The following is a 56,214-nucleotide window of genomic DNA, read 5'->3' on the forward strand; positions in this document are numbered from 1 at the left end:
ACAAAGACAAACAACGCCATTGGATTCCAATGGCGTTGTTTTTTATACTTCACAAATTGCTTGCCTTAATTTTTTTATGGATCAATCTCAAAATCTGAAGAGAAATTTTATATCTCGTTCGTCCGGAACTCTTTATAAAATCCCGAAGGAATGATTTATTGCAGCGAAAGATTTTAATCCCATCATTTAAAATAAAATACTAAATGATTTTCTTTATTCCTGGAATTAATAAAATAAGTGATCCAAGTACAAAACTACTTAGCACTATTAACGGAGCAATAGCTAGAAGTTTTATTGAAGGATCAATAGACCAGCTTCTTACCGCTAATGTAAGTACTACAATTACAAACGGATGAAAAATGTAAACAGCAAAACTACAGCGTGATACTTTAGTAAGTAGTTTTGAATAAATATTCCAGTTTATTTTTCCTTTAATTAATAATGCTGTTATTATCGATATACCGATCCATTGTTCCCAAACTGCATATAATAATGCCTGCCAATGAAGACCTCCGGAAAACCAAGAAGAGGGTGTGTTTAGCTTGAAACTAATGACAAAAAATAATGGAAAAAACAATAAACATAACATTGCCGATCTTTTCAGCTGTCTGCCTGTTTTTTCTGAAAGTTGATCGAACCAATTGTTTTTTGAAGCCAGTAATCCGATAATGAATAGTGCAATATATTGTGAAAAATGCCCAAGCTGAAATCCAACTGGTTCAAGAACCCATCCAACAGGAAATATAATTCTAACCAAGAAACTAATAATTCCTAATGCTAATGCAAATAATAATATGGCACGCGTGTTAGGTGCTGCCACAGGTTTGTCGAAGTTAATTTTGAATATTTTTTTTACTGCTGCATAAAGTAATGTAAAAAGCAAAAGTGCCGCCACAAACCATGTAACTCCTAAGTCAATCCAACTATCGTAACCGCTTAGATATTCAAAATAAGTGATATGATTTTTTGTAAAATAATAGACCAGATAACACATGAATGGTGTAAGGATAAAAGAATAGAATACTATAGGAATTCCTAATCTCGTTAATCGGTCTTTAATAAATTTTGAAGCTCCTTTTCTAGAATACGAAGAACCGGTAAAATAGGCTGCCAATAGAAAAAAATACCCCATAAAAAAAGACTGATTGATACTAACAAACATTGTCATAACAGCACGTGCACCTAAAAAGCTGCTTGGTTCATTATAATACCAGCCTCCCGAAGAACTGTAAGCAATTAAAGTGTGATGAAGTACCACTAAAATTGTCAGTAAAACTTTGATATTATCTATATATAATAATTTGTTTAAAGAGCCAGAATCTTCATTTGAAACAGCTGTTGCAGTTGGCATAATAAATAGGTTTTGCGTTATTTATGGCAAACGTACAACAAGAAAATACAGCCAGAGCAAGGGTTGTTACTAGCAACTAGCTTTTGTGATAAGCAACAAGCTTAGGCAATGTTTTTATTTTGAAGCTGCTGATAACAGCTATTAAAGTTATCGATTTGCTTTCTTGAAACAGGTATTTTTATGTCTGTTTCTTTAAATGATAATACATAACCCTGGGAGTTTCCAGCTACTTGTTTGATCTTATACATATTTACTAAATAGGTTCTGTGACATCTAAATAAGTGCGGGTAATCTGTTATTTGAGTTTCAAATTGAGTTAAAGAAATTCTTTTTACTTCTGAAGTCATTTGATGGCCATTCGATTTTGTTAACTCAATGTAATTACCATCTGCTTTTGCAAAGAGTAATTGGTCCATATCCAGTAAAAAATCATCTTGTTTTACCTGTGTGGTGATAAAAATATTAGATTTTAAAACTGTTTTTTCGGGTTTAACTGTCAGCGGGGTAAATTGCAGAACAAATGGCGATCCTTTTTTTGACTCAAAATAGAAAGTTGATAATCGTAGAAAAAAATAGAAAAATATACCCGCAACAAAACAATTTCTGATTTCTTCAAAGAAATAATTCCATGACCAGTTGTTTGGATTGTTATAAAGTAAATCTCGCATCAAGAAACTTGCTGTACCAATTAAAACTAATAGCGCTCCAATTTGAATGAATTCTTCAAGTAAAGTCCATTTAGTTTGATTCTTCGTTTTTCTGAAATAATTCAATACTCCAAAATAAACAAATAAAATTATTGCCGGAGCTAAAGCATGTAAAAAACAAATAAAGAAATAATGCATTTTCAGTTCCGGATCATAAACTCCAAATGGTTTAAACATTAAAAGAAAAAGTAGAATGATAAGAAATACAACAATAGAGCTTTTGATAAGATTTTCAAACTTATATCGTTGAGGATATTCAATTTCATTCCTCAAATGTTCTGTATTGATGTAGAATCGCATATTAAAAATTTATTTTGGGAATAAAAATACAAAAAATAGAAAGCGTATAGCTTTTGGAACTATTTAGATTTGATAATATCTAAAAAAAGCAAAACACTTTGAAAAGTACTTTTATTTTTTTTTGACTTAAATGGAATATTAACTTTGAATAAAACTATTTTAAGTTATCAAAAAATGTCAAAACTGAGATCAGGTGTTCGATTATATTCCCTGACAGTCCACAGAAAGACAAACAACGCCATTGGATTCCAATGGCGTTGTTTTTGTTAATATACTTTACAATTTGCTTAGCTTAATTTTTCATCCTCTCTAAAATAAATTTCACTTTATCAAAAGACATCAATCGTAGTATTATGTTTTTCTGTATTATTGTAAAAAACTTGTACATTATTAAGTAACGCATATACATAAGTTAGCAAAAATTTTGAACTAAAATTACACGAAAAAAATACTATGAATATTCCAGAAAATATTACTGAATTTTTATATTGGATAAAAGAAAGAACAGAATTATTTTGGAGTATTGATCCAAAAACTTCATCAAATGATTTTGTTTGTGAAGATTGGATTTATGGTGCAAAATGGATTGGACTTTCTAAAGATGAAATTGATGAAATAGAAATTAAATATTCTGTTGAATTCACATTTGAATATCGGGAATTTTTGAAGGTTTTACATACAATTGATAGGAAAGAAAAAATTGAATATTCCGAAACATTTGATGAAAATTCAAAGACTATGGTTGAAGAAAGACCATTTTTTTATAATTGGTTAAATGATGAAAAGGAAATTAGAGAAATTATAAAATGGTCATTCGAAACAATATATCAAGATGTTATTGGGACAAATAGCGTTTGGCTAAAATCTTGGGGAAAAAGACCAAAATCTGAAATAGAAATAAAAAACATTTTTACAAGTTGGCATCAAAAAACTCCTAAATTAATCCCAATTCGAGGGAATAGATTTGTAATTAGTGAGCCTAATTTACAATTTAATCCAGTCTTGTCAATTTGGGGTTCTGATATTATTGTCTATGGGTGGAATTTAAGAAGTTACTTGCTAAACGAACTTCAAGAGGATTTAGATATTCAAGAAAATATTTACGATGAAGAAGATAAATGTTATTATCCTGAGTTAATTAATGAAGTGCAAACAATTTTTGATGAAGATTATAAGTTTGACAAAAATAAAGATATTCCATATTGGAAGGAATTAATATTAATTTGGAATTCAGGCTGGTCAAGTTTTGGTTTAAAATACCCTGGACAAGAAGATAATAATGCATATCGAATAATGAAAACTTATGTTCCAGATGGTGAGGAAAATGAACAAAAAATATTTAACAGCTTTTAAATAGATTTTTGCCTACAGCCTCTAACCGTAATCGCAGAGATTTAATTGATGCTTCATTTTAACCGATAAATTCTCTATTAGCAGATAACTCAGTACTCTATGATCGGTAATCTGTAAGTTAGAAGCAAAATGTTAACATCCTCCTTATCTTATTAATACTTCATTTTATATTTTCAAAAAATGTCAATACAGGTATTAAGTGTTCGACTGTGATCCCTGACAGCCCACAAAATTCCAAAAACTCCAAAGTCATTTGATTTTGGAGTTTTTTTATTTTTATACTTTCATGAATTTTATTATTTAAATCTTAATTTAGTGAAAGCAAAAATCATAGTTCTTTAAGAATAACAAAGCAGCCCTGTACTTGAATAAGAGCTACCAGTCCATCTATACAATATATTGTCAGTCACTGCCGTACTGCCGATGATATTTCGTAATTTCGTTATGGAAATATTCCACAGCCAAATGAAGAAAAAACCAATAAAAATGAAAGAGCTTCTAAAAGAAAATATCTTGAAACACATTTCACTTTCTCAAGATGAAATAGAAGCATTTGTAGATTTATTTGCAAAAAAAGAAATCGGGAAAAGGGAGTTTCTCTTGCGAGAAGGAGATGTGTGCAAATTTGAAGCTTTCGTTGTCAAAGGACTGTTTCGTGTTTATCATATTGATCAAAATGGTTTTGAGCAGATATTATATTTTGCTGTTGAAAATTGGTGGATAACGGATATTGATAGTTTTTGCAATGAAACACCATCGCAGCTTTTTATTGAATCACTTGAAGACAGTGAAATACTTTTAATAGCAAAAAAGGAAAAAGAATATGCTTACGCGAATTTGCCGCAAATAGAAAAACTTTTTAGGATCATGACTCAAAAGACGCATGTCGCTTTACAGAGAAGAATGATTGACAATTTAAGTAAAACAGCAGATCAGCGTTATATCGAATTCTCTACAAAATATCCAAAACTTATACAACGACTGTCTAATATTCAAGTAGCTGCTTATCTCGGAATTACAAATGTATTTTTGAGTAATATTCGAAAAAAAATTGCGCTTAAAAAATAGAAATCCTCTTATTTATTAAACTAGTTTAATGTTTCGAGACAGCATTGTGTTTCATCTTTGCAGTGTTAATTTAAAATCTAACCAAAAATGAAACACATTTTATCAAAACTAATTTTAACAATTTTAATTTTATCTAACATGGAATCACAAGCACAAAATTTCAAAACCATTGAAGCCAATAATTTAAAACTTGAAGTATTTAATGCATCAGAAAATAGTTTTGGTGTAGCCTCTGTAATAGTATCAGGAAAAACAGATGCCGTTTTGATCGATGCACAGTTTACGCTGGAAGACGCTGAAAAAGTAGCCGGAAAAATTAAAAAATCAGGCAAAAAACTAACCACTATTTATATTTCACATACAGATCCAGATTTCTATTTTGGATTGGAAGTATTCAAAAAATATTTCCCTGAAGTTACGGCTTATGCTTCGCCTGCAACAGTCGAGTCTATTAAAGCCACCGCACAGAAAAAATTAGACGTTTGGGGAGAACGATTGGGAAAAGCCATTACTTCTAATATTGTTTTACCTCAGGTTTTAAAAGGAAACTCTATTGATCTGGAAGGAAAAAAACTAGAAATTATAGGTCTGGAAGAATTTCCTTCAAAAACATTTGTCTGGATACCATCAATAAAAGCAGTTGTTGGCGGTATCAATGTTTTCGGAACAACCTTTAATCTTTGGATGGCAGATGCACAAACAGCAGATGCCCGTAAACAATGGATCAATGTCCTGGATAAAATTGAGGCATTACATCCGGAAATTGTAATTCCTGCTCACGCTAATTCTCAAAGTCCGTTTGATATTTTGGCTGTAAAACATACAAAAAGCTATATCCAGTTTTATGAAGAGGCTTTAAAAACGAACAAAACTTCGGAAGATTTAATTAAAACTATTAAAGCAAAATATCCAACACTTACTTTTGAAACTGCCTTACAGATTGGTGCCAAAGTGAATACGGGAGAAATGAAATGGTAAAATTAAAAGTCATATTCAGCCTGACAATACTTATTATATTGTCAGGCTGTTCTTTAAACAAAAATAACATGACAAATCTAGAAATTGTAAAAAGCACATACGAAGGAAAGACTTCTGAAGAAAACGGAAAAAATTTAGCTAAATATATAGTAGATAATATTTCCTGGACAGAAGCGAAAGGTTTTCCTTATGCAGGAACTTATATTGGTTTGGAAAATATAACTAAAAATGTTTTTAGCAGGCTGGGAAGTGAATGGATTGATTACAAATTTACTCCGGAAGATTACGTCGCAAGTGATGATAAAGTTGTTGCTTTTGGCACCTATACAGGCACATACAAAATAACAGGCAAATCATTTAAAGCCAGAGTAGCTCATATTTGGAAACTAAAACAGGGTAAAATTCTAAGCTTTGAGCAATTTGTAGACAGCCAGCCTGTTAATGATGCGATGAAATAGAACCATCGCTTTTCATAAAAATTCACATTTACTAATTAGCAATTTTCTTTAAATAAAATTTTGCAATGTTTTTAGAACCTTTGCTTCTTCGCACAATTTTACCTGTTTGGATATTGTATACCAAAAGCTTATTATATTTTATTTTAAATTTTAAATGATAAGGAATTCCATCCTCAAATTTTAAATCATACAAATGCATATTTTGAAACTGGTTTGTATCAATTGGTTTTTCCAGTAATTCTCCCATTGACAAGGTATCAAGGGCATAATCATATTTTAGCTTGTCAAACTCTATATAGGCAATGTTATTTCTTGAGATTTTAAATTTTCCCTTTAATTCTTCATTCATCAAATCTCCAGCTTTATTAAATTTTACCGTACTGTTGGTATTAAATTTTATTTGGGTCACAAAAAAACCAAGCTGTGCAAAATTCGATCTATATGTTCCGCAAAAATTTCTGTTTGAGTTACATGAAACAAATAAAAGTAATAGGAGTAAGAAAAATATTTTTTTCATTTAATATGTTTTGCAGTTTTGCCTGATAAATTTCCCTAGTTCGTTTACATCAGCATCAAAACAACTTTTAACAAGCCTTTGAACTATAAGATGTTTTTTGAAACCAATATAAGAAATATTTTTACTATAAAATAGCTGCCTTTTTAGATAAACAGAATCATTATCCTATCATTGAAAAATGCAGGTCAAACCACGTAAATTTATTGTATTTTTTGTTTTTAATCGTATTTTCGTTTAATTAAAATACTCATAAAAAACTAATTGAGCTAAAATTAAAGAACAGTATCTATTCTCTAAAAAAATGTACGAACGCAAAACATTATTAAAAAATGATTGTTCTATTGAGAAAACATTGAATGTGATTTCTGGTAAATGGAAACCTGCCATATTATCTGAACTCTTGAAAACAAATATAAGATTAAGGGATATTCAAAAAGAGCTGCCCGAAGCTTCAAAAAGAGCATTAACACAACAGTTGCGTGAAATGATCGAAGACGGATTAATTCAAAAAGAGGATTTTAATCAATTCCCAAAAAAAACAGAATACGCAATTACACCTTTAGGCATTCAACTTTCCTCTGTTTTTAAGGAACTGTCAAAATTTGGAGATCAATTAAAATAGAGCAAAATTCACCCCTTATTTGATAACTGAATTAAACAAAATAGATTTGCCCTTGTAATTAAATACCATAAAAATGAATTTAAAAGGAGTAATAATACAAGGCAGTTCACGAAGTAATGGAAACACAAGTAAAATCGTTTCTTTTATTCAAAATGAAACTAGTTTTGACATCATAGACTTGCAATCAAAACAAATTGGCGGATTCGATTATAATTTTAAAAACAGAGATGATGATTTTCTTTCTGTAATGCAGGAAATAGTAGATAACTATGATACGATAATTTTTGCAACCCCAGTATATTGGTATTCTATGAGCGGAATAATGAAAAATTTCTTTGACCGAATAACTGATTGTTTAAAAATTGAAAAAGAAATTGGAAGACAATTAAGAGGAAAAGCAATGGGAATGGTAAGTTGCGGTTCTGATGCACAGCTAAAAAAAGGATTCGAAATGCCTTTTGTGGAAAGTGCTAATTATTTAGGCATGTCTTATATTGGCAATATACATACTTGGATTGAAGATGAGATAATAACAGAAGCTCTTAAAACAGATATTTATTCTTTTATCGGGAAAATAACGATGGTAAGTAAACAAATCTAATTTATGAAAATTTCAGTTCACAATATCAAATCTTAATACAAGATTTCAACTTATACTGATAACTAATTTTATTTTATCACAATCCCTTGATCTCAACCTTTAGGCTTAGTTTAAGTTCTCAAAAAACGTTAAAACACTTTTTTAATATGAAAGTAAAATTAGATTACCAATACGTATTGATCCTTTGCTACACATTTCTTATTGCTATAACAATCTCTTGTAATAATCAAAACCAATCCAATCAGGCTAAAAATAAAAGTGAAGTTGGCGCTTTAAGATTGAAATATACCTCCGGAATACATTCAATTTTAGAAGATAGTAAAGGGAATATTTGGTTTGGGAGTTACAACGAAGGAGTTTGTTTGCTTCATAATGGCAAGTTCCAATATTTTACAACAGAAAACGGATTAAGCCACAATCAGGTAAGGAATATTTATGAAGATAAAAATGGCGTAATTTGGTTTGAATGTGGAAAAGGTTTAAGTACTTACGACGGGCAGAAAATCTCTAAATACACAGAAAGAAATTATAATTCTAAAAACGATTGGAAACTAACTGACAATGATCTTTGGTTTAAAGGCAATGAAATAGAGGCTTACAACAAAGTCGAAAGGAATCCGGGCGTATATCAGTACGACGGAAAAGAACTTTCTTATCGCGAATTGCCTCTTAAAACAAAACCGGGACAGAAAAATCACTATTCAATTTCAACAGGTTTTGTAAGAAGTAAAAACGGAACGCTTTGGTTTGGTACTTATGGCGCTGTGATTGGTTATAATTGCTCAGGTTTTAAAATAATAAATGATGCCCTTTTGGGGTTAAATGATCAGACAGGACATCTGCATGCCCGCAGCATAATGGAAGACAGCAAAGGTAATCTCTGGATTGCCAATAATGGCATTGGTGTTTTAAAATATGACGGGAAAAAAGTGATTAACTTCACAAAACAGCAAAAACTAAAAAAAGAGGACACCAAAGGTAATTCGCTTGAGAAAGTTTTTTCTATTGGAGAGGATAAATTAGGAAATGTCTGGTTTGGGACCGTAGGATCGGGTGTATGGAGATATGATGGTAAATCTGTGCAAAATTTCGGTAAAGAAAATGGAGTAGAAAGTAACCATATTTGGGTTATATATAAAAGCAAAAAAGGAGAATTGTGGATTGGAGGAGCAAGTCCGAGTGGTGTGTATCGATTCAATGGCATTTCTTTTGAAAGAATTTATTAGAAAGGCCGCAAAACACAAAACATAGGCAATTATTCGATTGTTATGACTTAAAGTTCATATCAAAAAACTCCTTAAAAAAATTAAGGAGCTTTGTTATTCTCGTTTTTACTTTCTAATACATTATGTCTTTTCTGTTTTTGGCAATTCTCTCCAGGAATAGCTTTTATGTACTATTTTCCAGTTGCCCTTATATTTAAGTATTAAAAAATAATCCGTAAAAGTACGCTGATTGGGTATTACGATTTCTGCTTTTGCTATTGCAGTATCTTTCTCAATATCAATAGAAACAATGCTTCCTATTCTGTTCGTCTTTTCTCCGGTTTTTATATTAGAGATATATTGCTCTCCGGAACGTATCCATAAAGTATCTTTTGCAACTGTATATAAACTAAAATTAGGATCAAAAGCCTTGCGCAATCTTTCGGGTTGTCCGTTTGCCGTGCCTTCAATGTAGTCGAGTAATATTTCTGTAATTTGTTCTAAATCACTTAATGCAAAAGTATTAGTGCTTTTAGAATTAGACTTTAAAATTTTAATCACCTCATTTGCTACGTTAGCACCCGAACTGGGATCCTGCCCGGTTACAAACCTTCCGTCAACAATATAAAACGCATCTCCGCCTTTATCAGAATATACAAATTTCCCCTCATTATGTGTAATTTCTTTGTCTATAGAGAACGGAAATGCTTTATAATATTCGGCATCTTTATTTTCGAAAAGATCGGGGTATCCAGTAATTTTTTTTCCCGCATAAAGCGATTTTTTGTTCTCGTCTTTTAAATTGATAATTCCGGCAGTTCCGTGGCAAATCGTGGCAATAATCCCATTTTTGCCGTAAATACTTTTTGCAATTTTTTGAATCGCAAGATCTTCTGCAACACCAAACATTGCAGCACCGCCGCCGCTATAAAAAATTGCAGAATAATCGTCGACCTTAATTTCAGTGGGGTTCTTAGTACGCTCTAATTTATCCATAAACCAACCATCGTATAAATATTTTTTTTGCAAATTATTTGATGTATTAATATAACCAATAGAAATAGCTCCACCTTTTGGACTGATAAAATCAACTGTATATCCGGCTTTTATAAACAGATCATAAGGAACGATAATTTCTTCAAAGTGATTTGCGGTCGGAATTTTAGTATTTCCATAAAAATCCTGATTCGAAGTTACAAACAAGATCTTGTTTTGTGCATTTGTAGGTATAGGCTGTAAACCTGCAAGAACAAGTAATACGATTATTATTTTATTCATTTACTGAAAAATTATAAGGTTTTGAATTTTAAAAACAGGAAGGTATTATTTCGCTTTAGCTGCTGCTACTTCTACTGTTTTATGGGGTGTTCGGGCCGAGATTTTATCTACAATTAGCCAACCTTGATTTGTTTTGATGAAATGAAAATAATCTACAAACAACAGTGTTGCCGTACTGATTTCTACTTTTGCAACAGCCACATTATTTGTTATATCGACAAATACAGTTCGGGCCGACCAATTTTTGGGTCTGTCGTGTTTTTGGAAGCCTGTAATATATTTCGATTTAGTTACAACATTCACTTTGTCATCAGCAAAATATTTCAATTGCCAGGTATCATGAAATGACAAACCTACTTTAACAGAATCTCCCGTAGCTTGTCCTTCTAAATACAAATTGATTGTTTTTTCAATCAAAGCCAGATCGTTTGTAGTATCGCTTACCTGTGCACTAGCATGAAGAGACAAAACAATAACGGAAATAAACAAAAACACTTTTCTCATTTTTAAAATTTTAAGTTATTAATAATGAGAGCAAATTTCCAGTATAGGAATGTTTTAAAGGTCTTACTTTATAAATTAGAACTCTGATTTTATAATATCAAACTCATTTTAAGTACGATTTTTGATATTCGGCGGGGGTTAGGCCGGTTGTTTTTTTAAAGGCGGTAAAGAAAGCAGATTTTGAATTAAAACCACTATCGTAACCTAAATTTTCAATCGTATAATTCGTTTCGGTTTCTAATAACTTTTTTGCTTTTTCGATTCTGTATTCCTTAATAAGGCTTGAGAAGGATCTACCCAATACTTCATTGACATATTGAGACAGGATATGCTTTGTTACTTTTAGTTCTTTTGCCGCTTCGTCAAGGCTAAAATTGGGATTAAGAAATAGTTCTTTTTCAATTATTACCGATAGTTTCTGATCGATCAGATCCAAAGTTTCCTTGTCAATTTCTTTGTTCTTGTATTTCTCTTTTTCATTAAAAAAAGTGGACTCGCTATTTGTTTTAAAAATTAAAAGCAGGACAATCAAATACAAAATAAACGTAAAGGATAAAGCTCCAACAATATAAGAAGTATACGCTGCCATACTGTAAGCCAGCCATATAAATGCAACACCAAAATAAATACTAAGAAACCAAACATCTATTCTTTTTAGGCTTTCTTTTTCCTTGATTTTCGTAAAAATGGGACGAAGATATTTGAATGACAAAACAATGTAAATGAACCATTGCAAATAGATAGCACATACAATCCAATTACTCCAAATGGCGCGATGCTCGACATATGGATAAAAAATTCCTAAGATGGTTATTGCTGCCAAATACGATATAACATGTTTTTTCCAATTGATTTTTTCGTCTTTTTTATATGATTTTAGATATAAAAAAAGAAACGGGCCAATTAGAACGCAGGCCGAAAGTCCAATTTGAATAAAAATATTAGACAAGTGCGGATTAAAAAAGAAAAATACAGATTTAACAATTCTGATACTTAAAACGAGTAGGAGTAAGGATAAAAAATAGTTGGTAAAGTTTTTCTTTTTAGCATTTATAGCAAAATAGATCGAAAGTATAAAACCATTAAACACTCCTAAAGCACTAAAAAAGAAAAGCAACTGGTTGGACTCTATCATTATTTTGTTTAATTAATTTCCTTCTGATCTAATTGTAATCCGGATATTCTTCAGGCGAATATAAGAAATATTTCGGCTACGATTTCTTAACTTTTTCTGATTGAATTTGAAATATTGGTTCAGTATTATTCAATTGAAATATGCTTAGAAAAGAAAGTTCAGACTGCTTTTTTAAACATCTCATTAAATAAGACACTTTTAGCAAACTGAATAACCGCTAAAACTTTATTTATCTTTTTATTGCATGATTGTGTAACAAATTAAGCAAAAGACTACCTATATCATATCAGTAAAAGAAAAATAATTAATAAAATTCAAAGTATGAATTTATCACAATGGCTCGTTTTTATTTTAATCATGCAGATTATTCATGGATTATCTACCTGGAAATTATATGCAAAAGCAGGGAGAAAGCCTTTAGAATCATTTATACCCATTTACAATTTAGTGATTTTAATGAAAATTATAAATCGTCCTCGCTGGTGGGTTTTCCTTCTGTTTGTTCCTATTATAAATTTATTAATGATCCCTGTAGTCTGGATAGAAACTATTAAGAGTTTCGGAAAAAGCTCAACACTGGATATTGTTCTGGTTTTATTAACCTTCGGATTCTATATTACTTATTTAAATTATACTTCTGAAAAACTAACTTATATTGAGAATAGGGATTTACAGCCCAAAACGAATACAGAAGATACCATTGGTTCTCTTTTATTTGCCATAATTGTAGCCACTCTAGTTCACACTTACATTATACAGCCCTTTACAATTCCGTCTTCATCATTAGAAAAAACATTGTATACCGGAGATTTTTTGTTTGTTAGTAAAATTAATTTTGGCGCAAGAACTCCTATGACCACAGTGGCATTGCCTATGGTGCATGATTCTATTCCGCTTACAGGCATGAAATCCTATTTGTTTAATGATGATGTTGCAAAAAAAGAAACGTCATTACTGAACAAGTTTCAATTACCGTATTTTAGGTTTCCTTCATTAGAAAAAATTAAACGCAATGAAATTGTAGTTTTCAATCAGCCTGCCGATACGCTGCGAGATATGGACAACTTTAATCCGGATCGAACTTACTACAAGCCAATTGATAAAAAGACAAACTTAGTAAAGCGATGTGTTGGGATGCCCGGTGATTCTCTGGAAATTCGTGACGGAAATATCTACATCAATGGCAAAATAGATAAGCTGCCGGAAAGTGCAAAAGCGCAATATAATTTTCTAGTAGATACAAAAGGACAGCCTATTAGCCAGGACGCTCTTGTACACAGATATGGCGCCAGAGAAGGTATGAAATATGAAAATGGAGATTTCGCACTTACAAACACAGGAGAATATTTCCTGACCTTAACTGATAAGGAAGCGGCTTCAATAGCCAATAATCCGGTTGTAAAAGGAGTTAAAAAATATTTATCGCCAAAAGGAGAGGATGGAGGTGTGTTTCCTCATATTCCTTCTTTGGGTTGGAACATAGACAATTTTGGTCCTATTTATATTCCTCAAAAAGGGAAAACCATACAATTGAACCTAAAAACACTTCCTTTTTACAAAAGAATTATTCAGGAATATGAAAAAAACACACTGAAAGTCAATGGAAATGAAATTCTTATAAACGGTATAGCAAGTACAACCTACACTTTCAAACAAGATTATTACTGGATGATGGGAGATAATCGTCAGAACTCTTTAGATGCCAGATTCTGGGGATATGTTCCTTTTGATCACGTAATAGGTAAACCGGTATTTATTTGGTTTAGCTGGGATAAAGATGGTAAAGGCCTTAATAAAGTAAGATGGAATCGTGTTTTTTCTGTAGTAAACGGCGACGGCGAACCTAAGTCTTATTTAATACATTTTCTAGCACTAATTGCTCTTTATATTATAGGGAGTAAAATAATAAAGAAAAGGCATAAAGCATAACATGAATAGAATAATCTTTTCAGATTTTGAAAGACAAGTGGAAAAGAAGCATAAATTTTAAAACTCCAAAGACATTACGATTTTGGAGTTTTTTATTGGTATCATCTCAGAAAATTTTACAGATTTCTGGATTTGATTTCTTTGTTCAATAAACTTAAATTGATCAAAATAGGAACAAAAGTTATAGGTAATGTAAAAATTGGGATAAATGTTGCGATCGAAACGCTTTTAAAGCCTTTTACATTAAAAATATAGACTACAATAGCAATGGCTAATATAAAAATTACGGCAAAGCCAATCGAAACCCCCTTAAATAAATCTCTCTTTTTTATCAATTTTTCGTTTGTTAGTTCTTCGTAAGTATTTTTCTTCATAGTTTAGTTTGGTTAATTTATAATGGAAATTTTGTTTGGTCTTTTTAGTGGTTTTTGATTTAAACTTTTACTAATCCGTTTATAACAGCCGTTACTTCAGCATATTCAACTTAGATTGGTGTTATAAATAGATTTCTTTGTGGCTAATATAATATTTTTTTCAAGACTATTTTAGTAACTTTTTTGAATTTGAAACAGGAAATTTTACTTACTTATTTCATTTAATTTTTTTGTTTAAAACCTATACAAAAGTTCATCGCACAGTTTTGTAAAAAACTATTTATCTACACGGTTTTTTTTAAGCAAATACAATAAAAGAGCAATATTTATTCAAAAATATTGTTTTATAAAGATCTCAATGTTTGATAATTTTTGCAGGTTATTAGTAGAAAAATTGACCGAAATAAAATGCCTTATATCGAAAGAAAAATGTGGGTACTGTTTTAATGGAGAATGTTTATCTTTACTATGAAAAGTCCTATAATAAAATTCACGATATTCATTATCAGCTTATACCTAATAATTAATTTATAGAACTTATTTATTGTATCAACATATAATTTTAAAACCTATCGCACATGGCATTTGATCATTATATACAGATAGAAAGGGTTGAAAAACTTACCAAAAAAGAATTCATAGAAAATTATTACAAGCCACAAAAGCCCGTTATAATTACAAAACAAATAGAAGACTGGCCCGCTTTTACCAAATGGAATCTGGAATTTATCAGAGAAGTTGCCGGAGATAAAACCGTGCCTTTATACGATAGCCGTAAAACCGATTACACCAAAAAAGTGAATGAACCGGATTTTGAAATGACGATGTCTGAATACATTGATATTCTGGAAAAAGGTCCAACAGATCTGCGTATCTTTTTATACAATCTCATGAAAGATGTTCCGTCTATGAAGTCCGATATGCAGTGGCCACGCTTGGGAATAAGGTTACTTAAGAGCATGCCGCTTGTGTTTTTTGGCGGTCAGGATGCCAAGGTATTCATGCATTATGATATTGATTTCCCTAATATTTTTCATGTGCATTTCGATGGTCAAAAACAATGCGTTCTGGTAGATCCCAAAGAGACAAAATATATGTACCGACTGCCATATTCATGGTTATGCAATGAGGATATTGATTTTGATAATCCTGATTTTGAACGTTTTCCCGCACTTAGAAAAGTTACACCTTATATCGCTAATCTTAATCATGGTGAAATGCTCTATATGCCGGAAGGTTGGTGGCATTACATGAAGTACCTTACGCCTGGTTTTTCGCTTAGTTTAAGATCCCTGGCGGGAAGACCATCCAATTTATGGAAAGGCTTTGCTAACGTCGCCATTATTAGATATTACGATAACTGGATGCGAAAAAGAAAAGGTCAGGAATGGCTGGATTATAAAGATGCGGAATCTATCCGCAGGACAAATGCAGAATTAGAAGCTGCAGAATAACAAGTGAAAGCTTTGGAATATAAATAACCACAAAAAAACTCCATTATTTCTAATGGAGTTTTTTTGTTTAAAAAGCTTTTATTTTTCTACTCTTTTAAAGTTTAAATCCTGAAAGTCAAAACTAAAATCAATATTTGGAGAGATTCCTTTCATCTTAAGAGATTGGGCTTTACCTTTTTCATCAGGTGAAAACGTTGCAAAAGCATCACAATTCATCGCTTGGTATTCCCATTTTACAGCGAATGTATTGGCATCATAAAAAGCGAGAGGGCCGTTTAATTTTGGCGAACGCAGACATTTGATCCACAATTGCTTGCCTTTTAGAAATACTTCTGCTTTTCCAAACCAGCTATCTTCATAAATACCAATAAAATCTTCATTTTTTACTTTGGTGTTTTTTACCGAAACTACCTTTTTCCATGCATTTATAGTTACATCATCACTTGTATTTTTATCCTGATTCATCCATTCTGCCATTTTATCTGTCCAGCCAAAATCATCCAAACCTAAATAACTATCTGCAACGGTATTTGATACCGCCATAAAAAGACCGGCACCACCATCTTGCGTATTGGTTAAAACAACAATTCCTAAGTTCAAATCAGGAAACATGGTTACTATAGACAACATTCCCGGCAAACCGCCCGTGTGTTCTATTTTAAGATTTCCTTTCGCATCTGATATTCCCCATCCTAAACCATAACCATTAAAATGAGAATTGTATCTGGGATTAGGATCTGCAGACATAACTGTATGTATGCGCCACATTTCGTCATGGTTTTTTAAAGAGAACAACGACGATTTCAAATCCTCGCCGTATTTACCTTTGTTTAAGCGTGTAATCATCCATTTTGACATATCAGCAACATTTGAGTAAATACCTCCTGCAGCACTTGCCGTTGCTATGTTGTAAAAATCGATAGTTTTAATCGTTCCGGATGTTGAAGAATGAGGAACAGCAAGATTGCTTTTATCTTTTAATAAACTTCCGGCAAAAGTACGATTCATCTGTAAAGGTGTAATAATTCTTTGTTGTACAAATTGGTCATAACTCATACCACTAACTTTTGCAATTACCTCACCTGCAACTATATACAATAAATTATCATAATCAAATTGAGTTCTGAAAGCTGAAACAGGTTTAAAATACTGAAAACTAGTCATTACATCTTTTGCAGTAAAGTCAGATCCGTCAGGAAAAAACATCAAATCACCAACACCTAATCCAAGTCCGCTGCGATGCGTTAATAAATCCTGTATGTTAAAGTTCTCTGTTACATAATCATTATACATTTTAAATTCCGGAAGGTAATCTTTTACTTTATCCGTCCATTTCAATTTACCTTCATCTTCTAAAATAGAAAGCGCAGCGGTTGTAAAAGCTTTAGTATTAGAGGCTATCTGAAAATTAGTGTATTCGTCTACAGGCTTTTTTGTTTCGATAGAACTAACGCCATATCCTTTGGAGTGTATTATTTTTCCATCTTTAACAATAGCAATTGATGCTCCTGCCACTTTAAACTTTTGTAAAGCATTTTGCATGACCGAATCAATTTTTGCAGATGATAATTGAGCAAATGCCGTTGTTGAAGCCAAACAAACAAAGAGTACCGAAGCGAAACAAGTTCTCACTTTTTTCATATTAATTTTATTTTTGGTGGGTTAATAGCGTTATTCCTAAAACATTAAAAAACGGCATCAATATTCTTAAATTACAGGTAATTTTCTCCTTTAAATTAACATTTATTGCTAGCGAATATAAGAAATATCTTTAATCATAATAATGAATCTATTTAAGTTAATGTAAGAGTTATTAACAACAGTTTTGTACACTTATAAATAACGACTAAAAAAAGAAAGCCTTCAAAATCATCAATTTTGAAGGCTTTCTTTTTATTAGATACTTTAAACTATTGTTTATTTTTTTAGCGAGCAGTTCCCTGATGCTGCAAAACATATTTATTATCAATTAACTCATTTACTATATTTAAGGCAGTTTTATCTGCACTTATTCTATATTGTATATTTGCTCCTGAACTTTCATATTTTATTTTAAATACTTTATTATCAAAAGTGATAAGTTCTTCGTACAAAAACTTATCATAACCAGGATGTTTACTGCTCATGTTGTACCAGGTTGCGATCAAATTCTGGTCTAAATCATAAACTTCGTATTTCTGTACTCCTAATGCTGTTGTCGAAACAATTTTTATATATCCAATTTTTTTATTATTAGGATCTTTAGTTATTGCGCTATAGATAACACCCGCATCATCTATTGCAACCTGATAACCTTCAATTCTTTTCTGCTTTCCATTTGCGGCATTTGCCTCTTCTTTAATTTTATTACCAACACCAGAAGATTCTCCGTTTATAAAATTTTCGATAGCTTCAGTATTTAAACCATCTGCACTTACAAAACCTTTATCAATAAAAGCTTCAATAACACTTTTTTGTTGGTTTAACGGGTTAAACTTCTTATAATCAACTTCATTCGTTTTTCCCGATTTTGCACTTTTTAGAATCATCCATCTTTTACCTGTAGATTCTAAAAACTTTAATTCGGCACTAACAGAATACTGCTTGTCTAAACTTAAAATTTGAAGATTCGGTTTTTTACCTTCAATATAAGCTACTGCCTTGTCATCGAGTTTTATTTCGTCGTTTTTAATTTTAATTTCCTGCGCAAAAGCACAAACTGTTAGCAATGCCGCCGTAACAGTACAAATTGTTTTTTTCATTTTTAGTTTGGGGTTTTTAATTACACTTGTTATTCTGTCGAAGTAAATGTAATCGATTTTTATGAAGATTTTATAAAACCAAACGCACTAATATTTTAATTTTTTAGTACAAAAAAACTCCATTTTTACAATGGAGTTTTTATAGCTTTTTTTATAAATATTAAATCAAGGATATATCATCAAAAATATAAAAGCAAATAAGTTGACGAGAAGCACCACTCCGTACACTATGTTCGATTTGCCTTTGCTCAAAGATAACATTACTGTAAACACAGATAAAGCCAGCAGAACTATAGATTTAATATCAAGTCCCAGAATAATTGGCATATCCATCATGATACAAACTACTGCTACACTCGGAATAGTTAACCCAATACTTGCTAAAGCAGAACCTAAAGCTAAATTGATACTGGTTTGCAGCCTATTTTTTCTTGCAGCAATAATAGCAGCAATCGCCTCAGGAAGTAAAATTATTGCAGCAATGACAACCCCAACCAAACTTTTTGGAAGGTGATAACTCACAATAATACTTTCGATAGTAGGAGAGAGTGTTTTGGCTAATAGAACCACAATTCCCAAGCTTACTATCAGGAAAACAAGACTGGTATAAAAGGTTTTATTATCGATTGCTATAGGCTCAACTACATCTTCGTTTTCATCATCGCCAACCGTTAGAAAATATTGCCTGTATCTGCTCGTTTGTGCAAACAAAAAAGAGCCATAAATAACAAGACATGCAATAGAAGCAAAAACAAGCTGTGGTAAGGAGTAATAAGATCCTTTTACACTTTCGGTAAAAGTAGGGAAGACCAATGTAAATACTATAATAGAAACCAGTGAAACCAATGCAATAGTTACAGAAGAAACAGAAAAATTTTGTTCATAGTGTTTCAAACCTCCAATTAGAAGACAAAGACCAATAATACCGTTTAGAATCAGCATCGTAGCAGCATATACGGTATCTCTGGCTAAAGAAGCCGCTTCAGTTCCTTCTGAGAGCATCAAAGATACAATAATCGAAACTTCGATAACAGTTATAGAGATAGCCAAAATAATGGTTCCGTAAGGCTCTCCAACTCTTTCTGCTATTATTTCTGAATGATGAACGGCTGACATAACACTAAGGATAAGCAGTATGCTGGCAATAACCTGAAAAATGCTGCTGTTGTCTACGAGTCCGCTAAAAAAAAGAATCCAGGCAAGTGCCGGAATTATGATGGTCCACTGAAGTAATTGTTTCATAAATATTTTTTTTGCCAATAATTTTACTCTAAAATCGACATTTTAATTTCCCGTAATATAAGACTTTTTACCGCAAGTACCAAAAAGACAGGGGCAATTTCCTAAGAAAACCAGTATCTTTAGTGACTAAATATCTTTTTTTTTTAAGTTTAGTGCATTATTTTTTTAACCAAAAGCAAACCTGTAGACATGAAAAATAGTTGCCTTTTTTATATTTTACTATTCATAAATATCTTTGAAATATCAGGACAAACTGAAAATAAAATCCACGATTCTCTTTTACGCCAGATGACAGATTCTATTTCGGGTAATCACTATAAAGCTATTTATAGCGTACTTATTTCAAGGAATGATCAAGTAGTGTATGAACAATATTTTAATGGTTATAAAAGAGATTCACTTCACGATTCCCGCTCGTCTTTTAAATCAATAACAAGTTTACTGGTTGGAATAGCGATTGATAAAGGATTTATAAAAAATGTAGACCAGAAAGTTTACGAGTTTTTCCCGGAATACCCATTTCTAAAAACAGATAAATTTAAAAAACTCATAACAATCAAAAATCTACTTGAAATGAAATCAGGTTTTGATTGCGAGGAATTTAATGATACCAAAGATTGTGAAAACGAAATGAGTTTAAGCAAAAACTGGGTAGAGTACTCATTGAATCTTCCTATGAAAGACAAACCCGGCGAAGTATGGGCATATACGTCGATAGATCCGGTAATCCTAAGCGGGGTAATACGTAAAGCAACAAATATGTCTGTAATGGATTTTGCCAAAAAATATTTATTTGATCCTCTTGAAATTTCACATTATAAATGGACAATTGACCCAAGCGGAAACGGTATGACGGCAGGATCATTCTACATCAGGCCAATAGATATGCTAAAAATAGGACAACTGGTAAAAAACAAAGGTGTTTGGGAACATAAACAGATCATTTCTAAAAAATGGATTTTAGAATCTACTCTTTGTGATATTACAATTCCTGATTTTTCGTTTATGAAATCCAGCAGAAGTAAATTAGGATCTCCACAACCTGCTAATTATGGTTATTATTGGTACAAAGAAATCTTGAAAACAAAGGATATACAAGAAAACTTACTCTTTGCGTCCGGTAATGGCGGGCAATATATTTTTATCGTAGAAAATTTAAATTTAACTATTGTTTTCACGCAAGGAAACTACGGATCTTTTAAAGCAAAACAAGCTTTCGAAATTATGGCAAAGTATATTTTACCCAATTTTAAAAACTAAAAAGCATACAGTTTAAGAGGCTTAGATTACGTGAAAATTTTCAAACATCCTTACTATCAGAACTTTTACTCAGCCTTACTAACCTGACCATTTGATACATAGCATGATTTTTTAGCGACAAAGAGCGCGCAATTTCAGGAATGGCCTGCATATGTGCTTCGCATAAATAACCAAACTCCAGTTCGGTCATTATTTTGGCATGTCCTGAAATTATTTTACGTATTTCTTCGGTCGTTACAGCAACTTCAACATATACCAAATAAAATCCCTCTGAATAATCTAAAGGCGAAGCTACATTTTTCAGAAAATGATCATAGTTATTATCTTCCATGTGCCGTTATTTTAGATTGGTTCCCAAAGCTCTATTTTATTGCCTTCTGCATCCATAATATGTACAAATTTGCCATAATCATACGTTGCAATCTCACCCAATAAAGTTACGCCATTTTCCTTGAGTTGATTGACAAAACCTTCAATATTCTGAACCGTATAGTTGATCATAAAATCTTTTTTAGAAGGGGAGAAGTATTCATCATCTTTCTTGAAAGGACTCCATTGTACAGAATTTATCTTCTCAGGATTATTAAAATCTCTGGATTCAAAAGTCGCCCCCCATTCATTCACTTCAAAACCTAAGTTTTTGGCATACCATTCTTTCATTTCCTGTTGATTTTCTGAAAAGAAGAAAATGCCTCCAATTCCTGTTACTTTTGGTACTTTATCATTTGAAAGAGCATTTATTTGGTTATCTGAATCTTGCATGATACTTGTTTTAGTTTATATCAAATTTAATAAATTAATTAAAACATAATTCAGTAACTATTTAATCTTTATTACTTTCAAATTCATCTTTGAATTGTTCAACAAGCTCATAAAATATTTGTAATGACCTCAGATGCTGTTCTTTGGTAATATTATGATTAAATACTTCTTCCCAAATTATACTTTCTGGTTCAAACCCTATACTGTAAGCTAAAATCATATTCGCCCATCCTGCAGTTGATTCAAAATAGCCTAATTTATCTGCAACCCAATCAAAAAATGGTTCGTTGATATTTTCAGGAACAATTTTATTATCTATAAGCACTTGATAATAACCCAAAACAAAGTTTTTTATACTTTTAAGATCTGCCTCGCCAGTCTACATAGCTGGCCTTTTTTCTATTTCTTTTAATAATTTATAACATTCTATAATCATACTATTAAAACAATTATTTAATTTTACATTATTACAACTCCTTAGTCAATCGATCCAGTTCTTTTAACAAGGTTGGAAATCTAAATTCTCCGGCCATGCTTGCTACTTTTTCGAAAGCATCGTCTAATGCAATACCAATAGCCGTAACATACAAAGGCTTTTTGCTGTCACCTCTCAAAAGAGCACGTTTGTGTTTTTCGATGGCGGCAAAATTTGTTTTTGCAACACCAATAATCGGAATTTTACTATCTAGTTTTTCGTATAAACGCCCACCCAAACCATATTTCTTTTCATCATCTAAATACACAAAACCATCCACAATAATGGCTTCAATGTTATTTAAATCAATCTTATTCAGCAGACTCATAACGCAAGGTAATTCTCTTTTATAAAATTCTCCGGGAATATATTCTTCGACATTCTCGATGATTTCGGTGTGAATTTTGAAATTGTCACTTTGATTCCATTCTGTAAATTCAAGGCAGACTGTCTTTGCTTTTCCGTCGTAGTAGTACGTATCGAAGGCTAGTATCATTAATTATAGATTATTTGGGCTAATATATTTATTTTATTTTAAAATCGTCATTCAGTCCCTTTCCTTCCAAAATCTGATAAATAGCTTTCTCCACTCTTGATTCTCTGGTTTTGGATTGTTTTGGAGACGAAAAACGCAGTAAATAAGCTCTTTGTCGTCCGGGAGTTAAAGCTTTGAATGCAGCATCTAATTTTGAATCCTGGTCTAATTTCTTTTGAAATTCTTCTGCGACTTCAAATTCTTTTGTTTTAGTTAACTGACATTCTAATGCAATTTCGCGCAATTCTTCTTGTTCATTTTGCCATTTTTTGGCTTCATCAAAATAAAAATCAACTTTAGGATTCATAACATTTTATTTTAAATGAATTAAACACGCAACGATCCGCGAAAACCTCTTGCAGCATAATAAGAATCTGCTCCATTATGATACACAAAAACAGTATTGTAGCGAAAATCAGAGAAAAGAGCGCCACCTAATTTCCTTATATCAGAAGGTGTTTCGATCCAGCTCGAGGTTTTACTGTCAAATTTACCCAGTTGCTGCAGTTCTTTGTATTGTTCTTCATTAAGGATTTTAATTCCTATTTCGTCCGCCATATTTATAGCGCTGTCTGCAGGTTTGTTTTCCTTTCTTTTTTCTAAAGCTTCGTGGTCGTAACAAATACTCCTACGGCCTTTAGGACTTTCGGCTGCACAATCATAAAAAATATATTCATCTGTTTTTTTATCGTAACCAATTACATCCGGTTCTCCTTCCGTTCTTTCCATTTCATCCAGCGACCATAATTTATCCGGATGGGCTTGTAGTTTTGCCAGTACTTTATTCCATTCGATACCTTTATGACGTTGCATATTCTTTTCGAAACGAGCTTCTAAAACAGCAAGCAATTCTTCTTGCTGATCTGTTGATAATTTATTTTTCATAACTTTTATTTTATGATTGAACCAAAATAAGTTTTCTTTCCAGAGGTCTAAAATACCAGGACACAATTGTTAATATAAGTAACAATGTTGGCCCAAAAAGAGCTATAAGAGGATCGCCACAGGCCAAATGAGAAAAAATAGCGCCTGACATTGCAAAAAAGAATCCTGCGTAAGCCCATTCTTTCAGTAAAGTAAATTTAGGAATTAATACAGCGATTACGCCTAATATTTTCCAAATTCCAAGAATGGTCAAAAAATAGAGTGGATACCCCAAATCGTTCATCATATCTACTTCTTCTTTCATTTTTAGTAATTGTACTACTCCGGTTGCTGTCATTCCTAATGCAAGCCAAAGAGTAGCAATCCAATAGATAATTTTATTTCTTTTTGTCATGATGTTTTATTTTAGTTGGTTTACGATATCCTGTAATTTGTTGTGTGCCATATTAATTCCTTGTGCAAAAGGCAATTTTAACATTTGATCCCTAAGATCGACTGATTTATAAATAACATGCATCGTCAGTTTACTCGTTTCCTCAGAAACTGATTCGAAATCTAAAAATTCAAGCTGAGCGGCAAAAGGGGAGTTCTCCATTTCAAATGTTCGTGTAATTCTCTCATTTGGACTATATTCATGAATTACTCCATTGGCTTTAAACACAACATTACCGCTAGGATCACTTGTCTCAAACTGATAACCGCCATATTTCTTATTTTCGAGTTTAAGTACTTTTGTACTCATCCATTGCGCTACAATTTCAGGCTCGGTATACGCTTTGAAAAGCAATTCTAACGGAAGATCAAATTCTCTTGTAATTACAAGATCCTGCTGACCATCTTTGGCATTAATTTTTGTTTTTAATTCCATAGTAGTTTATTGTTTAGGTTTGTAGTTTGTAGTTTATTGTTTAGGTTTGTAGTTTTTCATTATACTTTCTAATTTATTAAATCGATCGTCCCACATTTGGCGAAAAGGTTCAATAAAATCTGCTACTTCTTTCATTTTTTTCGCATTGGTGAGATAATAAATTTCCCTACCATTTTGATGCTGACTCAGCAATTCACATTCTGTAAGGATCTGAATATGTTTTGAAATCGTCTGTCGTGACGAATCAAAATTTTCTGCTATAACACCGGGTGTCATCGCTTGTATCGCAACTAAACTTAATATTGCCCTGCGGGTAGGGTCGGCTATGGCCTGAAATACATCTCTACGAATTTCCATTGTGCAGTTATTTGACTGCAAATATAATGCAGTTATTTGACTGCGCAAATTTTAAACAGCTTTTATTTGCTAATAGTCAACTACTTAAAATAAAAACATTTAAAAATGAATTATTTTTGAAAGTGATTAGAATAAAAAACCCCTAAAGTTTATTAGACTTTAGAGGCTTTAAAAGGCTGTTCTTTCTAGTTTTTATCTTTCGCAAAAACATTTTTCATTTATATCCAAAAGTTGGTTTTCTTTAGATGTCCATTCAATTTTACACTCTTTTGGTAAAGAATTGGTTATGTTATTTTTCTCTTTTTCACTCAAATCATCTTCAGAGATCCAAACGTTAGTTAGTTTTGATTTCTTTAAACCAGATGGAATTAATCTCAAATTCATGCCAACGAGATACAAATTCTGTAGATTTTTTAGTTTGGCAATCTCTTTTGGCAGAACCGCAATTTTTGTTTTGGTTAATTCTAAACTTTCAAGTTCAGTAAGTTTAAGAATTTCTTCAGGAAAAGTCTCGATTGGTAAACCTTTCAAAGAAAGAATTTTTATTTTTTTTAAATTTTCGAAACTTGCAGGTAATTGTGTTATTTCGTTGTAACCAATATTAAGGTATTGTATCTCATTGTTTACAGGAATGGCAGGTAATTTAGTTAATTTATTTCCGCAAATGCCAACCGATTGTAGGGTAGGGTTTGAAAAAAAAAGTTCTGGTAATACTGATAATCCACAATTATAGATATAGACTTTTTTTAAGGCTTTTAGTGCTGTAAAGTTTGAAGGAAGCGAACTCAGATACCATGAGTAACTAATAGTAATGGTTTCTAAATTGGCAAAATTCTCAAAATCTCTTGATTGAGAAACACCTTTAGAAAAATGAAGATTTAAATTGACCAGATTCGGAAAATAAGTTTTACTTCTTAAAAAATCATTTGCATCTGATTTTTCTATATCCAACGTTTTTACATCATTAGCTCTTTCCAGTGCAACAGAATAGGTAGTGTAATAACCATTTCCATTTCGCGTATCATCTTCAGCAACAACATCATATATTTGCCCTGAGACATTACAGGTGATCATAAAATAAACCAGAATTAGTGCGTTTTTCATCGATTTTTAAATTATAAGTACTAATTAAACACTGTAAATATAATTTTAAATACTAGATATTTCCCTGCTGTAAAATTTATTTTTTATTGTTTAAAAACCTTTCAAAATTCTCTGATCCTGAAAGGTTTCATGAAAATTGACAGCCTTTAAAGTACAATAGTTCTTTCTGTATTAATTTCTTCCAGAAAAGACTCATCATGAGAAACCACAATTAGTGTTCCCTGATATTCATTGATGGCTGCAGTAAGGATTTCAACATTCTGAATATCCAGATTATTTGTAGGTTCGTCTAATATGATGATGTCTGGCGATTCGTTTTTAATCGTTAAGCAACAAAGCATCAATCGCATTTTTTCGCCTCCACTTAAAGCACTACAAGGTTTATCCCAGTATTCTTTATCGAATAAAAAGCGATTTAACCTCATTTTGATCTCATGTTCTTCTAAGCCCGAAGCATTAAATTGCTGTGCCTGATCGTAAACTTTGAGTTTATTATTAATAAGGGAATAATCCTGATCGATATAAACCGATTTATTCTCTGCAGTATACACCGTTCCCGGCTTTGGGGTCAATTTTCCTAATATAATTTTAATAAGGGTGGTTTTACCTGATCCGTTCTTTCCATTAAGCGCAATTCTTTCTCCGCTTGTGATTTCTACACTTAAATCTTTCTTCCAAAGTAATTCCTCTTTATAGCTAAAGTTAAGGGCATTTGCCTTAAAAAGAATCTTGCCTTTGTGTAAAACCGAATCATCAAAGCCAAATTTCATCTGATCGATATCGGGCAGGGCAGAGCGTAGTTCACGTAATTCTTTCGAAATACCATCTATTTTTTCTACATGAACACTTTTGAGTTTCGAAGAACTATTTTCGGCGTTATTACGCAATGTATTCATCATAATACGTGCAACACCCGATTTTTCCTGTTTCTTTTTGCCTCTTGCATCCAGTTTTTGCTGCCTTTCCAGAGTTTCACGTTCTTTTTCTTTGGCTTTTTTCAAGGCTTTCTCTTTACTTTGTAAATCCTGGTTTAAAGCATTATTTTCAACTTGTTTCTGCTCAGCATAAAAATCGTAATTCCCACCATAAATAGTAATCCCGCGTTTACTTAGTTCGTATACGATATTTAAAAGATTGAGCAGTTTTCGATCATGACTTACAATAATTAAACTACTGTTTGTAGAGGTAATAAAGTGATACAACAATTCTCTTGTTGCTTTGTCAAGATGATTACTGGGTTCATCAAGCAAAACCAATTCCGGTTCGTGAATTAAAATACCCGCCAGGAAAACTTTTGTTTTTTGTCCTCCGCTTAAGTTTTCAATTTTTTGGGTCAAATCCAGATCAGATAATTGCCAATACTTTAACGCATTGTTGCAACGTTCCTCAATAGTCCAGTCATCATTTAGGACAGTCAGATTTTCTTCAGTAACATTCCCATCCAGAATTTCTTTAAAAGCATTGAGCTTATCATGAACGCGTAAAGCTTCGGAAATTGTAAAATGATTGTATTGTCCAAAAATTTGCGGAATGTAATAAGGTTCAGAATTCACTCTTAAATCTCCGTTTGATGGCTGTAATTCGCCCGCAATGATTTTTAACAAGGTCGATTTTCCTACTCCGTTATTACCAATTAGCGCTATTTTTTCCTGATTATTTACTGTAAAACTAATATTGTCAAACAATAAATCACTGTTGTTGTGTTTATATGAAATGTTTTGTAGAGTAAGCATAATTTCTTTCTATAAAGATGAATAAATAGAGTAACCGCGATTGCCGTTTACTCTTTAAATTGCCTGAAAGAAATTATTTTTCACATAAAATACTGCGTTTATTTAAGATTGCAAAGATACAATTTGCGTTTTATTTCTACTAAAAAAAGAAGAAATTAATAAAATGATTCAATTTAAAACATTCAAAGAATGATACGTTCGCTCTAAAATAAAAAAACCACGCTGCAGTTATTACAGAGTGGTTTTTATAATTATAAAAACTCAGTTTATATTTTTTTGAGTGTAATTTTCATCTCTTTGCTGTCTAATATCAGTTGATCATCTGTTATAATGCTTTCACAAGGATATGGGGTTCCCGTTTCATCTTTTATCACTAAGCTCTTTCCGCCTTTTGTCAATGCAAAAGTACCATTATTTATTTCATTTTGTAAATATCCTGTTACGTGACCATCTTCTGTAAAAGTCAGCGTTCCGTTAGTCAGAATCACATTTTTTAAAGAATCAGAAAGCGGTATTTTAGGTTCAACAGCAGTGATTTTCCAAGAGTTTACCAGTTTATTGCGACCTTTATGGCATGAAATCATTAATACTGCTAATAATGCAATTGCGAAGATAAATAAGTTAGATTTTCTCATGATTTTGTGATTAAAGTTAGACAAGAGAAAATTACAAAATTATTTTTAATTAAAAATCTAAAAATCAAATATTTACAAATTAATAAGTAATTAAACTTACAAAATAGTATTTAGATTGCGGATTTTAGAATTTAGATTAGAAAATAATTTAACCGCAATCCCGCGATAGCTATCGGGAGCAAAGGAATTATAAATATAATTTTTTATAAAATGCAAAGATCGCAACGCATTACCACATCACCCGTATCCATTGTAGAGACTCAAAGCAGTGCCTTTACGTCAGGTATAAGACGCATTGCTACGCGTCCTACGTTAAAACTGGTGTTATTAGAAAATCTGAGATTTGGATTTTCAGGAACCTGAAATTTGGAATTTAATACCGAAAATTTGCGATTAGAATTAAAAAAAATCCGTGTCAAACCCATTCAATCCGCCAAATCTTCGGGCAAAAAATATTCGTCTCTACAGAAAACCTTTAAACCTTTGCCACTTTGTCCCTTTGAACCTCAAAAAAAACTATTTCAAAGTCAACGCCCCCAAGATTTCTTCGTACATAAATGGTCCACCAGGATATTTGGCAGTATAATCAAGGTTCATCCAGACCTGACCGCGTTCATCGATATGATAATGAATCTTTTTACCGTAACTTTCTTTTACAAAAAGTACATTCTTGATTAAATAATTGACCTTTTCCAGATCGATCATAGAACCAATCAGGATTTCGGGATAAATATGTCCTTTAGTATGAATTAGCCTTGGAGTTCCGCCAATAGATCGAATCGCAGCAGCCATTAAAATAGAATGGTCATCACAATCACCCGAAAAATATTCTAATGATTCGCTCGCCGTAGCAATATAATCGCCTTCTTTGGGATCGTTTACATAATTCCAGCGGCTATTAATCTCTTTAAACACAGCAAAACACTGAATAATGGTTCTGTAATCAGAATATCCTTTTATGCCTTTAAAATGCTTTGTCGTAGCCATTATAGCGAAATTTCGAACCTTTGGATTCTGATACTCGATGGCATTGATGATTTTTGATTTATTAGGAAACGGAAGAAGCTTTGCCACAATAATATCCTGCGGAAAAGGATTATCAGACATGGTATAAATCATCGAATTATAATCTTCGGAGATTTCGCTAAAACCATAATTTCCTATAACACTTCCGTAAATTAAAACCAATAAATACAATGCTATACATAAAAGTATTATGGTTCGAAGGTACATTAACAGAAAGAAAATGGCAGCAAAAACAAATATGAAGATAAATACACGATCGAGATTAAAAGCCCACTCTAAATCGATCAGGTTTTGATGCAGTATGATAAAAATCGGGATCGTAATCAAAAGACTCAACAGCATAATAATAATCCTGTCCCAGGGAGATTTCACCTGTAGTTTGGATTTTAATTGCGGAAAGTCAATTTTAGGGAATTTTATCATAAGAATTCAAAAAGCAAGTATTTAAAGCGCTTTTACCGTTTCAACAAAAGTACTTTTTTTATCAATAATTCCCAGATCAAATAACTGATTTTGAATTTTTATGAATGATTTTTCACTTAAATTCTTCTGAGACCATTGAGTCAGTTTCAGCCATTCCTGAATATCTTCAATTTTTTGATTGAAAAGCTCTGATAATGTTTTGTCTATATTTGGAATCTGAGTAAAATCGTGGGTTGTTTTGTTTATTATTTCTAATATTTTCTCGACAATTTTTGGGTTCTTTTTTAAGAATTCATCACGAACGGTAATCACAAATGATGGCCATGGAGTAGGGCAGTCGCCAACCCTTCTGAAAATTCCCTGATCCACAAGTGGTTTGGTCATAAAACGCTCCCACATAAAGTAATCTGCAGTTCCTTTTGTCAGGGCATCAACAGCTCCGTCGATGGTATTGATAATTTCAAATTGTAGGTTATCCGTTTTCCAGCCATTGTCATGTGCATTCACATACGCCATTAACTGAGATCCTGAACCTATTCTTGAAATCGCTACTTTTTTATCCTTAAGATCTTTTACAGTATGAAAATCTGATTTTGCAGCAACATGAATTCCCCAGATCAAAGGCGATTGTACATACACCTGCACAATTTTACTTGGATTTCCGGCAACAATATCTTTTACAATTCCTTCGGTTAAGATTACGGCAATATCCGCTTCGCCATCACGAAGCATCTGACACATTTTACCGGTTCCTTCAGGAATGTTTTTCCATTGTAAATCTATGTTTTCTGCTTCAAATTCGCCATTTTCGATGCATAAATGCCATGGCAAATTGAAGTGTTCCGGGACACCTACAATTTTTACAGTTTTCATTTTAGTTTAAGTTTAAGTTTGGTAAGCGTATTCTAAGTTTAGTTTTTTTCTAATTATCTAATTATCATATTGAAATATTATCTAATTTTTCAACAAATCTGTTCTGTGTTTTTCAGAAAGGCAAGGTTCTGCAAATTCTATTATCGAATTTGACTCATATTCATCTAATAAGCTTTTTACAATCGAATAGTCAACATTTTTGACAATTTCAACTGCAAAAAAAGTATCATTCAAACCTTCTGATATACAATTGATTGCTTTTAATTTTCCTCTGATTATTTCCTTGTCAAATCCTTCTTCTAAGATTAAAACCTGAACGATCGAATTACCGGAATTTTCTATTGTTTCCCTGTGTATCAGCGTTTTTTCATCTTCATCATATTCTGCACGAAAAATATCGTCAGTTGCAATCAAAGGCCCAAAAAATGGGATGTTATCTAATTTAAAATATCCCTTCTCCAGATCTTTAATTTCTGCCCACATGGTCTCTGAAACAATTTCTTCCAGATAAGTACTATAATATTTAAACAATATCTTTTTATGCGTTTCTGCCATTATCTAATTTGGTTTATGTGGTGTTCTAAATGAGTTACGTAATCAGTCATCAGAAATTTTAAATCAATAATCGATCCATCACTCAAAACAATTTTATAATCTAAAGCCTCATTATCAACAGATTTCATAATTCTGATAATCTGTTTGTTGATCACAAACCACAATTGTGTCAATTCATCAATATCCATTGTTTGATATTGATTTAAATTTACTAAATCTATTTGGTTATATGGCCTGTGCTGATAAGGTTTTTCTACATAATTTATTTCTGTAAAACGCACCAGATTATGAATAGCTGAATCTGTCAAATGGCCTAAAATTTCTTTTTTAGACCATTTGACAGATATTTTAGCTTCTAAAATCTCACTGCTTATCGTTGGAAAATAATTGACATTCTCATTCAATAATCTTTCAAATTTAAGAATAGCGTCTTCCATAAATTATCTCATTTTCTAATTGACTAATTCGCTAATTACTGCTGAGCCAGTTTATTCAACGTATATGTAATCAATTCATCAACTGCTTTGTACGGATCTTCACTAAAAGTTCCCGTTGCACGGTTGGCAATAATAGCATTCAATGACAATGCATTATGTCCTAAAAGCGCAGAAAGTCCATATATCGCAGCCGTTTCCATCTCTAAATTAGTGATTCTTTCGTCATTAAAACTAAAATTATCCATTTTACTGTTTAATTCTTCGTCCTGAATATTCAAACGCAATACACGCCCTTGCGGCCCGTAAAAACCACCAGCAGTTGCAGTAATACCTTTAAATATTTTATCTGATTCAATTATTTTTTCTAATTTTTCAGAACATGCAATTGCATAAGGTCTTCCTTTTTTAATATCCCAAGTAGTGTGATGTATAAAAGCATCCTCAATAGCAGCATTAGCAACTTCATCGATCAGGTAGGAGCGAAGCATATTGTCCAGTCCCAATCCGAATTTTGACATTACAAAACTATCGACAGGAATATCAGCCTGTAAAGAACCTGAAGTTCCAATTCTTATAATATTCAAAGAAGTAAGCTCTTCTTTTGGCTGACGTGTTTTTAAATCGATGTTTACCAAAGCATCTAATTCGTTTACCACAATATCAATATTGTCAGGACCAATTCCGGTTGACATTACAGATATCCTTTTGCCTTTATAAATTCCCGTCTGGGTTTTAAATTCTCTTTTTTGCGTCGAAAATTCAATCGAATCAAAAAACTGAGTAATTTTCTCCACTCTGTTTTGGTCTCCAACAAAAATTATATCGTTTGCTATATGCTCCGGAAGTAAGTTTAAGTGATAAACGCTTCCGTCTGGATTAAGTATTAATTCTGAATTTTGTATCATATTTTTTCTTTAAGGTTCAAAGTGACAAAGGTTCAAAGGTTCTGAGGTTCTGAGGTTTTCTTTTGGGGATGTTTTTTTGCCCACGGTTTTAACGGATTGAACAGATTGTCACAGATTTTTTTTCTTTAAGGTTCAAAGTTGCAAAGCGGCAAAGGTTCTAAGGTTTTACATATCTGAAATTATAATTTAAAAAAATCAAATCTCAACAACCTAAAATTGAAAAGACAAAGCTTTGCATTCTTAGCCTTTTTGCAAAAAAAACTTCATTTATAATTCTTTGCGTGCTTTCCGGTTATTTTTTTTATTCAATCTAAAATCTAAAATCAATAATCTAAAATTATCACCCCCCAACTCTTTTTGTTTTAAATCCCTTTGCTTTCAGGATTTCCATTATTTTATCACGATAATCGCCCTGAATAATAATCGAAGCATCTTTAAAAGTTCCGCCAACACTTAATTTTGTTTTAATTTCTTTGGCCAGAATTTTAAAATCTTCGTCAGATCCTTGGTAACCTTCAATAATGGTGGTGGCTTTTCCTTTTCGCTTTTCGAATTTACAAATCATAGGCTCTTTTTGAATATAAAGCACATGATCCTGCTCCTGAACTTCTTCAGGTTCGTTTGATTCTACGTGATCCGGGAATAAGTTTTTTAATTGATCTTGTAAGTCCATAAATTTTTTATGTTAAAAAATAAATTTAAATAGTTTTAGTTTGTAAAAATTAAATTCCAAATCCCAATCATAATGTTGGAATTTGGAATTTTAATATTGGAATTTATTTAAGTTTATTTTTTAATCAATCCCAAATCTACTAAACGTTCGTACAAATAGTCTCCCGCAGTAATATCTTCGAATTTTTTAGGATTTTCAACATCGATACAGTTCTCTAAACAATCCAGACGCATATCGCTAACAGGATGCATAAAAAACGGAATAGAATAACGTGAAGTTCCCCATAATTCTCTTGGTGGATTTACCACCTGATGAATGGTAGATTTTAGTTTGTTATTCGTATGTCTTGACAACATATCTCCCACATTAATAACCAATTGATCGTCTTCAGCGATAGCATCAATCCATTCGCCATCGTGATTCTGAACCTGTAATCCTTTACCCTGAGCACCCATCAAAAGGGTAATCAGATTAATATCTCCGTGAGCAGCGGCGCGAATAGCGTTTTCCGGCTCAGAAGTAATTGGTGGGTAATGAATTGGTCTTAAAATAGAGTTTCCTTCTTTTGCATATTGGTCAAAATAAAACTCATCTAGACCTAAATGCAAAGCCAAAGCTCTTAATACGTAAACACCTGTTTTTTCAAGCATTTGATACGCTTCTTTACCTACAACATTAAAACGAGGTAGTTCTTTTACTTCAACATTATCAGGATACTCTGAAGCATACTTAGAAGATGCATCAACATACTGACCAAAATGCCAGAATTCTTTCAAATCTCCCTCTTTACGTCCTTTAGCATGTTCTTTTCCAAAAGATACATAGCCTCTTTGCCCGCCAATTCCGGGAATCTCATAATTACGCTTAGTTTCTACTGGCAAAGCGAAAAATTTTCTAATTTCGCCATAAAGCTCGTCTACTAACTGATCATCTAAAAAGTGACCTTTTAGGGCTACAAAGCCGATGTTTTCAAATGCACTGCCGATTTCATTTACAAATTTTTGTTTACGTTTCGGGTCGTCCGAAAGGAAATCACGTAAGTCTACACTAGGAATGTTTTGCATACTTTACATTTTTATTTAATAGGATAAAAGGCGTTGTAAACCTTCTAGTCACAAAGGTAGAGAATATTTTAGATTTGAATTTTAAAAGTTATATTAAAATTAAAAAATTATAACAAAAATCAATAAAATTGTTATATTTTTCTATATTTGAAACACTAAAACCAAGAACCAAATGATCTTTTACAGACAAAACCTTACTGATGCTCAATTATTAGATTTATATAAAAAAATTCTTAAACCTCGTTTGATCGAAGAAAAGATGCTCATCCTGATTCGGCAGGGAAAAGTTTCTAAATGGTTCTCCGGAATAGGGCAGGAGGCAATTGCAGTAGGGGTTACCGCTGTTTTAGATGAGTCTGAATATGTATTGCCAATGCACCGAAATCTGGGCGTTTTTACCACCAGAAATATTCCGTTACACCGATTATTCTCGCAATGGCAAGGAAAAGCAAATGGTTTTACAAAAGGAAGGGATCGAAGCTTTCACTTTGGTACTCAGGAATATAAAATTATAGGGATGATTTCGCATCTTGGCCCGCAATTAGGGATCGCAGACGGAATCGCTTTAGCCGATAAACTTCAGAACAATAAAAAAGTTACCGCTGTTTTTACAGGAGAAGGCGCTACAAGCGAAGGGGATTTTCATGAAGCTTTAAATATTGCTGCTGTCTGGAAATTGCCTGTAATGTTTATCATCGAAAATAATGGTTACGGCCTTTCGACCCCTACAAACGAACAATATGCCTGCGAAAATTTAGCAGATAAAGGAATTGGTTACGGTATTGACAGTTATATTATTGATGGAAACAATATTCTGGAAGTTTATAATAAATTATCCCAGCTAAAAGAACAGATGCAGGAAAATCCGCATCCGGTTTTATTAGAATTTAAAACCTTTAGAATGCGCGGTCACGAAGAGGCGAGTGGCACAAAATACGTTCCGCAGGAATTAATGGACGAATGGGCTGCCAAAGATCCAGTAAGCAATTACAGAGATTATTTAACAGGAATTGGTGTTCTAACCACCGAATTTGACGAGCAGTTACATGCTGAAATCAAACAGGAAATCGACGAAAATTTAGCCATTGCAAATGCCGAACCTGAAATTATACCAACTTATAGTGGAGAATTAGATGATGTTTACAAACCATATCAATATGATGAAGTTAATCCATCCGAAGAAATAAAAAATGTTCGTTTTATAGATGCTATCAGGAACAGTTTAGAGCAATCGATGTTGCGCCATAATAATCTTGTAATTATGGGTCAGGATATTGCTGAATACGGAGGCGCATTTAAAATTACAGATGGTTTTGTAGAGTTATTTGGAAAAGGCCGTGTACGCAATACTCCAATTTGCGAAAGTGCCGTTGTTTCTGCCGGAATGGGATTATCCGTTAATGGTTATAAAGCAATTGTCGAAATGCAATTTGCCGATTTTGTTTCTACAGGATTTAATCCAATTGTAAATTTACTCGCAAAATCACATTATCGCTGGGGCGAAAAAGCTGATGTTGTCGTGCGTATGCCTTGCGGCGGCGGAACTCAGGCCGGGCCATTTCACTCACAAACTAACGAAGCCTGGTTTACCAAAACTCCAGGCTTAAAAGTCGTTTATCCGGCTTTTCCTTATGATGCAAAAGGCTTGTTGAATACTTCGATAAATGACCCGAATCCCGTTTTATTTTTCGAACATAAACAATTATATCGCAGCGTTTATCAGGATGTTCCGGTTGATTATTATACGATTCCGTTAGGAAAAGCGGCTTTATTGAAAGAAGGAAATAAAGTTACCATTATTGCTTTTGGTGCTGCTGTACATTGGGCATTAGAAACATTGACCAATAATCCTGAAATCGAAGCTGATTTAATCGATTTAAGAACTTTACAGCCTTTGGATATCGATACTATTTTTGCTTCGGTTAAAAAGACAGGAAAAGTAATTATTTATCAGGAAGACACTTTATTTGGTGGAATTGCAAGTGATATTTCGGCCTTAATTATGGAGGAATGCTTTGAATCTCTGGATGCTCCGGTAAAAAGAGTAGCAAGTTTAGACTCTCCAATTCCATTTACAAAAGCACTAGAAGATCAGTTTTTACCTAAAAATCGTTTCGAGGAAGTTTTATCAGATTTATTGAAATATTAATTACAAATAGCAAATAGTTTTGCAGAAAGAACATTTTTTTTATCTTTAAACCATTAAAAAATTAACTTATGAAAAAACTATTTGTTTCAATTTTTGCGATTTCGCTTCTTTTTTCCTGTAATAAGAGTGGTAAGTCTAACGAAGATAAAGCTTTAGATGGGAAATTTGACAAGTACAAAGATGGTTTTGTAACCTCTTTATGGAAAATTAATCCGGGTTGGGCTTCTGGTGTTGGATATCATAAATACGACAGTATTTTATCTATTCCGGATGCTAACGAAGAAAAAATACAGCTTGATTTTGTCAACGCACAATTAGATTCTTTAAAACAATACAATATTGAAAATTTGTCTGACAATAACAAGACCGATTTTCAAATGATTAAAAATCAGCTTGAAGCTACTATTTTTAGTATAAAAGAATTAAAATCATCTGAGTGGAATCCTTCTGAATACAATGTATGCGGATCATTTGCTGAGATTTTAAACGGAAAATATGATTCATTAGAAGTTCGTTTGCGTGCTTTCAATGCTAAAATGAACAATGTTCCGGCTTATTATGAAGCTGCAAAAAAGAACATCAAAAATCCAACTGTTGAGCATACTGAGCTTGCAATAGCTCAAAATTTAGGTGGTTCATCTGTTTTTGATACGGATTTAGCTACTGCTTTAAAACAAAGTAAATTAAGCGAAGCTGAGAAAGAAGAAATGCTTGACAAAGCAAAAACAGCTAAAAAAGCAATTACAGATTACGCTGACTGGCTAAAAAACTTACCGAACAAAACGCCACGTTCTTTTAGATTAGGATCTGCATTATATGCTAAAAAATTCAATTTTGATATCCAGTCAAGCTATACTGCTGATGAGATTTTTAAAGTAGCAAACGACCACAAAAAAGACTTACACGATAAAATGTTTATTTTGGCTGATAAACTTTGGACGAAATACAAAGGAACCGAAGCAAAACCAACAAATAAACTGGAGTTAATCAAACAAGTTATTGATAAAATTTCTTTACAGCACACAACTCCGGAGAAATTTCAATCTGAAATTGAGAAACAAATTCCGGAATTAACAGCGTATGTAAAAGCAAAAGATTTATTATACATCGATCCGTCGAAACCACTTGTAGTGCGTAAAGAACCAGCTTATATGGCAGGGGTTGCAGGAGCATCTATCTCCGCACCCGGACCTTATGATAAAAATGCCAATACCTACTATAACGTAGGAAGTATGACAGGATGGACTGCTGAGAATGCTGAAAGTTATTTAAGAGAATACAACGATTATATCCTTCAGATTCTGAATATTCACGAAGCAGTTCCTGGACATTACACACAATTAGTTTACAGCAATCAATCGCCAAGTATTATTAAATCGATCTTAGGAAATGGTGCTATGGTTGAAGGATGGGCTGTTTATGCTGAGAAAATGATGTTAGAAAGCGGTTATAAAAATTCTGACGAAATGTGGTTGATGTACTACAAATGGAATTTAAGAGCTACTTGCAACACAATTCTTGACATTAGCGTTCACACTAAAAACATGTCAAAAGAAGCTGCAATCGATCTATTGACCAAAGAAGCTTTCCAGCAACAAGCAGAAGCTGATGGAAAATGGAGACGTGTAACTTTATCTCAAGTACAATTATGTTCTTATTTTACAGGATATACTGAAATTTATAACCTTAGAGAAGAACTTAAAAAGAAAGAAGGAGATAAATTCAACCTGAAAAAATTCCATGAGAAATTCCTAAGTTTTGGAAGCGCTCCGGTAAAATATATCAAAGAATTGATGTTGTCTAAAGAGTAAATTTTTACAGCTATTTTAATAGAAAAGGTTTGATGAGAGTAATTCTTATCAAATCTTTTTTTTTACAAATTGTTACCTATAACCCGAGTTTTATTTTTATCCCGTAGGGATTTCATATTGGTAGCAATCAATTAATGTTGTAAGCATTTGTCCCGTTAGGGACAAAATAAATCCGAAACGTGTAGTCCCTAACAGGACAAAAGAATGTTTTTTTTCACCTCTCTACCAACATGAAATCCCTACGGGATAAATTATTTCAAACCTTTAAAATCAGGAAAATAATCCGTTTCTATCCGCGTTTTGCTTTAGTAATCCGTTTCATCCGCGTTCAATTCAGCAACTTTAACCTTTAAACCATAACCACCAATCGTTTACCATCCGAAACATCATTATTCCAGGCTTTTTCGATATCTGCTAAATTTACCGTTTCAATATTTACCTGTAAATTGTTTTGAGCGGCTAAAAGAAACATTTCAGGAAGTATTTCGGAAAATAATAATTTTACTTCTTCTTTAGTCCAGCTTCCTAATCCCGAACCTGACAATTGAAGATCTACACTTCGTAAAATTGAAGCAGATAACTGTATGGTATCACCAGACATCGCACCAATAGAAATATAACGTACTCTATGCGTAAAGTTTCCTTTTCCTTTTAAAAAAGAAAGAATTAATTCTGCTGAATATCCCCACAAATAATCCAGAATAATATCAATAGGTGTATTTTCCTGAATTGCTTTAAGTTGCGCAACGATAGCTTCATCATCTTGTTTTAGAGAGATAATTTCGTCGGCGCCAATTGCTAAAAGACTTTGAAGTGTTTTTTCGTTTCTTCCGGTTACAATTATCTTTTTTGCACCATAATGTTTGGCAATCTGAATCGCCATTTGACCTGTAAAACCAGTCGCTCCGTTGATCAAAACCGTTTCTCCGGGTTGTATTTGCGCTCTAAATCTCAACGCCATGGCTGAACCTGCCACAGCATTGGGCATTGATGCGGCTTTAGCATCACTTATTCCTTCAGGCAACGGAATCATTCTGTTTTTTTCCACGAGGGCTTTTTCGGCAATGGTTCCGTTAATGCCACGGGCATAAACTCGTGTCCCGTTGTCTAAAATACCGACCGCGTCACTGCCAATTACTGTTCCGTTTTGATTTTCATTTTCTGATGAATAATGGTTTCCGCTTATGATTCCTTTATCAAGATTGGTAATCGCAACGGCTTTAACCGAAATTAAAACTTCATTTTCGTTTTGTACAATTGGTTCTGCAAATTCTGCATATTTTGGCAATTCGCCTTTTTCATAAATCACTGCTGCTTTCATAATTATTAAATTTTATGAAGCAAAATTACAGAGTGGGTTAGGGGCAGACGATAACATTTGTTATCAAATATTTTTTTAAACCATATAAGTCATATAAGTTAATTTAAGTTTAGCTTATAATTTCTTATGTAACTTATATGGTGAAGATATTATGGTGTAATAAAATTATTTCTTACGAACCAGTTTACTTTTGATTCGGCTTAAATGAACTGTAGTTACGCCAAGATAAGAAGCAATATAATGCTGCGGAACACGCTGAATAATTTGAGGTCTCTCTTCAATTAAATTAAGATAACGCTGAGTAGGAGAGTCCTTTATAAAAGAAACAAAATACTTCATATAATCGAAAGTGCGATTAAAAAGCATATCGATTAAATGATCTCTTAATTCCGGAATTTCTTTAATCTCTTCCAGGATTTTATCCAGATCTTTTTTATGAATCCACCAAATAACTGAAGGTTCTATAGTTTCAACAACCACCGGACTTGGCATTTTTTTTATGAAACTTTCGATAGAAGCAACGCTCTTATTTTCGAAAAAGAACTGAGTCGTTAAATCTTTTCCGTTATTATTGAACCAAACTCTAATGCAGCCTTTTTCAATTAAAAAAAGCTTTTTTGAAATTTCACCTTCTTCTAAAAGAGTTGTTTTTGAGGCCACTTCAATACGATTGAAATAACTGGTGTATTCCAGCCATTTTTCATCAGTTAAAGGGAATTTATTTCGGAATTGGCTAAACATAAAAGCTTAAATTATTTCTGTTTTTCGATCAATTTTGCAATTCCAAAACTATTGGTCATCAATAAATAACCAATTATTACTTTACAAAAAGAAAAAATAATCCAGCCAGATTTTGGATAATCTTTGAAAAGAACTTTCTGCTGAAAAAAGGTAAAAAAATCCTTCAATAAAATTGGAATATTATCAATAAATAGTAAACCTCCAATCACAATTATAGCAATAGAAATTATTTTAGTCGAGTCAAAATTTAGCTCAATATTTTCTGTTTCAAAACCTTTATCAAGTTTTAATTTATCAATAATCCAGGATGTTTTATATATACAGACCCAAATTAATAAACAATAAATAACTAATAGAATTAAATTTATAGCACTAACAGAAAGCACATCTATTATTTCTGCACTTTTAAAAGCGTAAAACATAAAGGAAATAGACTGCGGAAGAACGACTAAAGCTCCAGAAATTAAAAATAACCCTAAAATCTTAATCAGGATAATCCATAAGGTTCTTATTGACATTATTTATATTTAATTATTAGTTTCCAACTCAAACAACTGCACCTGGCTTTTTAAACGATCAATCAATAAATTCATCATTCGTTTGTTTAGACTCGAAGAGTTCTGAATATAAGTATCGTATTCTTCAATAGTAAAAAGCGCCATGACAATTCCTTTTAGTGAATTTCGAAACTTAATATCTTTTTGAATGGAATTTTCGATTGTCTGCAATTTCTTTTCAACCGTATACGAGTAAAAATCAGCTTTGTTTTTATTGACATAGTTAGTAAAAACCGCAACAAACAAATCATTTTGAAGTTTTAAAATAGGTCTAATCGTCTGATTTTGAAACAACTCATCCGGTGAAGATTGAGCACTTACAGTTCCTAAAGTCTCTCCTCTGAATTCTCTTAAAAAAGCATCTCTATCTTCCATGTTTTTTCTTTAAATTTAGAAAAAATTCTAATGCAAAAATTAGTTTTACCATATGAATTATAAATAAAATTTCACCATATAAGTGATATAAGATATTATAAGTTGCTCTAAAATTAAGCGTACAGCTTTAAATGAACTTAGATGACTTATATGATTTGAAAAAGCTTTCAACCTATGAATATAAAATCTTTATTGTTTTTAATTTTAATCGTAATATTAATCGTGTCCTGTGATTCTAAAGACAAAAAAAGCGATTACAAGCATATGGTCTATCATGCCGTAAGTGATAAAGACACCGCAGTTTTATCTATAAATATTAATGACAAACGATTTTTTGGACATTACGAAAGATCGTATTACCAGCAAGGCAAAGATTCCGGAGATGTAAGGGGAGATATAAAAGGAGATACTTTAAGAGGCGATTTTCATTTTATATCCAACGGAGGAAGCTGGAAAAGGATTCCATTAGCTTTGCTAAAAAAAGACAATAAATTGTATTTAGGAAGCGGCATTATTACAACTTACTTCAATCTACCGTGCTTCATGCCCGGAACACCAATAGAATACCACAATTCGAAGTTTGTTTTTGAAGAAATTAAAAAATAGTTTTCAGTCTCGGTCTCGGTTTTCAGTTTAACTGAGACTGAAAACTGAGACTGAAAACTGAGACTAAAAACTGAGACTGAAAACTGAGACTGAAAACTGAGACTGAAAACTAACTTAAAGGCCCAATCGTCGATGGTAATTCAAAAATTTCAAGATCAAAATAAACAACCGAAGCCATAACATGATCAAAAATATCCGCCATAATATATTCGTAATTCGCCCAGCGTTTATCGCTCGAAAAAGCATAAATCTCTAACGGAACCCCATGCGCAGTCGATTGTAGCTGACGGCACATAATATGCATATCTTTATTCAGTCCCGGGTGTGTTATCAAATATTGCATGATATATTTACGGAACAAGCCCAAATTCGTCATATTTCGGCCATTTAGCGAAAGTGATTTATCAACACCGCGCAAATCGTTGTATTTCTCGATTTCGGCTTGTCTCGTTTCGATATAAGAACTGATAAGCTGCACGCGCTTCATATGATTAAGATCATCATTATTCAGGAAACGAATACTGCTGCTTTTTATGAGAATGTGTCTTTTTATACGTCTTCCGTCAGATTTTTGCATACCTCGCCAGTTCTGGAAAGAGTCAGAACTCAAGGCATATGTCGGAATCGTGGTAATCGTATTGTCAAAATTTCGAACCTTTACTGTAGTTAGGTTTATTTCGATCACATCACCATCAGCACCAAATTTATCCATTGTAATCCAGTCGCCAATACGCACCATATCGTTTATAGCAACCTGAACGCTCGAAACAAATCCTAAAATAGTATCCCTGAAAATCAAGATAATAATAGCCGAAAGTGTTCCCAGAATCGTTAAAAGTTCTCCTTTTTTGATCCCGAAAAGCGTCGAAATAATCATCGCCACTCCAAAAATCCAAAGCACAATCATAATAACCTGAACAAAGCTATCGATAGGTTTGTCGCTGTATTCAGGTTTTTGTTTTAGATAATCACGTAAAGCATTAAAAATTGTTCTGATGATCCATAAACTAATCAAAACAATATAGATACCCACTATTTTTCCAAACAACGATTCCCAATATTCGTATTTATCCAGAATAATAGGAACAGCTTTATATATAAAGAAAAACGGAATTAAGTAGGCCGTATATTTTGTGGTTTTGTTATGAATGAGATAATCATCAAATTTTGTTTTGGTTTTTTGGGCAAAAATGGCCGTTAAGGTCACCAAAACGAATTTTGCTACATAATAAATGGCAAAAGCTAAAGCTACCATGATAGCAATATTAAGGACAAGGCTAATATAAGATGCAAAATTGCGGCTCATTCCCCAATCCCTAAAAAGCGGATATAAAAAATTAAATATTTTATCCAAAAGCTTATGCATTACTTTCTAAGTATTTCTTCTCGATATAAAAAGTTCCAAACGGAACAAGAGAAGCAATAAGGATAATTCCGAAAGTTTTAAGGTCCCAGTTCTGAGATTTTCTCAATAAAACTGCCAGTATAATATACCCTATAAATAATACCCCGTGAGTCATTCCTAACGGACGTAATAATGTATGATATAGTTCGGGATTATTGTTTTTGATAACAAGCATATTAGCAAATAAAACTAAATAAGAGATTCCTTCTAAAATTGCGGTAACTTTGAAAATCTTGAGCATGTATATATTTTTTAAGTTTATGCAAGCAAAATTAAGTATTATCGTTGGTTTTTGCGGTATGAATCAGGAAAGTAATTTACTTTTGTAACCTTAAAGTTTGATAATGAGTAAACGTGATTTAAAAAAATATCTGGCCGAATTAAACAAAGAGCAACTCGAAGAACAAATTATCGAGCTGTACGAAAAATTTGCTCCGGTAAAAGTCTATTATGATTTTGTTTTTAATCCTAAAGAGGATAAACTCCTTCAGGAATCAAAAGTCAAAATATCGCATGAATATTTCCCTATAAAGAAACCCAATGCAAAGTGGCGCCCAAAAGCCAAGATGCGTCGTTCTGTTGCTCAAAAAATCATTAAACATTTTATAATGATAGGAGTTGATCCTTTTGTCATTGCCGATATTATGCTCTATAACATCGAAATAGCACAAACCTATTCGTCAAACAATTTTATTAAGCAGGAATTATTTTACAAAAGCATTTTGAATTCATTTGATCAGGCAGTAAATTTTGTAATTTCCAACGGAATTTCACATGATTTTAAAGATAGAATTCTGACAATCGAACAAGAAACTATTCAACAAAAATGGAAAAACAAGTATGATTTTGAGGCAATTTTAGAAAAAATCGACTTATAAAGGCTTTTCTCATAAAAAATCTTATTTAAAAAAATCATTTATTTTACGTTAAAATAAGATGAATAACTGTTTTTTCGGTGTATTTTTGCAAAAATCCAAAAATAAACAATGTCTCAAAACACTTTAGAAATAGAAAGAGAAGAGAAAAAAGAACTTTATGCATACCAAAAAGGCGATATCGATGCCATTTTTGAACGTTTAGACAATGCTCCTTCGAAACATCATTTATTATATCAATTGCCTACTGGTGGTGGAAAAACAGTGATTTTTTCCGAAATCGTACGTCGTTATTTAGCAAATAATGATAAAAAAGTGGTGGTTTTAACGCATCGTATCGAACTTTGTAAACAAACCTCGAAAATGCTTAAAGGGTTTGGTGTTTCTAACAAAATCATTAACAGTAAGGTAAAAGAATTACCGGACCAAAACGATTTTTCTTGTTTTGTGGCCATGGTTGAGACTTTAAAAAACCGTATCAATGACGAGAAATTGCACCTTGATAACATTGGTTTGGTTATTATCGATGAGGCACATTACAATTCATTCAGAAAATTATTAAACTCATTCAAAAATGCCTTTATCCTTGGGGTAACAGCAACACCGTTGAGTTCGAATATAAAATTACCTATGCACCAGAGTTATGATGAACTTATTGTGGGAGACACCATTAGTTCATTGATCGACAAAGGTTTCCTTGCTCGTGCAACAACCTATAGTTATGATGTGGGATTAACATCATTAAAAGTAGGTATCAACGGAGATTACACCGTAAAATCATCAGATGATCTATATACGAATACCATCATGCAGGAAAAATTGCTGCACGCGTATACAGAACGTTCTTTAGGCAAAAAAACACTGATTTTCAACAACGGTATTCATACCTCATTATATGTATATGAAACCTTTAGAGAAGCCGGTTACGACATCAGACACCTTGATAATACAAGCAGTTCAGAAGAACGTAAAGATATCCTGGCATGGTTCAAAAAGACTCCGGATGCGATTTTAACATCTGTCGGAATCTTAACCACAGGTTTCGATGAGCCAACTGTAGAAACTATTATCCTGAACAGAGCGACAAAATCGTTAACATTATATTACCAAATGATCGGTCGTGGATCTCGTAAATTACCTGGTAAAGACGAGTTTACAGTGATTGATTTAGGAAACAATGCAGCACGTTTTGGTTTATGGAGCGAGCCGGTAAACTGGCAGCACATTTTTAAATCACCAGAATTTTACCTGGAAAACCTTCGTGATGATACCGAAATCGAATTGTATTTCAAATACAGTATGCCGCCGGAATTACGCGCAAAATTCGCTAAAACTGCCGATGTTACTTTTGATGTTGATGAAGAACACAAACTAATCATTAAACAAAATTTACGTTCTAAAGTAGTATTAGACAAATCATTAGAGCAACATGCTTCAATGTGTGTTGATAATACCGAAACTCTTCAGGAAGCAAAATCATTAGGAAAAGAGCTTGACGATGATATTGACTGTCGTATCAAACGCTATTCTAAATGTTTGAGCCAATGTAGTAAAAACTACCGCGAATGGTTAGTTGACGATTATAAACTAAAACTAGTTTTATTAATTGGTAAAAAGTATCGTGAGAAAATCATGAACGAACCAGACGAGGATTAGAAAAAATTTGTTTCAAGTTTTTTTTTAGTTTAAAGTGGTCAATTGGAATTTGGAATTTGAAAAAATTGAAATTTAAATAATTAGGAGCTATTTCCTGCTGTCCACTATATCTTTTGCGCCGAACACCGGCACAAAAGGATGCCGCTACCATCAGGGCTAGAGACTTAGTATTTATAAGAAGTAAAGTAAAATTATACGCAATATATGTCATCCCAAAAAATGAGGGATGACATAATTGTGAAGAAAAAACAGAACCAAAGGTTCTAAAAAATCATTTTAATCGGAGTAATCTGTGGCAGAATCTAAAATCTAAAATCAGAACTCTACAATAAAAAAACAATGTCTAAACAATTCTCATCACTAGGAATTTCAGCACCAATTTTAAAAGCTTTAAGCGAATTGAACATTGTTGAACCAACAGAAATTCAACAAAAAACAATTCCGTTATTGCTGACTGAAACCCACGATGTTGTAGGTTTAGCCAAAACCGGAACCGGTAAAACAGCTGCTTTCGGATTGCCATTATTACAATTAATCGACACCGAATCACCAATTATACAAACTGTAATTTTGGTACCAACCAGAGAACTTGGACAACAAATATTCAGAAATTTAGAAGATTTCGGAAAACATATCCCAAACATCTCAATAGCTTCAACTTGTGGCGGAATACCAATAAAACCTCAAATCGAGCGATTATCACAACCTACACATATTGTTGTTGCAACACCAGGGCGTTTAATCGATTTGATTCAGCGTAAAGCAATCGACTTAAAACAAGCACAATATTTAGTCTTGGACGAAGCCGATGAAATGGTTTCTATTCTAAAAGAAAGCCTGGACGAAATCGTAGCCGAACTTCCTAAAAAACACAGAACTTTATTATTCTCAGCCACTTTGCCGGGAACAATCAAACAACTGATTCAAAATTACTTAAACAAAAACGTAGTTCAGGTTAGCGCCAATATGGAAACCGTTGGTAACCAAGGAATTGATCACGAATATATTGTTGTTGACCCAATTGAGAAATTAGATATCTTAATGCATTTCTTAAACTCAAGAGACGGAGAACGCGGAATCATCTTCTGTAAAACTAAAGCTGCAGTAAACAAATTAGCAAAAAACTTAGCGATTAATCGTTTTTCTTCAGGAGCATTACACGGAAGTTTATCTCAGGGAATCCGTGACAGAATCATGGAGCAATTCCGTGAAGGACATATCAATATTCTGGTTGCAACCGATTTAGCAGCAAGAGGTATCGACGTAAAAGAAATCTCTTATGTAGTCAATTATCATTTACCTGATACTTATGAAAACTACGTGCACAGAAGCGGTAGAACGGCAAGAGCAGGAGCAAAGGGACTTTCTTTGACCGTATTACAAGAAGAAGAAACAGCTGAAATTCCGGAATTCGAAAAAGAATTAGGAATTAAATTCACTCAATTTCAAAAACCTTCAGTAGTAAGTTTAGAAGAAAATAATACGCTTTTATGGGCAAAACAAATCTTCAAAACAAAACCCAATCACGATATTTCAGCCGACTTAAAAACAAAAGTAAAAACCGTTTTTCATCATCTTACTAAAGACGAATTAATAGAAAAATTGTTAGCCAATTACGTTTTGCAAAACAAAGTTGAAGTAACAGAAAAACCTGTTAAAAAATTCAAAAAGTAATAATACTGACATTTGTCATTGTATTTTAAAGTTGTACATTTAAGCTATATTTTTATAAAATCTACTTAAATAAAACAACATATATGAACATAGTCATCATAGGAGGTGGTTTTGCAGGAATAAATCTTGCGAAAGAGCTTGTAGACCATCCTCAAATACAAGTAACCCTTGTAGACAAAAACAATTATAATTTCTTTCCCCCACTGATATATCAGGTTGCTACTGCTTTTTTAGAACCATCAAGTATAAGTTATCCTTTTAGAAAATTCTTTGCAGGCAAAAAAAATCTTCAGTTTCGTTTAGGTGAATTGCTTTCTGTAGTTCCTGCCGAAAATAAAATAATCCTTAATAACGGCGAATTATCATACGATCATTTAGTTTTTGCCACAGGAGCTGAAACCAGCTATTTTGGTATGGAAAACGTAATGAAAAACGCCATTCCGATGAAGACCTTAAATGATGCCATCGAAATGCGTAATACCTTGCTTAAAAACCTGGAAAAGGCCGCTATTACCAAAGATATCCGTAAACGCCGTAAATTATTAACAATTGTTGTTGCCGGAGGAGGACCAACAGGAGTAGAGGTATCAGGAATGTTTGCCGAAATGCGTAAAAATATCCTGTTGAAAGAATATCCGGAATTAGAAACATCAGCCAGTAATGTGTATTTGGTCGATGGGGGAGACGCACTACTCGCCCCTATGAGCAAAGCTTCACAAGAAGACACCTTAGACGCGCTTACCAAATTAGGGGTTGTAGTTAAACTACACACTCGCGTAGTAGATTATATTGATGATACCGTACATTTTGAAAACGGAGAAACCATCAAAACCAAAAACTTAATTTGGGCAGCCGGAGTTTCTGCAAAACTTTTTGACGGAATCCCAAAAGAAAGTTATGGCCGCGGAAGACGTATGGCAACGGATCAATATAATAAAGTAAATGGCCTAATAAATATTTATGCCATTGGTGACACAGCCATTACAGCCGGAGATAAAAATTTCCCTGACGGACATCCGCAAGTGGCTCAGGTCGCTATTCAGCAAGGATTAAATTTGGCTAAAAACTTTAAAGCATTAGTACAAAACAAACCTTTAAAACCTTTTGCTTACAACGACAAAGGCTCTATGGCAATCATTGGTAAAAACAAAGCCGTAGTTGATTTACCAAGTCCAAAATGGCATTTCAAAGGATTCTTTGCCTGGGTTATCTGGTTGTTTATCCACTTGATATCGCTAATCACTTACAGAAACAGATTAAACACATTCTGGAACTGGATGGTTGCTTATTTTGCAAGAGATCAGTCTTTGAGAATGATCATCAGACCGGATAAAAGACAACAAAGCGAATGATTAAAATTCCAGATTGTGAAGATCAATAAATGCAAAAAGCCAGAATTAAATAATTCTGGCTTTTTTATGCTCTTTTTTGTCATTTCGAAGAATGAGAAATCACACTAGAAATTCCATATTGAAAATCCCCAATCTTTGTCGAGTTTCGTGTGTGATTTCTCCTCACGTCGAAATGACAAGTTGCGCTAAAATGGGAGTTTTCATTTTTTTTTCGATTTTACTATCCCCAATTCATTGGAATTTGGCATTTAAAAAATTGAAAATTATTTTACTTTTAATGCCCCGCCAAAACATCGTCATCTTTAGAAACTTCAACTTTTTCTTTAATAAAACGTTTTCCGATATTTAAAACTATAAAAGCAATAATTGTTGTTGATGTCATAATAATAACCATTGGCGCTACAGAATCTTTTACAAAAACACCAACAGCAAACGATGCTAAAGCTCCTAATCCTAACTGAATAGCACCCATTAAAGCTGAGGCACTTCCGGCATTTTTAGCAAACGGCGCCATCGTAAGTCCGGCTGTATTTGGGTTTGAAATTCCTAAACATCCCAAAAACATGAAAAGCATTGCGATCGTTTCGTACAATCCTAACAAATTATTTACAGCAAGTACGAGAAAAACAATAGCAATAACAGATTGCGTAATTAGCGCTCCAAAAATCATTTGTTCGCTTGAGAATTTCTTCAATAAAACTGAATTTAACTGACTTGATCCAATAAAACTTACCGACATAAAAGCAAAAATCCATCCATAAGTTTTAGCATCTACATGATAAATATCCATAAAAATTATAGGAGAGGCCGCTACGTAAGTAAATAAGCCCGAAAAAGAAATGGATCCTGTAAAGGCGTACGTAAAAAACTGAGGTTCTTTTAAAACTTTTAAAAAGTTCGAAATGATCGGTTTTGGCTTTAATGAGATAGAAGTGTCAGGTTTATAGCTATTTGGCAAACCAACCTGGGCAGCAATTAAAATAGCGATTCCCATACACATTAGGATAAAAAACACGGTATGCCAGCCATAATCTTCTGTAACATAACCACCAATTGTTGGCGCCAACATCGGCGAAAGCCCAAGAACCAGCATTAATAAAGAGAAAACTTTAGGAATATCTTTTACAGGAAATAAATCTCGCACCATTGCTACAGAAGCTACTGTTGCTGCACAACTACCAATTGCCTGAACAAATCGCAAAAGTATAAACGAATCAATATTAGTAACATAAACACAACCTAATGAGGCCAATATGTAAACTAAAAGACCAATAAACAAAGGTTTTTTACGTCCAAAACGGTCCAATAATGGTCCATAAAGCAATTGTCCGGCCGAAATTCCGATAAAATAACTGGATAAACTCATAGAAACTTTTGCAACAGTTGTATGCAAATCTTTAGCAATACCAGAGAAGCCAGGTAAGTACATATCAATTGAAAAAGGGCCAAGTGCTGTCAAAGAACCTAAAATAAGGATGAGTTTAATGTATTTTTTTGTTGTCATTTTCTTAAAAAATTGCTTTTAATTTCCTGCAAAGGTAAATATTTAGTACCTTGTTATATAATCGAATGCATTTTTATATAAAAAGTGTGTTGATTTTAAATCTAAATTGGATTTCAATAATTGATTTTCAAACTAATCCTAAAAATTAAAATTTATGAAAAATTTATCTTTACTATTTGCTCTTATTTTTACAACAGTTTCATTTGCACAGACTATCACGTCTAAAAAAGAAGATGCTAGTGTCGAGCAATACGCACTTCTTCAAAAAGTAAATCAGTATTATCCTGATATTACTTTAAATAAATCAGTTACCAATTTTTATGCAGACGGTAAAATCATTGACACTCAGCAGGAATTTAATTTAGACACATCAAAATTCTCAAGTTATAAAATTGGAATTGAGCCTGATAACAAAAAATTATTATTTGAATATGTTTCTGATGAAACCGGAAAAGTTTACGGTGATGTTACCATTTTTAAAGGAAATGCTTTGAGAACGACTTTTTCAGAGAAAAACAATGAAATTAATGTGGCATTAAACGGAAAATCTGTTTATTTGAAAAAAATAAAATAATTCAATTTTTATTGAAAAGAAAAAGCATTCACCACGGTGAATGCTTTTTTGGTTTATATTTGAAGCAAATTTACAAACAAAGACAATCCCAATGAAAAAAATCATTCTTTTGTTGCTATTAATTTCTTTTTCAGCACATTCACAAACAAATCGATTTACAGGAACATGGAGCACTGAGAATTGCAAAGATTGCAGCAAGGAATATGTTTTAACTTTAAATATAGCGCAATCAAACAGTAAAATATTCGGAACTGCAGAAATTACAAGCGCTAATGAAAAATTCGTTACAGGTGTTATGGAAGTTACCGGATATGTTTATGTACTTGGTGAAAAAGCCCAAATTAACATGAAGTCTAAAAACGCTTCTGTAAGCGCGGTACTTTATGCAAATGAAGGCGTAATACAATTTACTAAAAGAGGCGGATCTGATTTAGTTCCCAAAGAAACGATTCTCACGAAACTTTACGATTAAGAAATTTATTCAGCTGTGCGTTAAGAGTGAGAATTTAAAATAACAACTTTTAATATTTTACAGGAGCACAGAATTTACAAAGCCTTACACTGCTATATGCAGTATTATATTTGAACTATAATTTATAGTATGGTTTGCAGTATGTCCAAGAAGATGTTAACAACTTTATTAACAGCATTTTTAACCCCCATTTTGCGGAAATCTAAAGATATAAAAAAAATAAGGACATAAAAAAACCCCGTTTTATTGGGGTTTTTTTAATATATCTTTTAAATTATTAATCCTTCGAAAAATAAGGATCAATAGAAGACCTTGTCCCAACAATATTTTGACCGTATAAAAAGTTTAGCTTATCCGCATAAATTTGTGAAAAATCTAAACGAATCTTTTTACCTCTAGAAGAATTAGGAGCATCCTGAGTTACAATAGAATGAGGCTGTACATTTTTAAAAAGCAAACTTTCAGTTTTATAACAACTTCCATTGTCAATAAGATAACAAACATCGACATAAGCATTATCTACTAAATAATCAGAATCGTTTGTAAATGAAATTTGTAAATTCTCAATTCCTCCAATTTCATAATAACTAAATTGATTATAGCTAACTTTAAAATAAGCACTCCAATTATTTCTAATCTCTCTATTCTTAATAGTTAAATCTTCTAAAGAACTAGCAACAGAGTCAACAAGCTTCTCAGACTCCATTTCATTTTCAAAATCAGAACTAGAACTAGAACTAGAATCTATAAAAGACAATGAAACAAGAATAATTAGAACAGTAACTAATCCAATCAAAATTTTTAATAAAGTAGTTTTTTTCATATGCGTGGTTTGTGAGTTTAAATTTACTAAAGATTTCCAAATATAGTGCCATTAATTTTAATTTCACTTTGTCAATTGCTATAAAAGAATAAATAATTATACCTTAAAAAAAATATATTTCTTACATTCGTTGAATAACCTTAAAAATAATAAAAAATGAATGTTATTGAAGTTACATTACTTAATACTGGCTTATCTTGTTTTATTTACAAAGATGAAATAAGTGCATTTCATGATTTTAATACCGTTATAGATGGCTATGAAGTACATGGCTGTGTAATATCACTTAAAAGCGGATTAAGTTTTACCACTGTTCAAGATTTCGACACAATAAAAAGAGTAATTTTAGGAGAATAATAATCTCAAAACAAAGCCTTTGTAAATTAATACAAAGGCTTATCTATTATATAATCATTGCAGTATTGACGAGTAATATAATTACCAGTTTTACGATTGTAAATATTAATGTAGTGATAATCAAATCCCACATTTTTACACCAATTATGTAAGTAATATATTGATTTACAAAACTCTATTTTTATTGGTTGTACTGTTTTATCTTTATGGAATACCGTACAACTGTAGGGGGTCGGGGTATTATTTGCCATAATCTAATCAGGGATTCCGTCAGGCTCATAACTTGTAATATGCACAAAAGCCTTAAAATTGGTCAAATTCGGACTAACAGGCTTCAAAGGATATTCGATTTTAACCTTATTAAAATCTGTTATAAAAGCACTATAATCACCTAAATTAAAACTATCCTTATTTAAATTTTCGCTACGTGCCTTTTGAACGTAAATATCCGCATTATAGCTATACATCCAATCAGCAGAACCAAAACTACCCCCAAAAGTGCCCTCAAGAAATCCCTCAACACCATTATAAGGATAAGAATCCCAAGTAATTGGAGCACCTAAGGTATTTTTAAAAACTCTAACTTCCATACCCTCAGAATTATGAGAAAAGAAAATAAGAGCCTTATACTCTTTTACTAAAGGAACATCAACAGGGGGGAGAGATGCAAATGTTACCGCAGATGTATGTTCAAAAACAACAGTATCATAGGCGTTATAAAATGCATTTAACGGAATTATCGAAGTATCATTCGTAGAAAAATCATTGATAAATCCTATTACATCTAAATTCGGCGTTCCTACGATTGTTACACCTGTAACTCTTGAACCACCAACATATAAAGCCGTTGGAAAAAAACTCCTTTCAATCCCACTTAAAGTAAAATGACGTTTTCCGTCTACAATAGTTTCAAAAACTTCTTTCGTTTTTAAACTAAAATTTTCATCAAAATATTGAATAAATGCTAACATATTAAGAGAATAATGGAACTTGTTTTAGTTCCGAAGTTGATAAATATTTTTTTAGATCAGCCTTTAAATCACGTCTTGTAATTACATAATAACAGCCAATTACTAAAGGCACAGTAGTAGCTTGTTTTACTTTCAATAACTCGTTAATTGTTTCCTTTTCATTTTCGAAATTTGAAAAAGGCTCAGTTACCCAAGTATACCAAGGCGCATCTTTCGTTTGCTTATTTGTTCCTAACCATACAGCCAAAGATTCTGCTATGTCATGAACTTCTTTACGAGGTGTAATTTTGTTCAATTCAATTTCTTTTGTCATTGGATTAGAAACCGCAATTTTCAAATCTTTTTCTGAATCTTCCAAAGCTTTTTCCTCAGCATCTTGCGTGAATTTAGAATACCATTTTTTCAACAATGGATAACACACAATGATACCAACAACTAAAAGCCAGTATTTTTGCAGAAAATCAAAGAGCCAAACTGTGTTGGCTTGGCTCTTTGTTCTATTTACTATCTCTCTTTGAGCCATAATTATTTTTTCTTAAATAATTTATAAGCTAAGAACCCTGCTAAAGCAACTAATACAACATTTGAAATAGTTTTATTGCTTGCGTAAAAAAGTTTGATTTTATCTAACATCTTGTTTAAATTTTGAATTAATAATTTTTATCTTTTTTTGCGTTTGTTTAGACTGTAACGCTGTAAACAGTATAAAAAAAAAGTACTACAGGAATAATCAAATAATTGAATTTGAATTTCTTTTTAGCCGTTACGGTAACACCAGAAAGATTATAATCTCCCATAATATCAATTGCATCTTGAATGTCGGAATCATAAATTAATGAAGCATCGGTACCATTTTCATGTTTAATAATTGCTCTAGCAATAACTAAGTAAAATTTTGCATCTACAATTTTAATAGTTTGATCAGGAGCTAAACCCACAGCTTTTGAAATAACATCAATATATTTTTGCGTGTTATTTTCAGATGGGGGAGCATACTCAGTTATCAATTTTCTAACTGTATTTTTGCCTTTGTCAATATCATTCGTCAAATCTCTTAACATTGCACGAATACCAAATTTCACTTCTGTAAATTGTTCAAAATGTTTATCTGTATTCTGAGTATTTGGAATTTTGCCTTGCCAAGCTATATTAGTTAAAACTAAATTGCCTGGATTGTTGTTTCGGACACCTCTTGACAAATCCTTTCGACCTAAATAACTACTCATTTTCTTCCGTAATTAATGGTTTTACAGATGGTTGATCTTCATCTTTTCCAAAATCCAGTTTGCCCAGCTCATCAGATACCACCTGAATACCTTTTAAAATAGCAGTTACAACCGCACCATATTTCACGATAATACCAATTATCGAAACAATTCCTTTCAAATTTTTCATGACTTATTTTGTTTTAATTGTTTTCTTTTCTCTAAATACTCTTTGAGTAAATCAACCCCCTCATGTAAAATCAGAGGGAGGAATTTTAATATGACCTTAAACATTAGTTAGATCGTAAAAATGTACCTGCATAACCTCCGTTTTTCGCACGTGGATTAATTACAAATGCCATGCTGTCAATTACGACTTTACCGCCATTTTTCTGCATTGTACCCCAATGAAATGACTGAACACCAGTTTTAGTGTTTGTAAACGTGCACGCTACAGAGCCAAACCAACCTTTATCTGAAAGATTTGATTTCGTAGTCGTTACACATTTAATTGCAATCAATTCGCCTTTAGACAATCTCCAACCAGTTGTAAGATGTTGTTCAACGCCTTGATTAGGACCCGAAACAGGGGTATACGTTGTATTTTTAGCACCTGAGTGCTTAACTTTTTGTTGATTATTATTCTGATTATTAGAATTATAACTTTTCTTACCTTGTGCCATTACTTTATAATGTGTTTAATTAATAGTATGATTTCAGCCATTTTTTTTAAAATTATTACAGCCGAATCTATCAGAAATACTATAAGATAGATTCGATAGTAATTTTTAGGCTTATCGTCTTTTTGCAACTCTTTTGCCTGTGTTATTTCGGTCACGTCTTATAAACCAAATCAATGCAATAAGACCAACGACAGCACCAACAACAATTTTCCAATTTCTTTGAAACCATACTTTTATGGTTGAACTTACGACAGTAGCACCAACCTGACCACTTCCCTCGACAAATCCAGTACTTAAACCGTTATTTATTCCAGTTGCAACTGCTTTACCGAAAATATTAGCACCCGCACCAGCGACAGCACCAACCGTGTTAGCCGAACTTTGTTCTAAAGCTTTTGTCTGAGCGTTCCAGTAATCCGCTTCCGCCTGTTTTCCTTCGGCTTCTGCTCGTTTAGACATTTTTTTAGCCTCTACCGCATCAGTTACTTTTCCTATAACTTGCTGAGCAATTTCACCAACGCCCGGAACAAAACCCACAGCAGTAGTCGCAACTTTTACTAAGTTTTTAAACGAGACATTTTTCTTAATGGATTGACCAATTTTTTTAAAGAACCCCATATTACACAGTTTTTAAACATCTTACGACGAAATTAATAATCGAGCCTTGAGACTTATTGATTTCTAAACCAACAACAGCCACCAAAGGCAAGGTTAAT

The 56,214-nt window shown here is 32.5% G+C and carries 64 protein-coding genes (1 of these 64 only partly in view); 20 read left to right on the forward strand and 44 right to left on the reverse strand.

The features are described from left to right. Positions 1-199: 199 nt before the first annotated feature. Entirely contained in the window at positions 200-1,351 is a 1,152-nt protein-coding gene (locus IRZ78_RS00005; protein ID WP_194614552.1) for an acyltransferase family protein, read from the reverse strand. Positions 1,352-1,452: 101 nt separating this feature from the next. Then, the gene (locus tag IRZ78_RS00010) at positions 1,453-2,358 is read right to left on the reverse strand and encodes a LytTR family DNA-binding domain-containing protein (protein WP_194614553.1); all 906 of its coding nucleotides are present in this window, start codon (positions 2,356-2,358) and stop codon (positions 1,453-1,455) included. A gap of 453 nt (positions 2,359-2,811) precedes the next feature. Between IRZ78_RS00010 and IRZ78_RS00015 the strand changes: the two genes are divergently transcribed. The 4 genes from IRZ78_RS00015 (at position 2,812) to IRZ78_RS00030 (ending at position 6,215) form a co-directional block, all read left to right on the forward strand. Continuing rightward, positions 2,812-3,711, forward strand: coding sequence for a hypothetical protein (locus IRZ78_RS00015; RefSeq protein WP_194614554.1), 900 nt, complete (start codon positions 2,812-2,814; stop codon positions 3,709-3,711). A gap of 486 nt (positions 3,712-4,197) precedes the next feature. Next, entirely contained in the window at positions 4,198-4,779 is a 582-nt protein-coding gene (locus IRZ78_RS00020) for a Crp/Fnr family transcriptional regulator (protein ID WP_194614555.1), read from the forward strand. 138 nt (positions 4,780-4,917) lie between these two features. Then, complete coding sequence (locus IRZ78_RS00025; RefSeq protein ID WP_194614556.1) at positions 4,918-5,757, forward strand: MBL fold metallo-hydrolase; 840 nt, start codon at positions 4,918-4,920, stop codon at positions 5,755-5,757. Positions 5,758-5,825: 68 nt separating this feature from the next. After that, positions 5,826-6,215: a nuclear transport factor 2 family protein gene (locus tag IRZ78_RS00030; RefSeq protein ID WP_194614557.1), complete on the forward strand. Its 390-nt coding sequence runs from the start codon at positions 5,826-5,828 to the stop codon at positions 6,213-6,215. Between the two features lie 31 nt (positions 6,216-6,246). Here the strand turns inward: IRZ78_RS00030 and IRZ78_RS00035 are convergent, their stop codons facing one another. Continuing rightward, a complete protein-coding gene (locus tag IRZ78_RS00035) occupies positions 6,247-6,732 on the reverse strand; it encodes a hypothetical protein (protein ID WP_194614558.1) in 486 nt (161 codons plus the stop codon). Positions 6,733-7,033: 301 nt separating this feature from the next. Here IRZ78_RS00035 and IRZ78_RS00040 point away from each other — a divergent pair, with 301 nt between their 5' ends. The 3 genes from IRZ78_RS00040 to IRZ78_RS00050 all read left to right on the forward strand — a co-directional run bounded on the left by IRZ78_RS00040 (position 7,034) and on the right by IRZ78_RS00050 (position 9,181). Further along, the gene (locus tag IRZ78_RS00040) at positions 7,034-7,354 is read left to right on the forward strand and encodes a helix-turn-helix domain-containing protein (protein ID WP_194614559.1); all 321 of its coding nucleotides are present in this window, start codon (positions 7,034-7,036) and stop codon (positions 7,352-7,354) included. A gap of 73 nt (positions 7,355-7,427) precedes the next feature. Continuing rightward, positions 7,428-7,955, forward strand: coding sequence for an NAD(P)H-dependent oxidoreductase (locus tag IRZ78_RS00045; RefSeq protein WP_194614560.1), 528 nt, complete (start codon positions 7,428-7,430; stop codon positions 7,953-7,955). 146 nt (positions 7,956-8,101) lie between these two features. Next, positions 8,102-9,181 carry a two-component regulator propeller domain-containing protein gene (locus IRZ78_RS00050; RefSeq protein WP_194614561.1) on the forward strand — a complete coding sequence of 360 codons (1,080 nt, stop codon included), beginning with the start codon at positions 8,102-8,104 and terminating at the stop codon, positions 9,179-9,181. Positions 9,182-9,301: 120 nt separating this feature from the next. Here IRZ78_RS00050 and IRZ78_RS00055 read toward each other — a convergent pair whose 3' ends face one another. The 3 genes from IRZ78_RS00055 to IRZ78_RS00065 form a co-directional block, all read right to left on the reverse strand. Beyond that, entirely contained in the window at positions 9,302-10,438 is a 1,137-nt protein-coding gene (locus tag IRZ78_RS00055) for a nuclear transport factor 2 family protein (protein ID WP_194614562.1), read from the reverse strand. A gap of 45 nt (positions 10,439-10,483) precedes the next feature. Beyond that, positions 10,484-10,942 (reverse strand): nuclear transport factor 2 family protein, encoded by a 459-nt coding sequence (locus tag IRZ78_RS00060; protein WP_194614563.1) that lies wholly within the window; start codon positions 10,940-10,942, stop codon positions 10,484-10,486. A 103-nt stretch (positions 10,943-11,045) separates the two neighbouring features. After that, positions 11,046-12,077: a helix-turn-helix domain-containing protein gene (locus tag IRZ78_RS00065; RefSeq protein ID WP_194614564.1), complete on the reverse strand. Its 1,032-nt coding sequence runs from the start codon at positions 12,075-12,077 to the stop codon at positions 11,046-11,048. A gap of 321 nt (positions 12,078-12,398) precedes the next feature. Here IRZ78_RS00065 and lepB point away from each other — a divergent pair, with 321 nt between their 5' ends. Further along, on the forward strand, positions 12,399-14,006 hold the full coding sequence (gene lepB / locus IRZ78_RS00070) for a signal peptidase I (RefSeq protein WP_194614565.1): 1,608 nt from the start codon (positions 12,399-12,401) through the stop codon (positions 14,004-14,006). A gap of 116 nt (positions 14,007-14,122) precedes the next feature. On the opposite strand, the gene IRZ78_RS00075 is transcribed toward lepB, so the two are convergent. Continuing rightward, a complete protein-coding gene (locus IRZ78_RS00075) occupies positions 14,123-14,380 on the reverse strand; it encodes a hypothetical protein (protein ID WP_194614566.1) in 258 nt (85 codons plus the stop codon). A 578-nt stretch (positions 14,381-14,958) separates the two neighbouring features. Between IRZ78_RS00075 and IRZ78_RS00080 the strand changes: the two genes are divergently transcribed. Further along, positions 14,959-15,834 carry a cupin-like domain-containing protein gene (locus tag IRZ78_RS00080; RefSeq protein ID WP_194614567.1) on the forward strand — a complete coding sequence of 292 codons (876 nt, stop codon included), beginning with the start codon at positions 14,959-14,961 and terminating at the stop codon, positions 15,832-15,834. A 78-nt stretch (positions 15,835-15,912) separates the two neighbouring features. On the opposite strand, the gene IRZ78_RS00085 is transcribed toward IRZ78_RS00080, so the two are convergent. The 3 genes from IRZ78_RS00085 to IRZ78_RS00095 all read right to left on the reverse strand — a co-directional run bounded on the left by IRZ78_RS00085 (position 15,913) and on the right by IRZ78_RS00095 (position 19,817). Continuing rightward, complete coding sequence (locus tag IRZ78_RS00085; RefSeq protein WP_194614568.1) at positions 15,913-17,475, reverse strand: serine hydrolase; 1,563 nt, start codon at positions 17,473-17,475, stop codon at positions 15,913-15,915. A gap of 284 nt (positions 17,476-17,759) precedes the next feature. Then, the gene (locus IRZ78_RS00090) at positions 17,760-18,575 is read right to left on the reverse strand and encodes a hypothetical protein (RefSeq protein WP_194614569.1); all 816 of its coding nucleotides are present in this window, start codon (positions 18,573-18,575) and stop codon (positions 17,760-17,762) included. Positions 18,576-18,740: 165 nt separating this feature from the next. Beyond that, on the reverse strand, positions 18,741-19,817 hold the full coding sequence (locus tag IRZ78_RS00095; RefSeq protein WP_194614570.1) for an ionic transporter y4hA: 1,077 nt from the start codon (positions 19,815-19,817) through the stop codon (positions 18,741-18,743). Between the two features lie 189 nt (positions 19,818-20,006). Here IRZ78_RS00095 and IRZ78_RS00100 point away from each other — a divergent pair, with 189 nt between their 5' ends. Beyond that, positions 20,007-21,077 carry a serine hydrolase gene (locus IRZ78_RS00100; RefSeq protein WP_194614571.1) on the forward strand — a complete coding sequence of 357 codons (1,071 nt, stop codon included), beginning with the start codon at positions 20,007-20,009 and terminating at the stop codon, positions 21,075-21,077. Positions 21,078-21,117: 40 nt separating this feature from the next. Here IRZ78_RS00100 and IRZ78_RS00105 read toward each other — a convergent pair whose 3' ends face one another. From IRZ78_RS00105 to IRZ78_RS00195, 19 genes are all read right to left on the reverse strand, one after another. After that, positions 21,118-21,408, reverse strand: a complete 291-nt coding sequence (locus IRZ78_RS00105; protein WP_194614572.1) for a hypothetical protein — start codon at positions 21,406-21,408, stop codon at positions 21,118-21,120. An 11-nt stretch (positions 21,409-21,419) separates the two neighbouring features. Further along, positions 21,420-21,839 carry a VOC family protein gene (locus tag IRZ78_RS00110; RefSeq protein ID WP_194614573.1) on the reverse strand — a complete coding sequence of 140 codons (420 nt, stop codon included), beginning with the start codon at positions 21,837-21,839 and terminating at the stop codon, positions 21,420-21,422. Between the two features lie 61 nt (positions 21,840-21,900). After that, positions 21,901-22,179: a hypothetical protein gene (locus tag IRZ78_RS00115; RefSeq protein WP_194614574.1), complete on the reverse strand. Its 279-nt coding sequence runs from the start codon at positions 22,177-22,179 to the stop codon at positions 21,901-21,903. A 127-nt stretch (positions 22,180-22,306) separates the two neighbouring features. Beyond that, positions 22,307-22,810: an endonuclease V gene (locus tag IRZ78_RS00120; RefSeq protein WP_194614575.1), complete on the reverse strand. Its 504-nt coding sequence runs from the start codon at positions 22,808-22,810 to the stop codon at positions 22,307-22,309. A 28-nt stretch (positions 22,811-22,838) separates the two neighbouring features. Beyond that, positions 22,839-23,156 (reverse strand): YdeI/OmpD-associated family protein, encoded by a 318-nt coding sequence (locus IRZ78_RS00125; RefSeq protein ID WP_194614576.1) that lies wholly within the window; start codon positions 23,154-23,156, stop codon positions 22,839-22,841. Between the two features lie 20 nt (positions 23,157-23,176). Next, complete coding sequence (locus IRZ78_RS00130) at positions 23,177-23,734, reverse strand: DUF4256 domain-containing protein (RefSeq protein WP_194614577.1); 558 nt, start codon at positions 23,732-23,734, stop codon at positions 23,177-23,179. 10 nt (positions 23,735-23,744) lie between these two features. Further along, positions 23,745-24,128: a DoxX family protein gene (locus IRZ78_RS00135; protein ID WP_194614578.1), complete on the reverse strand. Its 384-nt coding sequence runs from the start codon at positions 24,126-24,128 to the stop codon at positions 23,745-23,747. A gap of 6 nt (positions 24,129-24,134) precedes the next feature. Next, the gene (locus IRZ78_RS00140) at positions 24,135-24,602 is read right to left on the reverse strand and encodes an SRPBCC domain-containing protein (protein WP_194614579.1); all 468 of its coding nucleotides are present in this window, start codon (positions 24,600-24,602) and stop codon (positions 24,135-24,137) included. A 33-nt stretch (positions 24,603-24,635) separates the two neighbouring features. After that, on the reverse strand, positions 24,636-24,959 hold the full coding sequence (locus IRZ78_RS00145; protein ID WP_194614580.1) for a metalloregulator ArsR/SmtB family transcription factor: 324 nt from the start codon (positions 24,957-24,959) through the stop codon (positions 24,636-24,638). A gap of 192 nt (positions 24,960-25,151) precedes the next feature. After that, entirely contained in the window at positions 25,152-26,063 is a 912-nt protein-coding gene (locus tag IRZ78_RS00150) for a hypothetical protein (protein WP_194614581.1), read from the reverse strand. A 146-nt stretch (positions 26,064-26,209) separates the two neighbouring features. Beyond that, positions 26,210-27,796: a ribosomal protection-like ABC-F family protein gene (gene abc-f / locus IRZ78_RS00155; protein ID WP_194614582.1), complete on the reverse strand. Its 1,587-nt coding sequence runs from the start codon at positions 27,794-27,796 to the stop codon at positions 26,210-26,212. A gap of 266 nt (positions 27,797-28,062) precedes the next feature. Then, positions 28,063-28,431, reverse strand: coding sequence for a hypothetical protein (locus IRZ78_RS00160; protein ID WP_194614583.1), 369 nt, complete (start codon positions 28,429-28,431; stop codon positions 28,063-28,065). A 516-nt stretch (positions 28,432-28,947) separates the two neighbouring features. Then, a complete protein-coding gene (locus IRZ78_RS00165) occupies positions 28,948-29,880 on the reverse strand; it encodes a transglutaminase (protein ID WP_194614584.1) in 933 nt (310 codons plus the stop codon). A 21-nt stretch (positions 29,881-29,901) separates the two neighbouring features. Next, positions 29,902-30,753 (reverse strand): substrate-binding domain-containing protein, encoded by an 852-nt coding sequence (locus IRZ78_RS00170; RefSeq protein ID WP_194614585.1) that lies wholly within the window; start codon positions 30,751-30,753, stop codon positions 29,902-29,904. Positions 30,754-30,834: 81 nt separating this feature from the next. Further along, a complete protein-coding gene (locus IRZ78_RS00175) occupies positions 30,835-31,308 on the reverse strand; it encodes a DUF4265 domain-containing protein (RefSeq protein ID WP_194614586.1) in 474 nt (157 codons plus the stop codon). Continuing rightward, positions 31,308-31,745 (reverse strand): DinB family protein, encoded by a 438-nt coding sequence (locus IRZ78_RS00180; RefSeq protein WP_194614587.1) that lies wholly within the window; start codon positions 31,743-31,745, stop codon positions 31,308-31,310. The genes IRZ78_RS00175 and IRZ78_RS00180 overlap by 1 nt, the downstream gene beginning before the upstream one ends. 35 nt (positions 31,746-31,780) lie before the next feature. Next, the gene (locus IRZ78_RS00185; RefSeq protein WP_194614588.1) at positions 31,781-32,650 is read right to left on the reverse strand and encodes a nucleoside phosphorylase; all 870 of its coding nucleotides are present in this window, start codon (positions 32,648-32,650) and stop codon (positions 31,781-31,783) included. Between the two features lie 340 nt (positions 32,651-32,990). Continuing rightward, positions 32,991-33,323, reverse strand: a complete 333-nt coding sequence (locus IRZ78_RS00190; protein ID WP_194614589.1) for a translation initiation factor — start codon at positions 33,321-33,323, stop codon at positions 32,991-32,993. 113 nt (positions 33,324-33,436) lie between these two features. Continuing rightward, the gene (locus IRZ78_RS00195; protein WP_194614590.1) at positions 33,437-34,387 is read right to left on the reverse strand and encodes an isopenicillin N synthase family oxygenase; all 951 of its coding nucleotides are present in this window, start codon (positions 34,385-34,387) and stop codon (positions 33,437-33,439) included. A 172-nt stretch (positions 34,388-34,559) separates the two neighbouring features. Here IRZ78_RS00195 and IRZ78_RS00200 point away from each other — a divergent pair, with 172 nt between their 5' ends. Both IRZ78_RS00200 and IRZ78_RS00205 read left to right on the forward strand, forming a co-directional pair. Further along, a complete protein-coding gene (locus IRZ78_RS00200) occupies positions 34,560-36,536 on the forward strand; it encodes a dehydrogenase E1 component subunit alpha/beta (protein ID WP_194614591.1) in 1,977 nt (658 codons plus the stop codon). A gap of 68 nt (positions 36,537-36,604) precedes the next feature. Then, complete coding sequence (locus IRZ78_RS00205) at positions 36,605-38,347, forward strand: DUF885 domain-containing protein (protein WP_194614592.1); 1,743 nt, start codon at positions 36,605-36,607, stop codon at positions 38,345-38,347. A 349-nt stretch (positions 38,348-38,696) separates the two neighbouring features. Here the strand turns inward: IRZ78_RS00205 and IRZ78_RS00210 are convergent, their stop codons facing one another. The 4 genes from IRZ78_RS00210 to IRZ78_RS00225 form a co-directional block, all read right to left on the reverse strand. Next, entirely contained in the window at positions 38,697-39,668 is a 972-nt protein-coding gene (locus IRZ78_RS00210; protein WP_194614593.1) for a zinc-binding alcohol dehydrogenase family protein, read from the reverse strand. A gap of 165 nt (positions 39,669-39,833) precedes the next feature. Beyond that, entirely contained in the window at positions 39,834-40,409 is a 576-nt protein-coding gene (locus tag IRZ78_RS00215) for a Crp/Fnr family transcriptional regulator (RefSeq protein WP_194614594.1), read from the reverse strand. An 11-nt stretch (positions 40,410-40,420) separates the two neighbouring features. Beyond that, complete coding sequence (locus tag IRZ78_RS00220) at positions 40,421-40,927, reverse strand: hypothetical protein (RefSeq protein ID WP_194614595.1); 507 nt, start codon at positions 40,925-40,927, stop codon at positions 40,421-40,423. A gap of 9 nt (positions 40,928-40,936) precedes the next feature. Continuing rightward, the gene (locus tag IRZ78_RS00225; protein ID WP_194614596.1) at positions 40,937-41,341 is read right to left on the reverse strand and encodes a glyoxalase; all 405 of its coding nucleotides are present in this window, start codon (positions 41,339-41,341) and stop codon (positions 40,937-40,939) included. Positions 41,342-41,515: 174 nt separating this feature from the next. Between IRZ78_RS00225 and IRZ78_RS00230 the strand changes: the two genes are divergently transcribed. Next, a complete protein-coding gene (locus IRZ78_RS00230) occupies positions 41,516-41,947 on the forward strand; it encodes a hypothetical protein (RefSeq protein WP_194614597.1) in 432 nt (143 codons plus the stop codon). A 109-nt stretch (positions 41,948-42,056) separates the two neighbouring features. Here IRZ78_RS00230 and IRZ78_RS00235 read toward each other — a convergent pair whose 3' ends face one another. Further along, positions 42,057-43,313 (reverse strand): mechanosensitive ion channel domain-containing protein, encoded by a 1,257-nt coding sequence (locus tag IRZ78_RS00235; protein ID WP_194614598.1) that lies wholly within the window; start codon positions 43,311-43,313, stop codon positions 42,057-42,059. Continuing rightward, positions 43,306-43,593, reverse strand: coding sequence for a DUF3817 domain-containing protein (locus tag IRZ78_RS00240; RefSeq protein ID WP_194614599.1), 288 nt, complete (start codon positions 43,591-43,593; stop codon positions 43,306-43,308). The genes IRZ78_RS00235 and IRZ78_RS00240 overlap by 8 nt, the downstream gene beginning before the upstream one ends. Positions 43,594-43,696: 103 nt before the next feature. Between IRZ78_RS00240 and IRZ78_RS00245 the strand changes: the two genes are divergently transcribed. From IRZ78_RS00245 to IRZ78_RS00260, 4 genes are all read left to right on the forward strand, one after another. Then, positions 43,697-44,230, forward strand: a complete 534-nt coding sequence (locus IRZ78_RS00245) for a DUF6155 family protein (protein WP_194614600.1) — start codon at positions 43,697-43,699, stop codon at positions 44,228-44,230. A gap of 108 nt (positions 44,231-44,338) precedes the next feature. Continuing rightward, complete coding sequence (locus IRZ78_RS00250; protein ID WP_194614601.1) at positions 44,339-45,883, forward strand: DEAD/DEAH box helicase; 1,545 nt, start codon at positions 44,339-44,341, stop codon at positions 45,881-45,883. A gap of 339 nt (positions 45,884-46,222) precedes the next feature. Next, the gene (locus IRZ78_RS00255) at positions 46,223-47,557 is read left to right on the forward strand and encodes a DEAD/DEAH box helicase (RefSeq protein ID WP_194614602.1); all 1,335 of its coding nucleotides are present in this window, start codon (positions 46,223-46,225) and stop codon (positions 47,555-47,557) included. An 83-nt stretch (positions 47,558-47,640) separates the two neighbouring features. Next, complete coding sequence (locus tag IRZ78_RS00260) at positions 47,641-48,909, forward strand: NAD(P)/FAD-dependent oxidoreductase (protein WP_194614603.1); 1,269 nt, start codon at positions 47,641-47,643, stop codon at positions 48,907-48,909. A gap of 274 nt (positions 48,910-49,183) precedes the next feature. Here IRZ78_RS00260 and IRZ78_RS00265 read toward each other — a convergent pair whose 3' ends face one another. Then, positions 49,184-50,413: a multidrug effflux MFS transporter gene (locus tag IRZ78_RS00265; RefSeq protein WP_194614604.1), complete on the reverse strand. Its 1,230-nt coding sequence runs from the start codon at positions 50,411-50,413 to the stop codon at positions 49,184-49,186. Between the two features lie 154 nt (positions 50,414-50,567). On the opposite strand from IRZ78_RS00265, the gene IRZ78_RS00270 reads away from it, so the two are divergent. Then, positions 50,568-50,987: a hypothetical protein gene (locus IRZ78_RS00270; protein ID WP_194614605.1), complete on the forward strand. Its 420-nt coding sequence runs from the start codon at positions 50,568-50,570 to the stop codon at positions 50,985-50,987. A 91-nt stretch (positions 50,988-51,078) separates the two neighbouring features. Then, positions 51,079-51,459, forward strand: coding sequence for a hypothetical protein (locus IRZ78_RS00275; protein WP_194614606.1), 381 nt, complete (start codon positions 51,079-51,081; stop codon positions 51,457-51,459). 277 nt (positions 51,460-51,736) lie between these two features. On the opposite strand, the gene IRZ78_RS00280 is transcribed toward IRZ78_RS00275, so the two are convergent. Further along, positions 51,737-52,282 carry a hypothetical protein gene (locus tag IRZ78_RS00280; RefSeq protein ID WP_194614607.1) on the reverse strand — a complete coding sequence of 182 codons (546 nt, stop codon included), beginning with the start codon at positions 52,280-52,282 and terminating at the stop codon, positions 51,737-51,739. Between the two features lie 156 nt (positions 52,283-52,438). Here IRZ78_RS00280 and IRZ78_RS00285 point away from each other — a divergent pair, with 156 nt between their 5' ends. Then, positions 52,439-52,639, forward strand: coding sequence for a hypothetical protein (locus IRZ78_RS00285; protein ID WP_194614608.1), 201 nt, complete (start codon positions 52,439-52,441; stop codon positions 52,637-52,639). 254 nt (positions 52,640-52,893) lie between these two features. Here IRZ78_RS00285 and IRZ78_RS00290 read toward each other — a convergent pair whose 3' ends face one another. The 7 genes from IRZ78_RS00290 to IRZ78_RS00320 form a co-directional block, all read right to left on the reverse strand. After that, positions 52,894-53,610, reverse strand: coding sequence for a hypothetical protein (locus IRZ78_RS00290; RefSeq protein ID WP_194614609.1), 717 nt, complete (start codon positions 53,608-53,610; stop codon positions 52,894-52,896). A 1-nt stretch (position 53,611) separates the two neighbouring features. After that, the gene (locus IRZ78_RS00295; RefSeq protein ID WP_194614610.1) at positions 53,612-54,133 is read right to left on the reverse strand and encodes a hypothetical protein; all 522 of its coding nucleotides are present in this window, start codon (positions 54,131-54,133) and stop codon (positions 53,612-53,614) included. A 157-nt stretch (positions 54,134-54,290) separates the two neighbouring features. Beyond that, positions 54,291-54,836: a hypothetical protein gene (locus IRZ78_RS00300; RefSeq protein ID WP_194614611.1), complete on the reverse strand. Its 546-nt coding sequence runs from the start codon at positions 54,834-54,836 to the stop codon at positions 54,291-54,293. Further along, positions 54,829-55,005, reverse strand: coding sequence for a hypothetical protein (locus IRZ78_RS00305; RefSeq protein ID WP_194614612.1), 177 nt, complete (start codon positions 55,003-55,005; stop codon positions 54,829-54,831). Before IRZ78_RS00305 ends, IRZ78_RS00300 begins: the two co-directional genes overlap by 8 nt. Before the next feature lie 103 nt (positions 55,006-55,108). Then, positions 55,109-55,498 carry a hypothetical protein gene (locus IRZ78_RS00310; RefSeq protein ID WP_194614613.1) on the reverse strand — a complete coding sequence of 130 codons (390 nt, stop codon included), beginning with the start codon at positions 55,496-55,498 and terminating at the stop codon, positions 55,109-55,111. Positions 55,499-55,609: 111 nt separating this feature from the next. Further along, positions 55,610-56,116 carry a hypothetical protein gene (locus tag IRZ78_RS00315; protein WP_194614614.1) on the reverse strand — a complete coding sequence of 169 codons (507 nt, stop codon included), beginning with the start codon at positions 56,114-56,116 and terminating at the stop codon, positions 55,610-55,612. A 1-nt stretch (position 56,117) separates the two neighbouring features. Next, positions 56,118-56,214: the final stretch of a hypothetical protein gene (locus tag IRZ78_RS00320; RefSeq protein WP_194614615.1), read on the reverse strand. Its footprint extends 623 nt past the window's final position; the window shows 97 of its 720 coding nt (coding positions 624-720); its start codon lies beyond the right edge, outside the window; the stop codon is at positions 56,118-56,120.

Source organism: Flavobacterium sp. CSZ (assembly GCF_015350725.1).
GTDB lineage: Bacteria > Bacteroidota > Bacteroidia > Flavobacteriales > Flavobacteriaceae > Flavobacterium.

What these genes read in the sequence shown, in the direction of transcription:
- IRZ78_RS00020 (WP_194614555.1), top strand. Translation starts at nt 4,198, where the DNA reads ATGAAAGAGCTTCTAAAAGAAAATATCTTGAAACACATTTCACTTTCT.
- IRZ78_RS00055 (WP_194614562.1), bottom strand. Translation starts at nt 10,438, where the DNA reads ATGAATAAAATAATAATCGTATTACTTGTTCTTGCAGGTTTACAGCCT.
- IRZ78_RS00065 (WP_194614564.1), bottom strand. Translation starts at nt 12,077, where the DNA reads ATGATAGAGTCCAACCAGTTGCTTTTCTTTTTTAGTGCTTTAGGAGTG.
- IRZ78_RS00210 (WP_194614593.1), bottom strand. Translation starts at nt 39,668, where the DNA reads ATGAAAGCAGCAGTGATTTATGAAAAAGGCGAATTGCCAAAATATGCA.
- IRZ78_RS00270 (WP_194614605.1), top strand. Translation starts at nt 50,568, where the DNA reads ATGAAAAATTTATCTTTACTATTTGCTCTTATTTTTACAACAGTTTCA.
- IRZ78_RS00085 (WP_194614568.1), bottom strand. Translation starts at nt 17,475, where the DNA reads ATGAAAAAAGTGAGAACTTGTTTCGCTTCGGTACTCTTTGTTTGTTTG.
- IRZ78_RS00100 (WP_194614571.1), top strand. Translation starts at nt 20,007, where the DNA reads ATGAAAAATAGTTGCCTTTTTTATATTTTACTATTCATAAATATCTTT.
- IRZ78_RS00165 (WP_194614584.1), bottom strand. Translation starts at nt 29,880, where the DNA reads ATGATAAAATTCCCTAAAATTGACTTTCCGCAATTAAAATCCAAACTA.
- IRZ78_RS00195 (WP_194614590.1), bottom strand. Translation starts at nt 34,387, where the DNA reads ATGCAAAACATTCCTAGTGTAGACTTACGTGATTTCCTTTCGGACGAC.
- IRZ78_RS00310 (WP_194614613.1), bottom strand. Translation starts at nt 55,498, where the DNA reads ATGGCACAAGGTAAGAAAAGTTATAATTCTAATAATCAGAATAATAAT.
- IRZ78_RS00235 (WP_194614598.1), bottom strand. Translation starts at nt 43,313, where the DNA reads ATGCATAAGCTTTTGGATAAAATATTTAATTTTTTATATCCGCTTTTT.
- IRZ78_RS00030 (WP_194614557.1), top strand. Translation starts at nt 5,826, where the DNA reads ATGACAAATCTAGAAATTGTAAAAAGCACATACGAAGGAAAGACTTCT.
- IRZ78_RS00175 (WP_194614586.1), bottom strand. Translation starts at nt 31,308, where the DNA reads ATGGCAGAAACGCATAAAAAGATATTGTTTAAATATTATAGTACTTAT.
- IRZ78_RS00130 (WP_194614577.1), bottom strand. Translation starts at nt 23,734, where the DNA reads ATGAAAAATAAATTATCAACAGATCAGCAAGAAGAATTGCTTGCTGTT.
- IRZ78_RS00275 (WP_194614606.1), top strand. Translation starts at nt 51,079, where the DNA reads ATGAAAAAAATCATTCTTTTGTTGCTATTAATTTCTTTTTCAGCACAT.
- IRZ78_RS00140 (WP_194614579.1), bottom strand. Translation starts at nt 24,602, where the DNA reads ATGGAATTAAAAACAAAAATTAATGCCAAAGATGGTCAGCAGGATCTT.
- IRZ78_RS00090 (WP_194614569.1), bottom strand. Translation starts at nt 18,575, where the DNA reads ATGAAAAAAACAATTTGTACTGTTACGGCGGCATTGCTAACAGTTTGT.
- IRZ78_RS00045 (WP_194614560.1), top strand. Translation starts at nt 7,428, where the DNA reads ATGAATTTAAAAGGAGTAATAATACAAGGCAGTTCACGAAGTAATGGA.
- IRZ78_RS00075 (WP_194614566.1), bottom strand. Translation starts at nt 14,380, where the DNA reads ATGAAGAAAAATACTTACGAAGAACTAACAAACGAAAAATTGATAAAA.
- IRZ78_RS00265 (WP_194614604.1), bottom strand. Translation starts at nt 50,413, where the DNA reads ATGACAACAAAAAAATACATTAAACTCATCCTTATTTTAGGTTCTTTG.
- IRZ78_RS00205 (WP_194614592.1), top strand. Translation starts at nt 36,605, where the DNA reads ATGAAAAAACTATTTGTTTCAATTTTTGCGATTTCGCTTCTTTTTTCC.
- IRZ78_RS00105 (WP_194614572.1), bottom strand. Translation starts at nt 21,408, where the DNA reads ATGGAAGATAATAACTATGATCATTTTCTGAAAAATGTAGCTTCGCCT.
- IRZ78_RS00190 (WP_194614589.1), bottom strand. Translation starts at nt 33,323, where the DNA reads ATGGACTTACAAGATCAATTAAAAAACTTATTCCCGGATCACGTAGAA.
- IRZ78_RS00015 (WP_194614554.1), top strand. Translation starts at nt 2,812, where the DNA reads ATGAATATTCCAGAAAATATTACTGAATTTTTATATTGGATAAAAGAA.
- IRZ78_RS00285 (WP_194614608.1), top strand. Translation starts at nt 52,439, where the DNA reads ATGAATGTTATTGAAGTTACATTACTTAATACTGGCTTATCTTGTTTT.
- IRZ78_RS00240 (WP_194614599.1), bottom strand. Translation starts at nt 43,593, where the DNA reads ATGCTCAAGATTTTCAAAGTTACCGCAATTTTAGAAGGAATCTCTTAT.
- IRZ78_RS00110 (WP_194614573.1), bottom strand. Translation starts at nt 21,839, where the DNA reads ATGCAAGATTCAGATAACCAAATAAATGCTCTTTCAAATGATAAAGTA.
- IRZ78_RS00250 (WP_194614601.1), top strand. Translation starts at nt 44,339, where the DNA reads ATGTCTCAAAACACTTTAGAAATAGAAAGAGAAGAGAAAAAAGAACTT.
- IRZ78_RS00035 (WP_194614558.1), bottom strand. Translation starts at nt 6,732, where the DNA reads ATGAAAAAAATATTTTTCTTACTCCTATTACTTTTATTTGTTTCATGT.
- IRZ78_RS00255 (WP_194614602.1), top strand. Translation starts at nt 46,223, where the DNA reads ATGTCTAAACAATTCTCATCACTAGGAATTTCAGCACCAATTTTAAAA.
- IRZ78_RS00170 (WP_194614585.1), bottom strand. Translation starts at nt 30,753, where the DNA reads ATGAAAACTGTAAAAATTGTAGGTGTCCCGGAACACTTCAATTTGCCA.
- IRZ78_RS00280 (WP_194614607.1), bottom strand. Translation starts at nt 52,282, where the DNA reads ATGAAAAAAACTACTTTATTAAAAATTTTGATTGGATTAGTTACTGTT.
- IRZ78_RS00125 (WP_194614576.1), bottom strand. Translation starts at nt 23,156, where the DNA reads ATGAATCCTAAAGTTGATTTTTATTTTGATGAAGCCAAAAAATGGCAA.
- abc-f (WP_194614582.1), bottom strand. Translation starts at nt 27,796, where the DNA reads ATGCTTACTCTACAAAACATTTCATATAAACACAACAACAGTGATTTA.
- IRZ78_RS00010 (WP_194614553.1), bottom strand. Translation starts at nt 2,358, where the DNA reads ATGCGATTCTACATCAATACAGAACATTTGAGGAATGAAATTGAATAT.
- IRZ78_RS00050 (WP_194614561.1), top strand. Translation starts at nt 8,102, where the DNA reads ATGAAAGTAAAATTAGATTACCAATACGTATTGATCCTTTGCTACACA.
- IRZ78_RS00220 (WP_194614595.1), bottom strand. Translation starts at nt 40,927, where the DNA reads ATGTCAATAAGAACCTTATGGATTATCCTGATTAAGATTTTAGGGTTA.
- IRZ78_RS00005 (WP_194614552.1), bottom strand. Translation starts at nt 1,351, where the DNA reads ATGCCAACTGCAACAGCTGTTTCAAATGAAGATTCTGGCTCTTTAAAC.
- IRZ78_RS00225 (WP_194614596.1), bottom strand. Translation starts at nt 41,341, where the DNA reads ATGGAAGATAGAGATGCTTTTTTAAGAGAATTCAGAGGAGAGACTTTA.
- IRZ78_RS00230 (WP_194614597.1), top strand. Translation starts at nt 41,516, where the DNA reads ATGAATATAAAATCTTTATTGTTTTTAATTTTAATCGTAATATTAATC.
- IRZ78_RS00260 (WP_194614603.1), top strand. Translation starts at nt 47,641, where the DNA reads ATGAACATAGTCATCATAGGAGGTGGTTTTGCAGGAATAAATCTTGCG.
- IRZ78_RS00060 (WP_194614563.1), bottom strand. Translation starts at nt 10,942, where the DNA reads ATGAGAAAAGTGTTTTTGTTTATTTCCGTTATTGTTTTGTCTCTTCAT.
- IRZ78_RS00215 (WP_194614594.1), bottom strand. Translation starts at nt 40,409, where the DNA reads ATGTTTAGCCAATTCCGAAATAAATTCCCTTTAACTGATGAAAAATGG.
- IRZ78_RS00135 (WP_194614578.1), bottom strand. Translation starts at nt 24,128, where the DNA reads ATGACAAAAAGAAATAAAATTATCTATTGGATTGCTACTCTTTGGCTT.
- IRZ78_RS00095 (WP_194614570.1), bottom strand. Translation starts at nt 19,817, where the DNA reads ATGAAACAATTACTTCAGTGGACCATCATAATTCCGGCACTTGCCTGG.
- IRZ78_RS00080 (WP_194614567.1), top strand. Translation starts at nt 14,959, where the DNA reads ATGGCATTTGATCATTATATACAGATAGAAAGGGTTGAAAAACTTACC.
- IRZ78_RS00200 (WP_194614591.1), top strand. Translation starts at nt 34,560, where the DNA reads ATGATCTTTTACAGACAAAACCTTACTGATGCTCAATTATTAGATTTA.
- IRZ78_RS00160 (WP_194614583.1), bottom strand. Translation starts at nt 28,431, where the DNA reads ATGAGAAAATCTAACTTATTTATCTTCGCAATTGCATTATTAGCAGTA.
- IRZ78_RS00150 (WP_194614581.1), bottom strand. Translation starts at nt 26,063, where the DNA reads ATGAAAAACGCACTAATTCTGGTTTATTTTATGATCACCTGTAATGTC.
- IRZ78_RS00145 (WP_194614580.1), bottom strand. Translation starts at nt 24,959, where the DNA reads ATGGAAATTCGTAGAGATGTATTTCAGGCCATAGCCGACCCTACCCGC.
- IRZ78_RS00290 (WP_194614609.1), bottom strand. Translation starts at nt 53,610, where the DNA reads ATGTTAGCATTTATTCAATATTTTGATGAAAATTTTAGTTTAAAAACG.
- IRZ78_RS00315 (WP_194614614.1), bottom strand. Translation starts at nt 56,116, where the DNA reads ATGGGGTTCTTTAAAAAAATTGGTCAATCCATTAAGAAAAATGTCTCG.
- IRZ78_RS00025 (WP_194614556.1), top strand. Translation starts at nt 4,918, where the DNA reads ATGGAATCACAAGCACAAAATTTCAAAACCATTGAAGCCAATAATTTA.
- IRZ78_RS00295 (WP_194614610.1), bottom strand. Translation starts at nt 54,133, where the DNA reads ATGGCTCAAAGAGAGATAGTAAATAGAACAAAGAGCCAAGCCAACACA.
- IRZ78_RS00305 (WP_194614612.1), bottom strand. Translation starts at nt 55,005, where the DNA reads ATGAAAAATTTGAAAGGAATTGTTTCGATAATTGGTATTATCGTGAAA.
- IRZ78_RS00040 (WP_194614559.1), top strand. Translation starts at nt 7,034, where the DNA reads ATGTACGAACGCAAAACATTATTAAAAAATGATTGTTCTATTGAGAAA.
- IRZ78_RS00185 (WP_194614588.1), bottom strand. Translation starts at nt 32,650, where the DNA reads ATGATACAAAATTCAGAATTAATACTTAATCCAGACGGAAGCGTTTAT.
- IRZ78_RS00300 (WP_194614611.1), bottom strand. Translation starts at nt 54,836, where the DNA reads ATGAGTAGTTATTTAGGTCGAAAGGATTTGTCAAGAGGTGTCCGAAAC.
- IRZ78_RS00245 (WP_194614600.1), top strand. Translation starts at nt 43,697, where the DNA reads ATGAGTAAACGTGATTTAAAAAAATATCTGGCCGAATTAAACAAAGAG.
- IRZ78_RS00180 (WP_194614587.1), bottom strand. Translation starts at nt 31,745, where the DNA reads ATGGAAGACGCTATTCTTAAATTTGAAAGATTATTGAATGAGAATGTC.
- IRZ78_RS00120 (WP_194614575.1), bottom strand. Translation starts at nt 22,810, where the DNA reads ATGATACTAGCCTTCGATACGTACTACTACGACGGAAAAGCAAAGACA.
- lepB (WP_194614565.1), top strand. Translation starts at nt 12,399, where the DNA reads ATGAATTTATCACAATGGCTCGTTTTTATTTTAATCATGCAGATTATT.